The sequence below is a fragment of the Saprospiraceae bacterium genome, assembly GCA_016716185.1.
GTDB lineage: Bacteria > Bacteroidota > Bacteroidia > Chitinophagales > Saprospiraceae > Vicinibacter.
Map to the genome: position 1 here is coordinate 1,452,918 of JADJWV010000002.1, position 57,671 is coordinate 1,510,588.

46 protein-coding genes and 1 pseudogene (2 of these 47 cut by a window edge) are annotated in these 57,671 nt (G+C 39.8%); 15 read left to right on the plus strand and 32 right to left on the minus strand.

Annotation, left to right across the window (positions count from 1 at the left end):
- Nucleotides 1-1,419: the 3' portion of a T9SS type A sorting domain-containing protein gene (locus tag IPM34_07555; protein MBK8955394.1), read on the plus strand. Its footprint begins 780 nt before the window's first position; only the last 1,419 of its 2,199 coding nucleotides appear in the window; its start codon lies beyond the left edge, outside the window; its stop codon occupies nt 1,417-1,419.
- Nucleotides 1,420-2,017: 598 nt separating this feature from the next.
- Entirely contained in the window at nt 2,018-4,171 is a 2,154-nt protein-coding gene (locus IPM34_07560; GenBank protein MBK8955395.1) for a hypothetical protein, read from the plus strand.
- A gap of 12 nt (nt 4,172-4,183) precedes the next feature.
- On the opposite strand, the gene IPM34_07565 is transcribed toward IPM34_07560, so the two are convergent.
- The 8 genes from IPM34_07565 to IPM34_07600 form a co-directional block, all read right to left on the minus strand.
- Nucleotides 4,184-5,317, minus strand: a complete 1,134-nt coding sequence (locus IPM34_07565) for a hypothetical protein (GenBank protein ID MBK8955396.1) — start codon at nt 5,315-5,317, stop codon at nt 4,184-4,186.
- Entirely contained in the window at nt 5,314-5,958 is a 645-nt protein-coding gene (locus tag IPM34_07570) for a hypothetical protein (GenBank protein MBK8955397.1), read from the minus strand. The genes IPM34_07565 and IPM34_07570 overlap by 4 nt, the downstream gene beginning before the upstream one ends.
- A gap of 43 nt (nt 5,959-6,001) precedes the next feature.
- On the minus strand, nt 6,002-6,889 hold the full coding sequence (locus IPM34_07575; GenBank protein MBK8955398.1) for a hypothetical protein: 888 nt from the start codon (nt 6,887-6,889) through the stop codon (nt 6,002-6,004).
- A 26-nt stretch (nt 6,890-6,915) separates the two neighbouring features.
- Complete coding sequence (locus IPM34_07580) at nt 6,916-7,926, minus strand: hypothetical protein (GenBank protein MBK8955399.1); 1,011 nt, start codon at nt 7,924-7,926, stop codon at nt 6,916-6,918.
- A 193-nt stretch (nt 7,927-8,119) separates the two neighbouring features.
- A complete protein-coding gene (locus IPM34_07585; GenBank protein MBK8955400.1) occupies nt 8,120-8,881 on the minus strand; it encodes a hypothetical protein in 762 nt (253 codons plus the stop codon).
- Nucleotides 8,882-9,041: 160 nt separating this feature from the next.
- Nucleotides 9,042-9,947 carry a DMT family transporter gene (locus IPM34_07590; protein MBK8955401.1) on the minus strand — a complete coding sequence of 302 codons (906 nt, stop codon included), beginning with the start codon at nt 9,945-9,947 and terminating at the stop codon, nt 9,042-9,044.
- 150 nt (nt 9,948-10,097) lie between these two features.
- A complete protein-coding gene (locus IPM34_07595) occupies nt 10,098-11,660 on the minus strand; it encodes a T9SS type A sorting domain-containing protein (GenBank protein MBK8955402.1) in 1,563 nt (520 codons plus the stop codon).
- 15 nt (nt 11,661-11,675) lie between these two features.
- Nucleotides 11,676-12,194 (minus strand): redoxin domain-containing protein, encoded by a 519-nt coding sequence (locus IPM34_07600; GenBank protein MBK8955403.1) that lies wholly within the window; start codon nt 12,192-12,194, stop codon nt 11,676-11,678.
- Between the two features lie 248 nt (nt 12,195-12,442).
- On the opposite strand from IPM34_07600, the gene IPM34_07605 reads away from it, so the two are divergent.
- Complete coding sequence (locus tag IPM34_07605) at nt 12,443-13,999, plus strand: hypothetical protein (GenBank protein MBK8955404.1); 1,557 nt, start codon at nt 12,443-12,445, stop codon at nt 13,997-13,999.
- A gap of 88 nt (nt 14,000-14,087) precedes the next feature.
- On the opposite strand, the gene IPM34_07610 is transcribed toward IPM34_07605, so the two are convergent.
- From IPM34_07610 to trxA, 4 genes and pseudogenes are all read right to left on the minus strand, one after another.
- Nucleotides 14,088-14,501, minus strand: a complete 414-nt coding sequence (locus IPM34_07610) for an RNA-binding S4 domain-containing protein (GenBank protein ID MBK8955405.1) — start codon at nt 14,499-14,501, stop codon at nt 14,088-14,090.
- Nucleotides 14,494-15,241: pseudogene (locus IPM34_07615) on the minus strand (polyphosphate kinase). Before IPM34_07615 ends, IPM34_07610 begins: the two are co-directional and overlap by 8 nt.
- A 2-nt stretch (nt 15,242-15,243) precedes the next feature.
- Complete coding sequence (locus IPM34_07620; protein ID MBK8955406.1) at nt 15,244-16,173, minus strand: DUF58 domain-containing protein; 930 nt, start codon at nt 16,171-16,173, stop codon at nt 15,244-15,246.
- A gap of 52 nt (nt 16,174-16,225) precedes the next feature.
- Nucleotides 16,226-16,543, minus strand: a complete 318-nt coding sequence (gene trxA, locus IPM34_07625) for a thioredoxin (protein MBK8955407.1) — start codon at nt 16,541-16,543, stop codon at nt 16,226-16,228.
- Nucleotides 16,544-16,622: 79 nt separating this feature from the next.
- On the opposite strand from trxA, the gene IPM34_07630 reads away from it, so the two are divergent.
- Nucleotides 16,623-17,663 (plus strand): DUF3810 family protein, encoded by a 1,041-nt coding sequence (locus IPM34_07630; protein ID MBK8955408.1) that lies wholly within the window; start codon nt 16,623-16,625, stop codon nt 17,661-17,663.
- A gap of 62 nt (nt 17,664-17,725) precedes the next feature.
- Here the strand turns inward: IPM34_07630 and mqnB are convergent, their stop codons facing one another.
- A complete protein-coding gene (gene mqnB, locus IPM34_07635; GenBank protein MBK8955409.1) occupies nt 17,726-18,400 on the minus strand; it encodes a futalosine hydrolase in 675 nt (224 codons plus the stop codon).
- Nucleotide 18,401: 1 nt separating this feature from the next.
- Nucleotides 18,402-19,220 (minus strand): hypothetical protein, encoded by an 819-nt coding sequence (locus tag IPM34_07640; GenBank protein ID MBK8955410.1) that lies wholly within the window; start codon nt 19,218-19,220, stop codon nt 18,402-18,404.
- Nucleotides 19,221-19,395: 175 nt separating this feature from the next.
- On the opposite strand from IPM34_07640, the gene IPM34_07645 reads away from it, so the two are divergent.
- The gene (locus IPM34_07645; protein ID MBK8955411.1) at nt 19,396-20,940 is read left to right on the plus strand and encodes a DUF853 family protein; all 1,545 of its coding nucleotides are present in this window, start codon (nt 19,396-19,398) and stop codon (nt 20,938-20,940) included.
- Nucleotides 20,941-21,020: 80 nt separating this feature from the next.
- Here IPM34_07645 and IPM34_07650 read toward each other — a convergent pair whose 3' ends face one another.
- The 3 genes from IPM34_07650 to IPM34_07660 form a co-directional block, all read right to left on the minus strand.
- Complete coding sequence (locus tag IPM34_07650) at nt 21,021-21,587, minus strand: DUF255 domain-containing protein (GenBank protein ID MBK8955412.1); 567 nt, start codon at nt 21,585-21,587, stop codon at nt 21,021-21,023.
- 96 nt (nt 21,588-21,683) lie between these two features.
- Nucleotides 21,684-22,697 carry a bifunctional diaminohydroxyphosphoribosylaminopyrimidine deaminase/5-amino-6-(5-phosphoribosylamino)uracil reductase RibD gene (ribD, locus tag IPM34_07655; GenBank protein ID MBK8955413.1) on the minus strand — a complete coding sequence of 338 codons (1,014 nt, stop codon included), beginning with the start codon at nt 22,695-22,697 and terminating at the stop codon, nt 21,684-21,686.
- A gap of 655 nt (nt 22,698-23,352) precedes the next feature.
- Nucleotides 23,353-24,246: a pirin family protein gene (locus IPM34_07660; protein MBK8955414.1), complete on the minus strand. Its 894-nt coding sequence runs from the start codon at nt 24,244-24,246 to the stop codon at nt 23,353-23,355.
- 123 nt (nt 24,247-24,369) lie between these two features.
- Here IPM34_07660 and IPM34_07665 point away from each other — a divergent pair, with 123 nt between their 5' ends.
- Nucleotides 24,370-25,002 (plus strand): aquaporin, encoded by a 633-nt coding sequence (locus IPM34_07665; protein MBK8955415.1) that lies wholly within the window; start codon nt 24,370-24,372, stop codon nt 25,000-25,002.
- A gap of 56 nt (nt 25,003-25,058) precedes the next feature.
- On the opposite strand, the gene IPM34_07670 is transcribed toward IPM34_07665, so the two are convergent.
- Entirely contained in the window at nt 25,059-26,201 is a 1,143-nt protein-coding gene (locus IPM34_07670) for a cysteine desulfurase (GenBank protein ID MBK8955416.1), read from the minus strand.
- A gap of 3 nt (nt 26,202-26,204) precedes the next feature.
- Nucleotides 26,205-27,581: a phosphoglucosamine mutase gene (gene glmM / locus IPM34_07675; protein MBK8955417.1), complete on the minus strand. Its 1,377-nt coding sequence runs from the start codon at nt 27,579-27,581 to the stop codon at nt 26,205-26,207.
- Between the two features lie 68 nt (nt 27,582-27,649).
- Between glmM and IPM34_07680 the strand changes: the two genes are divergently transcribed.
- Nucleotides 27,650-28,381, plus strand: coding sequence for a class I SAM-dependent methyltransferase (locus tag IPM34_07680; GenBank protein MBK8955418.1), 732 nt, complete (start codon nt 27,650-27,652; stop codon nt 28,379-28,381).
- 12 nt (nt 28,382-28,393) lie between these two features.
- Complete coding sequence (locus tag IPM34_07685; protein ID MBK8955419.1) at nt 28,394-28,978, plus strand: phosphatase PAP2 family protein; 585 nt, start codon at nt 28,394-28,396, stop codon at nt 28,976-28,978.
- 80 nt (nt 28,979-29,058) lie between these two features.
- Here IPM34_07685 and IPM34_07690 read toward each other — a convergent pair whose 3' ends face one another.
- The 6 genes from IPM34_07690 to IPM34_07715 all read right to left on the minus strand — a co-directional run bounded on the left by IPM34_07690 (nt 29,059) and on the right by IPM34_07715 (nt 33,342).
- Nucleotides 29,059-29,241, minus strand: a complete 183-nt coding sequence (locus IPM34_07690; GenBank protein ID MBK8955420.1) for a hypothetical protein — start codon at nt 29,239-29,241, stop codon at nt 29,059-29,061.
- A gap of 68 nt (nt 29,242-29,309) precedes the next feature.
- The gene (locus IPM34_07695) at nt 29,310-30,281 is read right to left on the minus strand and encodes an endonuclease/exonuclease/phosphatase (protein ID MBK8955421.1); all 972 of its coding nucleotides are present in this window, start codon (nt 30,279-30,281) and stop codon (nt 29,310-29,312) included.
- A gap of 275 nt (nt 30,282-30,556) precedes the next feature.
- Nucleotides 30,557-31,159 (minus strand): GNAT family N-acetyltransferase, encoded by a 603-nt coding sequence (locus IPM34_07700; protein ID MBK8955422.1) that lies wholly within the window; start codon nt 31,157-31,159, stop codon nt 30,557-30,559.
- 243 nt (nt 31,160-31,402) lie between these two features.
- Nucleotides 31,403-31,675: a hypothetical protein gene (locus IPM34_07705; protein ID MBK8955423.1), complete on the minus strand. Its 273-nt coding sequence runs from the start codon at nt 31,673-31,675 to the stop codon at nt 31,403-31,405.
- A gap of 186 nt (nt 31,676-31,861) precedes the next feature.
- Entirely contained in the window at nt 31,862-32,920 is a 1,059-nt protein-coding gene (locus IPM34_07710) for a hypothetical protein (protein ID MBK8955424.1), read from the minus strand.
- Nucleotides 32,921-33,051: 131 nt separating this feature from the next.
- On the minus strand, nt 33,052-33,342 hold the full coding sequence (locus tag IPM34_07715) for a hypothetical protein (protein MBK8955425.1): 291 nt from the start codon (nt 33,340-33,342) through the stop codon (nt 33,052-33,054).
- Between the two features lie 30 nt (nt 33,343-33,372).
- Between IPM34_07715 and IPM34_07720 the strand changes: the two genes are divergently transcribed.
- Together IPM34_07720 and topA are read left to right on the plus strand one after the other, a co-directional pair.
- Nucleotides 33,373-33,888 carry a hypothetical protein gene (locus tag IPM34_07720; protein MBK8955426.1) on the plus strand — a complete coding sequence of 172 codons (516 nt, stop codon included), beginning with the start codon at nt 33,373-33,375 and terminating at the stop codon, nt 33,886-33,888.
- Between the two features lie 220 nt (nt 33,889-34,108).
- Nucleotides 34,109-36,661 carry a type I DNA topoisomerase gene (topA, locus tag IPM34_07725; protein MBK8955427.1) on the plus strand — a complete coding sequence of 851 codons (2,553 nt, stop codon included), beginning with the start codon at nt 34,109-34,111 and terminating at the stop codon, nt 36,659-36,661.
- Between the two features lie 167 nt (nt 36,662-36,828).
- Here the strand turns inward: topA and IPM34_07730 are convergent, their stop codons facing one another.
- The 4 genes from IPM34_07730 to surE are packed head-to-tail and all read right to left on the minus strand — an operon-like array spanning nt 36,829 to nt 39,760.
- The gene (locus IPM34_07730) at nt 36,829-37,485 is read right to left on the minus strand and encodes a hypothetical protein (GenBank protein ID MBK8955428.1); all 657 of its coding nucleotides are present in this window, start codon (nt 37,483-37,485) and stop codon (nt 36,829-36,831) included.
- A complete protein-coding gene (gene lpxB, locus IPM34_07735) occupies nt 37,482-38,618 on the minus strand; it encodes a lipid-A-disaccharide synthase (GenBank protein ID MBK8955429.1) in 1,137 nt (378 codons plus the stop codon). Before lpxB ends, IPM34_07730 begins: the two co-directional genes overlap by 4 nt.
- Nucleotides 38,615-38,926 carry a hypothetical protein gene (locus tag IPM34_07740; GenBank protein ID MBK8955430.1) on the minus strand — a complete coding sequence of 104 codons (312 nt, stop codon included), beginning with the start codon at nt 38,924-38,926 and terminating at the stop codon, nt 38,615-38,617. The genes lpxB and IPM34_07740 overlap by 4 nt, the downstream gene beginning before the upstream one ends.
- A gap of 30 nt (nt 38,927-38,956) precedes the next feature.
- Nucleotides 38,957-39,760: a 5'/3'-nucleotidase SurE gene (surE, locus tag IPM34_07745; protein MBK8955431.1), complete on the minus strand. Its 804-nt coding sequence runs from the start codon at nt 39,758-39,760 to the stop codon at nt 38,957-38,959.
- A gap of 66 nt (nt 39,761-39,826) precedes the next feature.
- Between surE and holA the strand changes: the two genes are divergently transcribed.
- The 4 genes from holA to IPM34_07765 all read left to right on the plus strand — a co-directional run bounded on the left by holA (nt 39,827) and on the right by IPM34_07765 (nt 49,956).
- Nucleotides 39,827-40,828: a DNA polymerase III subunit delta gene (holA, locus tag IPM34_07750; protein MBK8955432.1), complete on the plus strand. Its 1,002-nt coding sequence runs from the start codon at nt 39,827-39,829 to the stop codon at nt 40,826-40,828.
- A 13-nt stretch (nt 40,829-40,841) separates the two neighbouring features.
- On the plus strand, nt 40,842-46,364 hold the full coding sequence (locus IPM34_07755; GenBank protein MBK8955433.1) for a hypothetical protein: 5,523 nt from the start codon (nt 40,842-40,844) through the stop codon (nt 46,362-46,364).
- A complete protein-coding gene (pbpC, locus tag IPM34_07760; GenBank protein MBK8955434.1) occupies nt 46,321-48,732 on the plus strand; it encodes a penicillin-binding protein 1C in 2,412 nt (803 codons plus the stop codon). Before IPM34_07755 ends, pbpC begins: the two co-directional genes overlap by 44 nt.
- Nucleotides 48,733-48,885: 153 nt before the next feature.
- The gene (locus tag IPM34_07765) at nt 48,886-49,956 is read left to right on the plus strand and encodes a PorV/PorQ family protein (protein MBK8955435.1); all 1,071 of its coding nucleotides are present in this window, start codon (nt 48,886-48,888) and stop codon (nt 49,954-49,956) included.
- A 24-nt stretch (nt 49,957-49,980) separates the two neighbouring features.
- On the opposite strand, the gene IPM34_07770 is transcribed toward IPM34_07765, so the two are convergent.
- A complete protein-coding gene (locus IPM34_07770; protein MBK8955436.1) occupies nt 49,981-50,625 on the minus strand; it encodes an LON peptidase substrate-binding domain-containing protein in 645 nt (214 codons plus the stop codon).
- The gene (gene pepT / locus IPM34_07775) at nt 50,618-51,871 is read right to left on the minus strand and encodes a peptidase T (GenBank protein ID MBK8955437.1); all 1,254 of its coding nucleotides are present in this window, start codon (nt 51,869-51,871) and stop codon (nt 50,618-50,620) included. Before pepT ends, IPM34_07770 begins: the two co-directional genes overlap by 8 nt.
- A gap of 81 nt (nt 51,872-51,952) precedes the next feature.
- Between pepT and IPM34_07780 the strand changes: the two genes are divergently transcribed.
- Nucleotides 51,953-53,242: an NAD(P)/FAD-dependent oxidoreductase gene (locus IPM34_07780; GenBank protein MBK8955438.1), complete on the plus strand. Its 1,290-nt coding sequence runs from the start codon at nt 51,953-51,955 to the stop codon at nt 53,240-53,242.
- Between the two features lie 202 nt (nt 53,243-53,444).
- On the opposite strand, the gene IPM34_07785 is transcribed toward IPM34_07780, so the two are convergent.
- Nucleotides 53,445-57,671, minus strand: the 3' portion of a protein-coding gene (locus IPM34_07785; GenBank protein ID MBK8955439.1) for a T9SS type A sorting domain-containing protein. 2,550 nt of this gene lie beyond the right edge of the window; the window shows 4,227 of its 6,777 coding nt (coding positions 2,551-6,777); its start codon lies beyond the right edge, outside the window — the gene reads right to left on this strand; the stop codon is at nt 53,445-53,447.

The following is a 57,671-nucleotide window of genomic DNA, read 5'->3' on the forward strand; positions in this document are numbered from 1 at the left end:
TATCCCTTGGGCACTACTGAATTTTATTTTATCGCCGAATACGGCTGTGGCAAAGAATTAAAATGCAAAGTTCGGGTCACTGTAAAGAATAAAATAGGTCCGATACCCTATTGCATCAATGGTTTAATCGTAGCACTTATGCCTGTGGATACCAATAAAGATGGTACCCCTGACGATGGCATGGTTGAGATCTGGGCAAAGGATTTTAATATTGGTTCCTATCATCCGTGTGGATATAAACAATTGAGGTACTCATTTTCTGCAGACACCAATCACATGTCGCAAATCTTTACCTGTGCAGATTTAGGTAAAAATGAAATCAGGATGTATGTTACGGATTCACTGGGCAACCAGAGTTTTTGCAAGACCTATCTCGAAGTGCAAAACAACAATGCGAGGATCCCGGATTGCAAGAGAAAAGATAGTTTAACTACATCAACTGTTTCCATAGCAGGAATCGTACTCGATCCTTCAGGGAATAGTTGCCAGGGAATACAGACGCAACTCACCGGCGAACAACTGATGACGATCCAAACACACACGGATACGTTCATTCAAACCCGATATGATACCTTCATAGCCAAAAGTGGAACCATTTTCTACATCCGTAAGCAGGATACGACTTATCGCAGCACAGCCGATACCTTATATTCGGTATGGGAGCAACAAATTGAAACTGGCTCTGACGGAAAATACAATTATTCCAAACTCGCAAAGAACAAAAATTATATTCTGAATTTGGATAAAAGGGAACCGCAATTCAGTGGGATCAACATCAACGATGTCATTGTGTTGCTGAAGCATCTTTCTGGATCTGAACAACTGACAGACCCATATAAATTACTGGCTGCAGATATCAATGGCGATGATCAAATCGATCAGGGTGATTTCGATTTATTGTACGATCTCGTTCAGGGAAATGCAGATTATCAATCCTTGCCAAGGCATTGGAGGATCGTTAGAAAACCGATACTGTTCAGCGATCCACTCAATCCATTTTCAAGCGTAACAGAGCCCAGGGTCGAATTTAAATCAGTGCTGGTTGATTACCCACAGATAAATTTCACCGCTGTTAAAATTGGCGAACTCGATGGGTTTAATGGACTGGCTGAAATTCAGGAAAGGTCAGTTATGACCAAGGGAAGTCATCCCGGAAACTTCACGGACCTGATGGTCTATCCTAACCCGGTAACTGGTCAACATGTGTATTTCAATTTTAAATTGAATTCAGATTCAAATGTAAAACTCAGAATATTCAATAGTCAGCTACAGATACATAGGCAATTTTCGCGCTCTTTCGAAAAAGGAAAACAAACCTTCGAAATCGATCTTTCAGATCTTTATTCATCGGGTGTTTTGTTTTACGAGCTCACAGACGGGCATCGGGTTCAATATGGAAAACTGATGTTCAGCAAGTAATAAGATTAGGGTTAAAACTACGACGGTAGGCCGGGTCTTTCAAGGCGAGATCCGGCCTTTTTTGTTGATATTAGGTAGAATGATTATCAAATTATGCAGATATATGTTTGTGTATAACGATTTTACCGATAGACCTTAAGTGATGGGATTTTTGTCGATTTTCTATATAATTAGGACTGGGATGTAAAAATCAATTAAAACGACAAATTTATTTTAAACTTTTTCAACAAAATTATATACCTATAATTAAACTGAATATACATATTTATTTTTATAATGTGTGTATATATACTAGCTTCGTAAAGCCAATATTTACAGATAAATTTGTTTCGCTAAAGATTTATTTAACTAGAAACTAGTATATTTGGGAAATCAAATAAATCTACTGGCTCTCATGTTCAATGTTATTGCTTTTCTAGCCAATTGCATGTTTAGTCGCCGCTTGTCAAGTTTGTTTAAATTAGAATCTTAATAAATGTTGGATTATTTCGAAGTGAATAATAGTGCTTTAATCCATTTATAAATGTATACAAAGGGTGTCATTTTTGTCGCTTGATTTATTACACCACAAGTATAGTTATATAAATTTTTATAAGTTATGATGACAATAGAAAGTGCCACATTTACTACCGGTAAGAGGCTATCGGCATTGTTTAATATATTGAAATTGCTTTTTGTTTTGTTTTTATTGGCAAATTGTTCTAAGGAGAATTTTCCAAGAATTAATAAATTTAAAATTACATCGGGTGATTCAATGTGTCAGAAATACTTAGAAATAATTGACTTTGGCGATGGTCAGCATAGTTCATGTGGTGTATTTTATTCTGGTAACAAATCATTTGATCAAGATTCCATATTGCCTTTTCCAGATCCAAAGAAGTATTTAAAATATTGTTTAAATCTTCCGGATAATTGTGGTCTTAAATTTTATATACTTCCTTATTGTATTGAAAATGGCAAAGTAATTAGAGGTGTAATTGACTCTATCATTTCTAAGACACAAACTTTATATCCTCCTTCCATAAATTCAATTGATACAACAATTAAAGACAGATTAATTATCAACTATAATATTCCTGATTATACCAATACTCCTCCACAGGAAATAAGATTATGCTACAATATTAATTCGGTTCAGGATGTATCCGAAACCCAAAATCCTATTTCTTTGCCAATTAAATATGGTAATCAGTCATATCCACTGCAATCGTTTATAAACAATTCTACCTATAAATTCAAAATATTTGTAAAATCTTGCAATTCATTTGGAACTACATCAGTTGAAAAAACAATTCGGACGCCTACTACCCAGCCAAACTGTACTGCAAGCTTTGGGCAAATTAGTTGGCAACAGAAAAGTAGGACCAAAATTATGTTAAAAGGATCAATAGCTTCAACTTCGACTTTCTCTGACTATGGTTTTTGCATAGGTGCTAACTGTTCGCCCAAACTCAGCGTAAAAAATGACATAATATCAAATTTGGACACTATTTTTAATTCAAATATTCCTGGAAATTACAATGTGCAGTTATATTATGAGTGCCCAAACATGACAATTGTAAAAAGCCCTCAGATTACAACAATTTCTTTGCAAGTACCTGTTATTACTATATCAGATCCCATTAAGAATCCATCAGATAATTCTTTGATGCTTTCTGGAAATTTCAATATCACTAATTACCTAAGTACACAATTTGGGTTTTGTTACTCGACTACAAATCCAAACCCAACAATTTTAAATTCTGATACCAATATTTTGGGAAGCACAATTATCCCTACTTTTAATTCAAAAATCGCAGTACAGTTGAATAACACATATTATGTTCGATCTTTTGTGACTGATTGTGATGAAACTATTTATAGTCAACCAAAATCAATTTTCTTACCCAATAATCAAACAAGTTGTCCAATTGATATTTTGCAGAGTCACTCTTATCCAGATGATGGATTAAGATCTGCTGTCGGTGTAATTTTAAATGGTAAATTATATGTTGGAGGTGGCTTAGATAAAAATTTAATTTCTCAAACTGAATTTTATTCATATGATGAATCGGCTAGCTGGATTTCTAAAGCGCCTATGCCTATAAGTAGTAAAAATCAAGGAGGTGTTGCTTGTGCTTTTGAATATGTTTCTAACAATAGAATATATATCTTAGAAAGAGACACTACAAAGGTTTGGCAATATGAACCTGGAACTAACCGGTGGACAGACGTTCGGCCATTTCCCGGCCTCCCAAGAAAAGGTGCAATAGCCTTTACGCTTTATGGTAAGACATTTGTTTTAGGTGGTCAAAATGGAAATACTCCTTTAAGTGATATGTGGGAGTTCAAATATAGTAATGGAACGGTTACTTGGGATCAATATCAGTCTGTAATTGATTGTGGCCCAAGATATCAGCCTGGCTACTTTATTATTAACAACATCTTGTATATCTTTGGTGGTAATAGTTCTAGCAATACTGTATGGACACTTGATGTTGCCATGAATAAATGGATTGACACTAGGGTGTCATTACCTGTAGCACTAAGTAATTTTTCTGGTGGTATATTTTTCACTTTTGGTGAAAAAGGATATGCAGCAAAACAGAACAGCAGTGCGTTGTATGAATTTGATCCAATCCAGATGAAATGGTGTCCATCTAATGATATAAATGCAATTGATTTTGGTATATCTATATCAAATAATTCTGCAGCCTATTTTGGTCTCGGTAGAAAGATTGATTATACTAAAGAAATGTTTAAAATGAAGTAGTTATATTTTGGATCAGTTAATATGTAAAATTGAATTCAAATCTCTTTGTTCTTTAATGTTTATATTATAAATTATTGTCACTTCACTATTATTGTCAGCTATATCTAGTTGATTTGTAAGGTTTTTTAGAATAATGATTCTTTTTCTATCCGGACTAATAAATTTTAGCAGGTCTACCTGTATAGTATGCTCTGATTTCTTGGTTATTTGAAAAACGATAGTTTCAATATTTCTTAATTCTGGAATATTCGGGAATTTCATTTTGGAATAACTCAATTCAAATGAGTTTGCTTTCATTGCCAACAGTTCATTTATATTGAAATTTATAGGGATTTCAATAGTCGATATTTTCTTCTTAACATTTTCTAATATGGGAGGTTTCTTTTCAGTAAGCGGAATTTCAGGGCATCCATTTCGCTTTTTCGACCCTTTTGTATAAGGGCATTTGTCTTCAAAATCACAAACCCCATCTTTGTCACTATCTGGGCAACCCTTGCACTCGGGCAGTCCAACTAGATCAGGACAATCATCTAGAGCATCAACAACACCATCCGAATCTATATCTTTTGGAAGGTTGGCTGTGGGTATTGTTTTGTACTTATATGAAGATAATAACTTTGGATTGTCTAAATCTTTTCCTTTAAATATCACTTCAAATGAAATGCTATCTGTCCTTTTGGTACTACGAGCTGAATTCAAAGTTTGGCAATAACTAAGATCTAAGCTTATTTCACAAATCCAATCCAAAGAGTTTTGATGCCAATAACTAGTATCTTTTTTGAAATTACCAAATTCAAAGGAAAGATATGCGATCTTATTTTCATCTTTGACAATTAACATGCTGAATTGGCGCTCTAACTCCCTTAAATAATTAAACGGAGTAAGTGGAATATCATTTTCATAGGAATCTGATATATTGTCATATATACCTATGCTATCACTTGATGTTACTAATTCTTTCAGTATGAATTCCTTATTGGTTCTTCTTTCATTTTCAGTATTATCTGGATTTATGAACAAATTAATTTGGCTATAGAAATCCTTGACCAAATTTGTAGCTCTTAATTTATAAAGGTTATCACTTTGTGAATTACCTACTGCTACCCAAAGCCAAATTGCTAAAAATGAGATGATTTTTAAATTCATGGTTTTTGAGTAGGTACACTTTTAGGCTTAGGGCTAATGGTATTTTCTTCTATTTTGCCATCAATAATTTGTGGATTTCCAATTCCATTTAATTTTAATTCATAGTAAAAATCATTATTCTTTTTGCCTGTCTTATTGTACTTCTTTTCAATTCTAACTTCAATATCTTTCGTAGTTATGTCCCTGTATGATCGTTTACTAGTACCAGTGAATTCCTGATAAATCTTTACCTTTCCATAGTAAAACCCATCATCACCTAGACGGATTTCGTCTATAATATTAATATATTTCCAGTTAATCTCTACGCTTTTATACCCATAAGTCAAGACGCGGTTCAAATATTCACGTATTGGTAACGATTTTTTAGCCTGCCCCTGCTTTGGAATTAATTCGACTTTTGCAGTATCATTATTAAATAACTCAATAGCTTGTTCTATTGTATTTCGCCTTATTTTAATATCAACTTTTTTATTAGCTATAGTTTGTATTAAACTTTCAAGTAATCTTATATTATCATAGATTTTTTTTTCCAGACCAGGTGTATCTTGAGCCTGTAGATTTATAAAAAATAAAAATGAGCAACAATACAAGATCGACTTAAAGATTAAATTTGATATGTTGGCGCTTAAATTTATCTGCATAATTAAAATCATTAATAAAAAAAATATTTGGCAGTCTACAAGTCTATTTCTTTTTGACTTTAACTTCTTTTAAAATTGGTTTTTTACTTATTGGTTCAGACTTACTTGGAAGTGTTTCTTTATTTCCGCTTTTTATACTTTCCTTAATTTGTATTAATTCACTTTTGTCTTGTTTGTTTTTAACTATTATGCCAGCTAGTGATAACGTAACACTTCCAGATTTAGGTTCTATATGAAGGTAAAAACCACCAACTTGATTTTCAATATCTTCAGGTAACTTTGATTTACCAGATGTCCAATCCGGGTGATAATATACTATATTGACATCGAAATTATTAGTTACTTTGCCTTTTACAGTTGAATATGAAATAAGTATTCCGATATTATCAATATTTTCAGTTAGTTCAAGATGTTTAAATTCATTGTCTTTGACTTCAAGTGTCCCCAAACCATTGTCCAGAATTTTGACTTTAAATTTGTCATCAGCTAGAAGAATACCGGATTCTTTCCCAAACTCATTGATATTTATTTTAAATATTTCAGGTGTATAATCTTCCTTGTAATCTGTAAAATCTTCATCCGATTTCCATGGTTCCAAAATAGTAGGGTCAATATATATATGCTTATTTGTGCTAATTCCTATGCCAACTTTTGAGCCAAAATAATCACTATCTCCCTTGCCATATATCTTTTTTTCCTTTACAAGATGATATTGAACTTCGACAATATAAATATAGGGCTCAATGGCTTTTTTAAATTTATTTAATATTTCATCCTCTAGTAAACCAGAGTCATCATTATTCTTTTGTAGATTTTTTGAAGAGTTTACTCTCTTATTTCTCTTGAGGATATCTTCGATCCTTATCGTATCTTGAGCAAAAGAAGATTGTGATAAGAATATCAGGGCAATCAATATGCTAAACTGTTTCATAAATAAGTCAATAACGATAGTAAAATTTATCTAATTTCGTAAGCTGGAACTAATTGTTGAACTTGAATGAAGCCACTGCTAATAATGCCAATTACCTCATACTCTCCAATGGCATTTTTGATCATCATGGGGCCACCCGAGGAACCTTGTGCCAAACCATTAGCTGCGATGTTAATCATGCCATTCATTGTGCGATCCTGAACTATTTCACCTTTTATAAGGATGGGTGCTATTCTTTCTTGATTAAAACCTTGCAGAAATAAACCATAAGAATAACCATAACCATATATGGGGGTTTCTTGACTCAGTGTTCTGGATATTTCGCGATTTAATTTTAGTAATCCCTTTCTATTGTTTAATGTTAATTTGGCCCAGTCTGATGCAGAGTTATAAATTGGGCATGTTTTTAATTGTTTATCAGAGCCGAGCTTTTCGCAATCTAATAATTCATCACCAGATTGATTAAAAATCACATCTCTGTTACTAAAAGTGAATATATCTCCATCGCCGGACCTTGCTTCATATATTACCTCAACGCTTCCTCCAGCAATTTCAGCATTGTTAATATAGGCTAGAATAGCTTCGCCCCTTTCATTGTCCTGGTTCCATGATTTGCACCCAGAAATAAACCTCCAGGGCTGGATGACATGTCGTGCAGTAATAAACTCACCTGTTTCAAGCAGAAATCCAGTCCCAGACCAACTTAAGCCATATTTTGAAATATCTATAATTTCCTGGGATTGCTTGAAGTAAACCTGAACATTTGTAATTTTAATAAAATAAACGCTGTTCCGAAGTAGTCTCAATTCTGGAGGAAGCAACAAATCAATCATGATGTCATTGGATTCCATGTTCTGTTTACTTGCTAAATTATTGGAATTCAAAATGGGCTTCTGAATGCTTAATTGACAAGGTATATGTCTAGCTTTTCCATTTCCTATTAAAGGTTTAGCAAGGGATCCGGTTATATAGACAGCGGATAAAATAAAACCCAAAATGAGTTTTGAACAGGGAACATATTTACGATATGCCTTCATAATAATTTGGTTGGATTATTGTTTTTTAAAACACTTAGTATGTTTAGTTGTCAAATATACTTTATTTTATTAAATTACATATTCAATGTAATAAATAATTTTAATATAACATTTTACATATTTTTCTATAATAATATATAGATTTTTAATTATTAGTCAAATATATAGTGTTATTTAATAATTTGATAAGTTTTCATTTTAACCAAATTTTGAATCCTGCGGTTGACACTTTTTCCTGCTTTTCCGATAAATAATAATAGCCATCTTCTCCAATTTCATAAGTTTTCTTTCTTTTATTAATGCCAACAGTAAGACGTATGAGATCAGTAAGCCATAAAGCTCCAAAGCCAGCAAAAAAATAATTAGCTAGATTCAATTCCTTTGTTACTTTAGAATACTGTTGATCACTTTCTTTTGCGTTATCCTTCAACAAATAGGAATTATAATCTGATTTTGCTTTCTGGTATAATCCAACTCCAGCAGCTAAAATCAAGTATGATCCAATTGCCATTAATTTATCCATTTTTCCATTCATTAATTGACCAGACCCCCAACCAGGAACAAGCATCGATTTTAAATAGTATTTACTAGAGGAAAATTTAGAATAAGGAATTGCATCCAATTTAAAAAAAACGGCATTTGACGATACAATTGTTTCGTTTACTGTCCAGATAATTTTCTTTGAATTTCCAACATTTAAAAATTCACCATAATCTCCAGAAAGTTTACCATTAATATCTTTCAAATTGAATTCTTTGCCATGGATATAAGTACACACATCAATTTTAAAATATTTTGAATCCTCAAATGGATGAAGATTATAGACAATTTCAAATTTGTTACTCCCAATATCATTAGCAACATGCATATCAGATATTATAGGTTGTGCGCTACAAAAGCTGTAAGAAATTAATAGTGTTAAAAATAATGTCATTGTTCGCATCACTAATTTCATAGCATTTCAATTATAAATAAATGCCTTTTATCGGCCATGTACCTAATTATTTGGTCAGTTTGACAAGTTCAAATATACGAATTTAGCAACTTAAAAATAATAATTATATAGAAACTCCATTGACCGGCATCCATAATGAATGCTCCATCATCCATAACCTTTACCTCTTGTTTTCCTCTTTGGGTTTCAAGGCCTCATTCGTAATCAACACCCCAACCAGAATGCACAAAAACCCAACCAGATCATTCCACAAAATCGATTCACCATCGGCCCAGCCCACGAATATGGAAACCAGAGGCATCAAATAAGTTACGCTGCTTGCAAACAAGACGTGAACGCGTTGAATTAAAATATTGAACAAGGTCATTGCTAAGGCACTGCCAAGCAGACTTAATGCAAGAAGATGGTAAAAGGAGTTGTCATGAGCTAATGCTATTGGGATCTGGCTGAAAGATCCATTGAGAAAACAGGCAGGCATGCATACAAGAAGTGTGAACCAATACATGAGCGTAGTCATTTCAATACCGGGAATACCGGATAATTTACTTTTAATGATATTGCCATTAAAGCCATATAAAATGGGTCCGGCAAATGCAACGATAAAGAAAAATGCTTCTGCTCTTAGTTCGGCATAAGGACGAAGTGCAATCAGACAAAAAGCACCAAGCAAAGCGATAATGGTGCCGGTCATTTTAATCCGATCATTTTTTACATGATAGAATGCAATTCCTATAGCAAATGTGCAGATTGGAGTAAATGCATTGATGATCCCGGCAACAGAGCTTGAAATGCCCTGTTGTGCGTAAGGATAAATAAATGCGGGTAGAAAACTTCCAATCAATCCGACAAATCCAATGGTTATAAATTTTTCTTTAGGTACGATGCGGAGTGCATTGGGTAAAAAGGGAAGTAAGGCGGCAGCACTGAATACCATGCGCAATGAAGCAATTTGCGAGGGATTAAATCCGGTGAGGCTATGTTTGATAAAATAATAACTAAACCCCCAGATCAAGGCCATTGCTATGAGAATGGTCCAATCCCAGAAGCTGGGTGCATGTTGGTTCATGGATTCGAAAGCATTTGCGTCGCTATGAGCTTGTTGTTTTTACTATCTGCAACTAAAGTTGAAAACGATAAAATGTAATCTATGGGCACCAAAAAATTTTATTTCAATGTTGAAAAGAAATGGACGATGAGGAATACTGGTAAAAGACTCCTAATCTCTTTTCAATACAAACTTCTGACTTAAAACTGCATCCTGGGTAGTTAATTCTACAATATAAATTCCACCGGGTAGATGTTCAGGAATTTTAGAATCCAATAAATGCTGCCCACGAAAATATTCAGCGGTTGAAGCCAAATTGCTCAAAGTAATGCCTGAAACATCCTTTAACACGATTCTTATTTTTTGGCTTCGGTCCAGGACAAATGGAATTCTGATAGAGCTGCTTGCAGGATTGGGATAAACCGGCAACAATTCACTGTCCATATTTTTAAATTCAGGATTACCGGTTTCTGAATCTTCATTACTGAGAATGAGGTCCTCGTCACCGGGTTGGTAAAGCACGTACGAAATGGGTAAATAATACATTTCGTCCGCGGTTCCTTCTCCCCAGGTAACGGTTTTGGGAGGCAGATTCGGATTTACAGGGTTATTGGAAGTATTGTCGTACGTTGCAATTCCGTGGATTTCAGAACCTTTGGGCAATACGATCAATTTTTTAAAATAGTAAGAGCCCTGCCAGTTGAAATCCCAGTCATTGATTTTAATCAAGGGGATCTGGTCACCATTCGGCAATTTGGCATAGACTTCCCACGATTTTCCCAGCATATGACAATGAGGCCATATGCCCAGCACACTCACATCCACCGGAACTTTATACACTCCGTGGAAAGTTTTCACTGTCTCCGGCGGCATGATAAATGGTCCATTGATCAGATCTGTTGGCAACATAATTTTATTAAAGACAGTTCGTTTCGATGGTTGCTTCGCAAAAAACAAATTCACTGTAGAACTATCTGATTCGTTCAGGCTTGTAGGTGCATAATGCATTTGCAATACCAGATCTGATCCCTTTGGAATTTTTTGTGACATGCCTGGTGGGTAAAGATTTGGTTTTTGTCCGGGAACATATCCGGGAAGCTGCTCACCTAAAAATCCGACGGAGCCTCCTCCGGAAAAACCATACTCTGCTGATTTCTCGTCTTCTTTTTTTGCAAGTCCCGTAGCATCGGCCCACAACAAGGTATGATGGACCACTTTTTTATTTCCAGGCCTCATTTCGAGTGCAACCAGTTCCTTGTCTTCTGAAAGTCCGGTGGGTAATACAAAATATCTGTATTCATCCCGGTTGTTTCCTTTATGAACATAAGATTGGGAAAAGGACAATACCAGATCGGGATTTCCTACCTGTGATCCGGTGGGGAAATTTGGAAAAGCAGGTTCGTTTGTAGGATTTCCCTGGGGCATTCCGGAATCAACCCAGTCCACTATTTTTTGAATTTCTTCAGTCTCCAGATAATTTTCGTTTTGATAATGTTGGTAACCAGGGTCCGCTTTCCATGGCGGCATATATTTGGATTCAACCACAAACTTGATGATGTTCCCACGATTTCTAACTTCCTCGTAATTGGTCAGCGGGAAGGGACCGATTTCACCCGGTCTGTGGCAACTTCCACAATGCGTGTAAATGATACTTGCAACATCTTCTGAAAAGGTTTGGGCATAACTGCAAATGGCAAAAACCGAGCAAAGAACCAGGCTAACAATGTGTTTCATATTACAAAAATAGTATTAAATTCTACTTCCTTCTAAAAAACAACCCACTGCCTCTGTTTTTCGAAATTCCGGAATACGACCTTGCTGAAGTTGATTCAGGCAATCTCTTAAATCGCGGGTGGTTGCTCTGGCTCTTTTCTTTCCAAGGCTTGCAAACAGATTATCGATGCGTCCCTGATAAATCATTTTGCCCGACTTCAGGTTCAAAACCACAACTTCAGGCATGACCGTAATTTTAAACCGTTTCGCCAATTGCTGGTCTTCGTCAAAAATTACATCCATCGACAAAGCATATTGATCCAAAAATTGATATACACTGTCTGGATGAGACGATGGATTTGAAAAAACTGATTTGAATTCAATTGGTGTTGATTGAAAATCCTTGAGGATTTTTTTTATTTCAGGAATGTAAGCTGTTGTGATCTTGCAATCTTCCAGTAAAAAGAAATACACATGAAATTGGGGATCGGATTCTGTTTCTGGTGATGGAGTCCAAATAAGCAAAAAAAATGCAAGGATCAAATGTAAACTCATGTTGCAAGGTCTGGTGAAAGATAGACGCTAATTTCAGCAAAATGTTTAATCGCTGTGTTAATAAAAGGAAAGCTGTTTTTCCACCTAAGCCGCATGAAACATACCAGGTAGTTGAATTAAACGCATCGAAAGCGATTATGGGGCAAATTACCACGGTCTCAGCAGATAAATGCAGATATCAATTATTTTCTGATATAAATTATTTCTATATTTGCTCATGAAGGACATCGTATTTAAATCCGAACCTGATGAAAACACCAATCTTAATCTTATTAAAAGCCAGCTTGATCGTGTTGGTTTGTTACATTCCTTGCTTTGCAGATTTCAGTCTGTTTTGTCCCCCAGACGTTACGGTCAATTGCAGGGAGGACTACCTTCACGATCTGAACGTCTATGGACGGGCATACACGGATTACAATGGATTCATCAGTTATATCCACGATTGTGGTACTATTATTGAACTCGATGATTGCGGGAAGGGAACGATTAAAAGGACCTGGGGTGCAGAGAATCCAGAGAATTGGAAATGGCTGACCTGTACCCAAATCATTACAATAAGCAATGCAGGTTCTTTCGGATACAGGGACATCACCTGGCCGCTTTCTACTGAGATCATCAGTTGCGATCCTGAATCCGATTTGAAATTACTCACTGCTCCCTACGACGCCCCCGAATGGGAGCGGACCGTTTGTGCCAAACCCATGCTGAGTTATAAGGATACGCGGTTCGCGGTAAATCCTGGGTGTATTAAATTGCTCAGGGAGTGGAAAATTTTGGATTGGTGCCAATACGATCCTATCAACTATCCGGGACGGGGGATATTTAGCTATACCCAGGTTATTAAGTTGATTCAGAACAGCGATGCTCCGCAATTGCAGTGTATAAAAGATACGGTAGTAGTCAATAATAGAAACTGCGACAGTATCTGGATCGATTTGCCTCCGGCAGTTTTTCATTCAACTTGTCCGATTTATCACAGTATTGTGAATAATTCAGCGTATGCCGGGAACGGAGGAGCTGATGCCAGCGGTTATTATCCAAATGGAAAAACCAGTTTTTATTACCTGGTTGAATATGCATGTGGTACGGTTCAAAAATGCGAAGTCCATATTACTGTTGTCAATGGAATCAAACCAACGCCATACTGTCTTACGGGTGTGATAGCCGGATTGATGCCCATCGATCTGGATCGGGATGGCAATATTGACGAAGGCATGGTCGAAGTCTGGGCGAGCGACCTCGACAAAGGTAGCTGGCACAAATGCCCGGGTCAAAATCTAAAATTTTCGTTTTCCAGCGATACCAGCCTGAAGTCCCGCGTATTCGCCTGTGACGATGTCGGTGAAAACGAAGTGGAGATTTGGGTCACAGATCAGGATGGCAATCAGGATCTGTGTAAAACCATTGTGGTCATCAGCAATACCAATCCCAATATCCCGGATTGCGATGGTAATTTCAGAGGTTCCAATAATACGCTGATCGGTGCGCAGTGGAGTTCCGGTAAAGCATCTGATGGCAATGACTTACAGTCGTTAGTTGCCAGGACCATTGCTACTCCCAGGACAGAGAGAGCTCTCTTAGCTATACCCGGTGAAAATAAGGCAATCGTCGACGGAAGTAAAATAAAGCAGGGCCGTTACGTTTTGGAATGTTTGGATCTGCAGGGAAAGCCATTTTTCACAAGACAAATTATGCTCCGGGGAGATCAGCAACTGATAGAACTTGGTGTGCTTCCCACAGGTATGAACCTGATTCGCCTCCATGGAGAAGGAATGAGTGAAGTGAGCTGGATTCAGAAATTCTAGACTAACGGGCACGCTATTCGAAACGCTGAAACTTAACGCGCGTTAGTATCTTTTGAATGCAAGTTATTTGATTTCTATCGGGAAAACCTTATTCCTCCTCAGTGATCCTGTCCCCGGTCGTGCCACCCAACGCATCTATTTCTCGGCGTTCCCTCTTGGTAGGTCTGCCGGAGCCCTTGGTGCGGATGGCCTGTTTGCCTCCGGAATGCAAAAACCAGGATTCGTATTTATTTAATTCTTCAGCGGGTGTTTTGTTTTCGAAACAATTGACAGCCAATGCAGCGGATACTCTCTTTTCAATGAGTTGAACGACGAGGTACAGGAAGTTGAAACCATTCTTTCTGACTTCGATCAGGTCTCCTGTTTTGATGAGATGCGCAGGTTTGAGTTCCTGTTGCTTACAGCGTATTCGTCCTTTTTTACAGGCTTCTGTGGCCAGTGTTCTCGATTTGTAAATGCGGACCGCCCACAACCACTTATCCAGTCTGATTTTCTCAGGCATGCGGTAGTGTAGGATAGGCCGGATTTAGCTTTTTCAAGGCTTTGTGTACAATTTCTGCGACACAATAATTCCGGTACCAACGCTGATCCGAAGGAATGATATGCCATGAATATTTCGACCCATTGATGGCCTCCTCATAGTATTTCATGTATTGGTCCCAGAGCTTGCTTTCTTCAAAATCTGCCGGATTGTACTTCCATTGTTTTTCGGGCTCAATTCTTCTCTCTTCTAGCTTTTCCAGCTGCCTTTCGTGCGACAGATGCAGGTAGAATTTCAAGAGGGTAGTACCATTGTCTTCAACCAATGTTTTTTCGAAGTTATTGATGGCATCCAGGCGCATGGCAGCTCGTTTGTCGTCGATCCACTTATGTACGCGCTGAATCAGAATGTCTTCGTAGTGACTTCTGATAAATAATTTAATCAGACCTTTTGCAGGTGCATATTTATGAACCCTCCACAGGAAGTCGTGCGCCATTTCTTCTTCGGTTGGCTTTTTTGAATGGATGGGCATCGATGCTCAGAGCCGGACAATTTGCAAATACAGATTTAACGACGCCGTCTTTTCCACTGGCATCCATTCCCTGCAATACGACGAGCACGCTGTTTTTCTTGCTGGCATAAAGCATTTCTGCCATAGAACCAATTTCCCTGGCAAGTTTGGCCGTTTTCTCTTTAAATTTTTCTTTCTCTGCCTTTTTAGGAGCAACGGTTTCAATTTTGGAAAGTTTGATCTGAGCCATACTTAAATATTCATTTTGCGACGTTTAACAAAAAAGGATTGCAAGATGTAATCGTATCCTTCATTGATATCAGCTTCGTGATAATCGATGCGGTATTGCAGGCATTTCGCTTTGATCTCAGCGTGGTAACGATGGATTTTTTCTGTATAGATCTCTTTGACCTGGTGGGCCTGCACCCGGATTTGTTCTCCGGTTTCCAGATCGACAAACTGATACGGTTTATTCTCGAATTCGAAATCGAGTTCGAGTTGTTTGTCCATGGTGTGGAAGAGAATCACTTCGTGTTTGTTGTATTTTAAATGTTGAAGTGCACTGAAGATCTCGTCCAGGTCCTGTTGTCTGTCAAACATATCGCTGAACAAAATGACTAACGATCGTTTGTGGATCTGGTCAGCAATCTGATGAAGTGCTGAAGCGGCATTCGTCGTTTTGTTTATGGCCTCTTCCAATATATACTTTTCGAGATAACTCAGCAGAAGCTGATAATGGCTCGTATTTGATTTGGCATGGGTGTGGATCCGGAGTTCACTGTCAAATATGGATAATCCAAATGCATCTCTTTGTCTTCTTAAAACATTCATCAAACAAGCCGCACCAAGTGCTGAAAATTTAATTTTATTTAAGATCAGACCATTTTTAAGAGCCGTGTCCGGAAAATACATCGACGAAGAAGCATCGATCACGATTTGGCAACGAAGATTGGTCTCTTCTTCAAACTTTTTCGAAAACATTTTGTCTGTTCTCGCAAACACCTTCCAGTCGATATCCTTCGTACTTTCTCCCTGATTGTACAAACGATGTTCGGCAAATTCGACGCTGAATCCGTGAAAAGGGGACTTGTGGAGGCCAATAATAAATCCTTCGACAACCTGATTTGCAAGTAAATCGAGGTGGTTAAAAGCCTGAACTGGAAATTGGTCGAAAAAACTCATAAAAAAACCCTTACCGGCAAAGATAAGGGCTCCATCTGACGCTTCTTGTATTTTAAAGTATGGACTCTAATTTTTGTTTCAGGGTTGCTTTAGAAGCCGCACCCACCTGTTTGTCAACGACCTGCCCATTTTTTATGAACAATATGGTAGGTATACTTCGCACGCTGAATTGCATGGAAACGGAAGGATTGTGGTCCACGTTGAGTTTTCCAATTTTTGCGCGGTCTCCATATTCGCCCGCGAGCTCTTCAATAACCGGTCCAACCAACCTGCAGGGTCCACACCATTCGGCCCAAAAATCAACGACAGCTACGCGGTCCTGAGCCATGGCCTCAGATTGAAAATTTGCGTCTGTAAATTCAAATGCCATTCTAATTTTGTTTTATTGCGGTTATAACAAAACAGTTCAGAAAATGGTTCATGGGAAGAAGTTGTCAAAAAACGAAAGAATGTTATTTGCTGGGGCATTACTTGTATTTGTAACTGCGCTATTGACCAAATATTTGTATAGTTATTTTGAAAATTCAGGAGGTTTTATTTTAAACTTTTATTTAAATCATTTTTTTTGGTGGTATAGGAAATCATGGGATTTCATTTTTGCCGGAAGCCCTGTTGCGCTGTCCTTAGTTTGGTTGACCTTTGTTTTATTGCTGATCCTCTATGGACTGTACCTAAAAATAGGGAATAAACTGAGCTGGTTACACCTGTTTCTTTCAACTTTTATCCTGATTTCCATACATTACATTTGGTTCTATTGGGCCTGGGGGTTCAACTACAATCGTCCCAATCCCTGGATCGTGTCAAAAGTCCCGGACTCTATTTTTTACAAAGAAATCAATGATCATCTGCTTTATTCCGGCAAGTTGAGAGCAACGCTCGATTTGGGATCATCCATTTTCGATAAAAGTATCCACGAACAAAAAATGCGAAAGGCTTTGCAGGATTATTTGACCGGGAATGGAATCAAAGCGGTTGGAAAGCCACGTTGCCGGTATCTTTATCCAGAAGGCTCCCTGCTTGTTTGGTCTACATCCGGAGTGTACGTTCCATTTACCGGAGAGAGTTTGCTGGATCCCGGACTCCATGTATTGGCACAGGCATTCACCATTCCTCATGAATTAGCGCATGCTTTTGGTGTCACCAATGAGGCAGTCTGTAATTTTCTGGCTTATAAAGTTTGTAGCCAAAGCGAAGATCCGCTGATCCGATATGCAGCAGCTTTCAACTACCTCAAATATTTGTTGGCAGATCTGCGCAGGAAGAATAACGAAATGTATCGCGAAGTTTATACAAAGTTGAATGCCTTACTCATTAAGGACCTTGCGGATGTGCGTAATAAACACGATCAGTATCCTGAGCTTTTTCCATCCTTCAGAGATTGGATATACGATTTTTACTTAAAGAAACACGGCATGCCCGAGGGTGAATTTACTTACAATCAAATGGTATCGTTGGTTATTGCTGACAAGAAAAAACAGTTCTCAAATTGAATATAACCATACATGAAAAACAAATGATAGTATTTAAGAATTTAAGAACCGGGTTCAAAAGATCAAGCCCATTTTTTTAAAAATTCAATAGCATAATTATTCAAATTCCGGATGGCCAGATCCGTGTTCCAGTTATTTTTATTTCGGGGTTCAACTAAATTTGATATGGCACGAATCGATAAAAAAGGCAGATCCAGCATCCTGCATGCATAGAATAATCCTACGCCTTCCATACTTTCGAGATCTGCATTGTATTTATTTTTTCTCAGTTCGATGCTGTGGTTCCATCCGCTGGCCGCATTTACTGTCAATCCGGAGCTTACCGGTAAATTGGAAGCAAATACAGACTGTTCATTCCGGATGACGCTCTCCTGAAATGGAAATCGGTCCGGTTGAATCAGATTTAATTCAAAGGAATCCAGAAAACTTCCGTCAGCCTCTTCTGCACCTAAATCTCCCCACCGCTCGCTAATGACTTCCCGGAGTTCACCAATTTCATAATGGGATTGGTAGCTGCCGGCGATGCCAAGGTGAATCATGAAATCGAGTTTTTGCATCGATTGAAATCTGGCCAATGCAAAAGCCATGGCAGTGCTTCCGATGCCGGTTACCAGGGGAAATACCAATTTATCTCCCTTTTGAAAATTCATCAGCGAGATGGAGTTCCATTGATCCATCAGGTAGTGAAGGGTTGGTTCGATTTCTTTTGTAGTAGCACTTACGATCCCAATATGCATATTAATTCTTTTTGATCAGGTAATCAATTCCCGAGTTTATACTGAGTCCCAGCAATGGATGATTTTCCATGGCCAGGCTGGATGCAAAATTATTTGAAAATGAATAAGAAATACCTGCACTTAACTGCGGCCCTGAAGTTTTAATTCCAACTGCAATTTGGATCCGCTCTGAAACCTGGTATTGTATTCCGGCCGAAGTGTAGAGTTCCGTAAAACCTTCTTTCGATAATTCTATTAAAAATTCAAGTCCTTTGTATATGCTGTAATTAATGCCGGCAGTAAAATAAAAAGGCAAACGGTTGCTTGTAGATTGTGCAATGACGAATGGGTTGGTGATCACACATCCCAGCAATAAATCAGGAAGAAGCATGGTCATGATGCCCCATTGAACATTGCCAACCCAACTGGAAGAAAAAGTACTTTGATTTTTTAAAATGCCATAAAAGCCCAATCCCATTTGAGTGTGAGGCCCCAATTGTCTGCCATAACTCCATTTCAGGAGGAATTCCCGATAATCTTTGCTTCCGTCCGCCGAAAATAGAAGCGATGTTCCGGAATTTTCATTGAGCTTAAATTGAACCAGGAGGTTTTCATTAGAAAGGCCTTTAACAAAATAGTAATTTTTTCCATAAAGGGATACAGAACTATGGCTGAGATTGCTAAGCAGTGCCGGATTTAATTCGCTGTGCGTGTTATTCCATTGGCAGATCCCTGTTCGTCCGCGGGCACTACTCGATGGATGTCTGCCTTCAGAAAGAATGCCAGGTTGCCCAGCAAGCGGCAAATAAATCATCAACAGAAAAACGAACTTTACAAACATAGTTGTAAAAATAGATCAGCCACATTTTTTACCCTTGATGCTTTTATTCAATAGCCGCGAAGGTTTTTTTAACCCCGACGATGATTTATTTAAGCTTGAATTAATCGAGGTTATAAATTGAAATTACCTGAGTCTGACGGCCAAAGGCTTTATCTTTATGAATTAATTCAAACTTATGTCAAAAGAGCAGTTTAAGGAGTCGATGTCAAAAGCGTATACATTCCAGACGCCTTCCATTTATTTGGGAGCAGGAATGTTTGATACCGATACGATTCCCGAAGTTGAGGTCTGTATTCCACTGAAAACCATGAACCGGCATGGTCTGATTGCAGGGGCAACGGGTACCGGGAAAACAAAAACATTGCAAGTCCTGGCCGAACAACTGTCTGCTCAGGGCGTTCCCAGTCTGTTGCTCGATATCAAAGGCGATTTAAGTGGAATTGCTCAGGCTGCCACAGAAAACCCTAAGATTAGTTCGAGGATGCAGCTGCTTGGAAAAGAATGGGCCCCGATCTTGAATTATGTGGAATTGCTTACCATTAGCGAACAACCCGGTACGAGGCTTCGTGCGACGGTTTCAGAGTTCGGACCTGTATTGTTTTCGAAAATACTTGGGTTGAACGACACTCAGCAAGGTGTTTTGTCCATGATCTTTAAATTTTGTGACGATAACGGATTACTCCTGCTTGATCTGGAGGATTTAAAAAAAGTCATTCAATTTGTTAGCGACGATGGAAAAAAAGCAATCGAAGCGGAGTTTGGTTCATTTTCATCGGTAAGCACGGGCACTATTTTACGCAAAGTCATCGAACTCGAGCAACAAGGTGCATCGTTGTTTTTTGGAGAGCGCTCTTTTGAAGTGGAGGATCTTGTACGTCGCGATAAGCATGGCAGGGGAGTGATCAGCATACTTCGCGTTGTGGATATTCAGGATAAACCAAAATTCTTCAGCAGCTTTTTGTTGCAAATTCTTGCAGAACTGTACGCAAAATTTCCAGAGGCAGGTGACCTGGAAAAACCAAAGTTGGTGCTGTTTTTTGACGAAGCGCATTTATTGTTTGAAGAAGCCACTTCTGCGCTTCTTGATCAGATTGAAACCGTTATAAAATTAATTCGTTCCAAAGGGATTGGCGTATATTTTATCACTCAAAATCCAGTTGATATTCCAGAAACTGTGCTCTCCCAATTGGGTCTGAAAATTCAACATGCTCTAAGAGCCTTTACAGCAAAGGACCGAAAAGCCATAAAAATGGCTGCTGAAAATTATCCGGAAACAGATTTTTATAAAGTCGATCAAAAAATTACGGAACTTGGAATTGGTGAAGCATTTTTTACAGCGCTTAATGAAAAAGGAATTCCAACGCCTCTGGTTCATGTGATGTTACGTGCACCTCAGTCGAGAATGGATATTCTGACCGAACAGGAAATTCAATCTCTGGTGAATGAATCAGAGATCGCTGAATTTTATAATAAAGTAATGGATAGAGAAAGTGCAGCAGAAATTCTGGCAGAGAAATATCAGGAAGCTGAAGATCAACAAATGCAGGAAGAAGAAACCCGCGCCCCTCGTCGTGGGAAAAGTACACTGGAAAAAGTATTCGACAGCACGGTGACCCGGCAAGTTGGAAGAACTGTAGCACGGGAGCTTACACGTGGGTTATTGGGAATGTTCGGAATCAAAACTACTGCAACTCGCAGAAGGACTAAATCGTGGTTTTAGCTGGATTGTAAGAAGCGTTTTACTTGAGTTGTACTGAATAAGGGAACTCAGATGATTTGACTGAATGTAATGAAGATCAATCAGGGTTTCTTGGGAAGTGGTTCAGGCTTAAATTTTTCCACAAAACTTTCATAGGGAGTTGTCTTGTAATGATTGCCACCAAAGAAATTTGCAAGAATCTCGAAAGTTTCAGCATCCTGATATCCCGGAAAAGGTTGAATGGTATTGAAGTCTTCATCCATAAACACAAAAGTCGGATATTTCAATCTGCCATTTGTTATTTCTATGGCCAATTGATGAATTCCCCTCTTGCCATTTTCCATAAATTTATATACTCTTGATTTGAACTGAATGTCTTCTTTATATTCAGCATTAAATCTTACAGCATAATATTTTTTATTGATGTAATGAACCACTCTTGGGTCTTGAAATGTAGAAGCTTCCATTCGTTTGCACCAGCCACACCAGTCGGTATAAATATCGACGAGGACTTTACGCTTTTCTTTTCTCATTAAGGCCTGTACCTGATTCCAGTCAACCCATTTGATCTGGTCCTGAGCCCACAAGGAGGAAGAAAAGCAGCTTGTAAATAAAATGAAAATGCCAGCAGGGATTGAGTTTTTAAATAGCCTGTGAACGATCTTCATAATTGAATCCATAAAAATAAACAACAAAGTAACGATGTACTAACTGATTTACCAAGGTATTAGATTTCCAGTCTGCTCACTTTAAGTGAATTTTAACTAAGAAGGCCTATTTTTGCGTATGATACGTATTATATCGGAATCTAATATGATCTCTTTTTCCAGTTGTCCTCTCACAGAAGGGGCACTGAGACCACCCCCGATTTTAAGACTTTGATTGGTAATTACCCGGGCTTCGTCCCAAAGTCCTGTATTTATAAAATTTTGAATGGTCCTGGCCCCGCCTTCCACCAGAAGAATGCCGATTCCTTTTCTCCAAAGCTCATTTAAAATTTGAGGCAATTGTGGAGAAGGTTCTTCGCAGATTTCATTCAGCATATAAGCTGGCGAATGTTCAGCGAAAAATTTATAGTTTTTCTTTTCTTCAACGGCAATATTTCCAAGTAAGAATCGGACAGGGTTTTTACCAGGCCACAACCGGGTTGTCAGTTCGGGATTATCTATGTGGAGTGTGTTTCTTCCTATAAGGATTCCGTCAGTTTCGTGTCTCCATTTATGAACCAGCATGTCGGTATAAGGATTCGATATTTTTGTTCGACCGCCAATGGCCATATACCAATCGGAGCTTTGTGCAAATTTCAAGATTACATAAGGCCTCTGTTCTGTCTGATTGATATGAAAAGATTTGATGAGTTCAATCCCTGAATCCTGCATAATTGGACCGTGAATACGGACCCCGTTTTCTTTTAGCCAGCTTAAGCTTTGTCCCGACATTTTTGGATTTGGATCCGTAGTAGAGTAATACAGATCCCGGATTCCTTCTTGTACAATTCGAAGTGTGCAGGGTGGGGTCTTGCCATGATGGTTGCAGGGTTCAAGACTCACGAATAAAGTAGAATTTGCAATGAGATGCCGGTTTTCCGGTGCTACAGATTCAATGGCATTAACCTCAGCATGAGGACTTCCATAAGCCCGATGATATCCTTCTCCGATAATTCTGTGATCGCAAACCAGCACAGCACCTACAAGTGGATTTGGAGAGACTTTTCCTAAGCCTTTTTTGGCCAGAAAAAAACAATGTTGCATATAGAGTTCCGCTTCCGTAGGACTCATTTTTCAGAATTCGGATTTACTTCTTGTTGCGTAAAGATAAGGTATGGAGGAGAAACATTTCGATAGGAAGGCTTAAGGCAAAATGTATAAATGGCTAAGGAAAACAAGGAGTCTTAACTAAAGCTTCTGCGATATACTTGCCTGGTCGAATAAGTTTTGCAATAATTTTAAAAGAGATTTTCATTCATGCTGTTGCCTGATCTGTGTCATTTGCGTCATCCTCGCCTGAACGACTTGAATTTTACAAACAATAAACTAATCACTTTAGTCGGGCAGTTGCGGGAAATATTCCGGACATGCTTTTGTGTACGAACACTGTACTAATTAGACAAAGAATTGAATTCAGTTAAAGAAAGTATTCTTCAAACTATGGAACCTGAAATGGTAGTTCCCGCAGATGACGCAGATCGCGCAGATTAAAATGCCAGATCTATCAGCTACAGAGCTTATAAATTGTCCTGGTCAGGAGTCAGGAGTCAGAAGTCAGGAGTCAGGAGTTGTCAGTAGGTAATTGCAACAACCAGCAACTAACAACCAACAACCAACAAACTAACAAACTAACAACCAACAACTAACAACCAACAACCAACAACTAACAACTAACTACTAACAACCAGCAACCAACAACCAACAACCAATCTGTATTATCGATATTCTACGCTTTCATCGGTACTTCCATCAATAGAATTTCTGCTCCCTGACTTTGGGATGCAATTTCAATGGAATGCGTGCCCCAGATTCCAAGTCCGTCGCGCGAATTCAGATGGATGTTATCAATTTTAAAATCTCCGTGAATGACGAATGCATATATGCCATTTCCATTTTTTTTGAGTGCGTAACGGGTCTTGAGGCCCTTGTCGAATTTGCCGATGTGAAACCATGCATCCTGATGAATCCACACACCAGGATCATTGGGATTGGGCGACAGGATTTGTTGCAGTTTATTTTGGCGATCGCTCAGTTTTAAAGTGAGTTGATCGTAACGCGGTTTGAGATTTTTCTTGTTGGGAAAAACCCAGATCTGTAGGAACTTGACCAGCCGGTCTTTGTTTTTGTTGTACTCGCTGTGTTGGATGCCCGTTCCCGCGCTCATGACCTGGACATCTCCATTTTTAATGACCGCTACATTGCCCATGCTGTCCTTGTGTTCGAGGTCTCCATCCAGCGGAATGCTGATGATCTCCATGTTGTCGTGCGGATGTGTTGGGAATCCCATCCCAGCCTGGACCGTATCGTCGTTGAGGACACGCAGCACTCCAAAATGCATGCGTTCGGGGTTGTAATAGTTGGCAAAACTAAACGTGTGATAGCTGTTAAGCCATCCATGGTTGGCGTTGCCACGGGTATTGGCTTTATGTAAAACAGTGCTGGCCATAATTTTGGATTGGGTGTTGGGTATATGATTGAAACCAAGGTCTGAAGGATTGTGGATGGGTTCTAAGCTGTGCAATTCATCAATCTCGTTGATCAGCGTTCCTGCCTGAGAAACACCGGTAACAAATATTCCGGTACCCAGTAATCCGTTTTTTATAAATTCCTTTCTGTCCATATTTTTATTTTGTTAAACAAGCTTTGATGCGTATGGTTTTTAATTCTCTGAAGATTCTTATATGCAATAAATTTAACATATCTTCACGGTTGAGATTTATTTTTTTTAAAACAGGGATAGGGTATGAAACTAAATAAATTACTGGTAGAATGTATGGGTACTTTCTTTCTGGTACTGATCATAAACATAAGTGCCCTGGGAACGCAAACTTCGATGGTTCCTTGGGTAATGGGACTTACTTTGGCTGCCATGACCTATGCAGGTGGCCATATTTCAGGAGCACATTTCAATCCTGCTGTTACGATTGCAGTTTTCATCAGAGGGAAATGCAGTGCTGCAGATGTACCTTCCTATATTTTTGCCCAATTGCTTGGAGCTGCTGTGGCTGCTTTGGCAGCAGGCGTTTTTTTTACGGGCAAAGTTGGTCAGGGAATGGATCTGTCTGTTACGGCATTGCAGGCCGTGTTCTCCGAAATCTTAGGCACATTCGCCATGACCTGGGTGTTTTTGAATGTGGCCAGCTCGAAAGACACGATTGGCAATTCCTACTATGGGCTGGCAATTGGAATGGTGGTCGCCGCACTGGCACTTGTATTTGGCCCCCTGTCGGGTGGTGCATTTAATCCCGCCATCGCACTGAGTTATGGCATCAATAATATTTCAGGATTCAATAATTTCTGGATCTATCTTGTGGGGGAAACCATAGGAGCCATTGCCGCCGCCTATGTTTTTCTGCTGACCAATGGAAAGGACTAACAATCGTTAGTTTTAAATTCCACGCACAAAAGATTACATTCCATTGCATTATTTTTTCAGAGTTTACCTCTGAGGCATTTGGCGATGATTTCAAGAGCGGAGTCGATTTCTTCATCCGTATTGAAGTGTGCAAAGGAAAAACGCACCGCTTTCCCTTTATGATCCGGCCTGATGGTCGAAATGACATGGGATCCTTTTTCTGTGCCCGAACTGCAGGCAGAGCCGGCCGAAACACTCAAGCCTTCGATATCAAACAGGATGTTCATCAATTCATTTCCTTCAAACCAGGGAAATTGCACATTCGCTATTTTCGGAGAACAATGATCGGGGGGAGAATTCAACTGGGCTCCGGGTACCACATTCATGATTCCGTTGACAAACCTTTGTTTTAAGTGTGCGAGTTGTACCAAACGGCTTTCCAAATGTTCGTTGCAATAGTTCAGCGCAAAACTCATGCATCCGATTCCGTAAATGTTTTCGGTGCCGGCCCTCATATTGCGTTCCTGCGAACCCCCGTGGATTAAAGGTTGTAGAATATGGCGGCCGTTTATATACACAAAGGCACAACCTTTCGGAGCATAGAATTTGTGTGCAGACCCACTGAGGAAATCTATGGAAACTTCATTCAGATCGTATTTGTTAAAACCAAGTCCCTGCACCGTATCGCTGTGGAACAACGCATCGTATTGTTTGCAAAGTTGGGAAATTGCGGATAAGTCGATTTGGGTTCCAATTTCATTATTGACATGCATCAGCGAAACCAGTGTTTTTCCATTGGAATTTTTGAGCAGGCTTTCGAGCTGATCCAATTGAATCCGTCCGTGCGCATCCACATCCAGAAAAACAATTTCAGCAAGTTTATTTTTCTGAAGCCACTCGAAGCATTGCAAATTACAGGAATGTTCGATGCGGGTGCTGATGATTCTTTGAACTCCAAGTGAACCTACGGCACCTTTTAGAATGAGATTATTGGATTCACTGCCCGAAGCCGTAAAAAAAATTTCCGAGGGATTGGCTCCCACGTTTTTTGCAATGGTCTTTCGCGATTCTTCAATAAAACTCCTGGACGCCCGTCCTTCAGCGTGTGTCGACGATGGATTTCCATAGTACTTTCCGGTGATTTCCATCAGGTAATTTCTCACTTCCGGAAGAAGTGGCGTAGTGGCTGCATGGTCCAGGTAATAACGAGGTTTCGACATGTTTCAGGACTTGAATAAGTTGATCAATTGTTTTAAGTTTTCGACATAGGCCAGGGCCTCATTTGCTGTTTTGGCTTCGCTGTAAATGCGGATTATCGGCTCCGTGTTCGATTTGCGGATGTGCAGCCAGCCCTCTTCAAAATCAATTTTCATTCCGTCTTCCAAATTGATAGAAGCACCTGAATATTTTTCCGATAGAAAAGGGATCAGTTCTTTAAAATTGACTTTCTCATCCAGGACCAGTTTATCCTTTTGCATCTTATAACTGGTATACGATTTTTTAAGCATGGATAGGCTGCAATTCTTTGAACATAGATTGGTCAGGATTAAAGCTATGCCGATGAGTGCATCTCTACCATAGTGGAGGTCGGGTAAAATGATGCCACCGTTTCCTTCTCCTCCTATGACGGCATCGACCTCTTTCATTTTTTTGACGACGTGCACTTCGCCCACGGCTGAAGCAAAATAATTTCCTCCTTTGGAGATCGTTAAGTCGCGCAGGGCGCGCGAGCTGGATAAATTCGAAACTGTGTTTCCGGGCCTTTTGTCTAAGACATAATCTGCAACGGCTACGAGGGAGTATTCTTCACCAAAATAATTTCCTTGTTCATCGATCAGTGCCAGTCGATCGACATCGGGGTCGACAGCAACGCCGAGATCAAAGCCTGTTTGGGTCAGGGACATGAGCTCTGATAAATGTTCTTCCAGCGGTTCGGGATTGTGTGCAAATTCGCCAAAGGAATTCGCATTCAGCAATTTGTATTCAATGTTCAGGGCATCGAAAAGAACGGGTAGGGCAAGTGCCCCCGTTGAATTTATGCAGTCTGCTGAGATTTTAAATTTTCTCTCGCGAATGGCTTCTGTAGCGACTAAAGGGTGATTGATAATGGCTTCAACATGATTTTGCAGACTGTCTGATTTTGTAATGCTTTGACCGAGCTGGTCAACAGTCGGGTACTTTTCAATGTCCATATCGATTTGAGACCGTATCCAGTTTCCAACCTCTTCCGATATAAATTCACCTTGGTTATTCAGGAGTTTTAAAGCATTCCATTCCTTTGGATTGTGACTGGCGCTCAGCATAATCCCTCCGTCTGCTCTGGTTTGAATAACATCCATTTCCAGCGTGGGAGTTGTACTGTAACCCGTCTGAATGACATCTATTCCCATAGACAACAAATAGCCTTCAGCCAAAGCGTTCAGCATTTCACCGCTCAGCCTGCCATCGCGACCCAGGACAACTTTTGGGCGGGGGTTCTTTTGCAGTAGCAACCGGCTGTAAGCCCCTAAATATGCAATTATTTTTTGCGGACTCAAATTAGTGGCGGGATCCCCTCCGACCGTACCTCTAATCCCGGAAACTGAGCTGATTATAGCCATGCGACCATCATTAAACTGCAAATGTATTAATTTCGACCCTAATATGATTTCCATATCCACCGGCACACATGAGAAAAGATTGGTTTGAAGATTGGTTTGAGACCGACTATTACAAATTGCTATACCGGCAAAGAGATGCCCGGGAAGCCAGCCAATTTGCAGATCGGTTGGTCAGGTATTTAAATCTGCCGCAAGGAGCGTACATTTTGGATGTAGGTTGTGGTAGAGGAAGGTATGCACGAGCATTTGCACAATTGGGTTACGATGTTACAGGAATAGACATTTCTTTTAAAAAGACAGAAGATAATGTACGGCATGCAAATAATCATTTGCATTTTTACCGGCATGATATGCGCAGAATATTCAGAGTCAATTATTTCGATGCGGTATTAAATCTATTTACCAGTTTTGGATATTTTGACTCCATGAGCGATGAGAAAAACGCTGCCAAATGTATGGCCCTTAATCTTAAAACCGGTGGATTTCTGGTTATCGATTATTTAAATCCGGAACACATCAAACAGCATTTTAAAGCACAGGAAACAGTAATTCGGGAAGGGATAACTTTTCATATACGCAAATCTTTAAATTGCGATAACATTTGTAAAGAAATTGAAATCAGCGATGGTGACCAACGATTTCATTTTAAAGAACAGGTCAGGTTGTTCGGATTGGAAGATTTGATTCAACTTTTTAAACCTTTTCGATTGCAATTACAGCATGTATTTGGGAATTATAGATTGGAGTCCTTTGAAAACGAATCTTCGGAGAGGATCATACTCATTTTTCGAAAACAATAAATTTGACTTTCGATGGAATGGATCAATCAGTGGGATCATGAATTTTTTCTGTGGATTCAGACGCATGTAAGAAATCCCGGATTGGATTATTGGCTGGTGTTGTTTAGAGATAAGCACACTTGGATACCTCTTTACATTTTTTTATTGTCGTATTTGTTTTTTAACGAGGGCAGAAAAACCTGGATTGTCTTGCTGCTAAGTATCCTATTAATTACTGTAACAGATCAGTTGAATAGTAATGTAATCAAAAAACTTGTAAAGAGAGAAAGGCCGTGTAACGAAGCATATTTTAAGGACAGTTACAATGCTGCTATTGACTGCAGCGGAGGCTATAGTTTTCCTTCTTCTCATGCAACCAACCATATGGGGCTGGCGGTTTTGCTAATATTTTGGTTTCAAAGAGGGATCTGGAGGTGGTTATTGTTGGGCTGGGCCTTTCTGATTGGATTTTCACAAATCTATGTAGGTGTACATTTTCCTTTGGATGTCGTGGCTGGCTTTGTCGAAGGGGCTCTTGTGGCAGGTATCTTGTTTGGTGTTTACTTGTGGCTCGGAAATCACATAAGCACGAAAGCCAAAAAACAAGAGCTTACCTGATCATCTTCATTTGTTGGTGTGCACAACGCCAAAAATATGCAATCGGACTGTTTGGTTTGATGTTTGGTTTGAGTTAAAATTTAATTGGGATTTACCAACAAAGGCACCAGAACAAAAATCGCCAGCAAGGTCATCGATTTGCTACACCTCGGAGTGAAGGATCCGGACACGGTCTGTTTTTCATAAACAAAAAAAGCGGGGACGATCGCCAAGTCCGGAAAGATCGCATAACTCAGGATTGCAAATATTTTAACAGATATCATGCAGTCAGATAAAAAATGTAATCTTTTGATGTTGAAGAAAATCCTCGGAAAACTAAATGTTTCCGATGTCAGGATGTTTCCAAATCTATAGAAATTGGAAAGTGGTCGCTAAAGCCTGAATCATTGATGGGTTTTCCCATGCCTCCAAAAGCTATGGGTGATGGATAATCGCCTGGTTTGACCATGACCGGGAAGTTGTTGATCCGTGCGGAATCTGCTTTTACCCGGATGGGCGATGTCGCATGAAGGAGATTGGAGTTTATCAGAAATTGGTCTAACATGTTGGGGAGATTTTCAAAAAAGAAAGACCCGGAACCTTGTTCCATCAACGACCACATCATGTTCAGGAAATAGGGATTTCGGCCATTGGCGACTTTGTTTTTGCTTCGCAATGCGAGGGCATGATCCACGATGGATTTATTGAAAGGCTCGTCATTAAAATCTCCCATCGCGATCACGGGAGTTTCTCTTCCGTGAACATCGAGAATACGCTGATGAAAATAGGCTAAGGTTTCACCTGCAATTTGGCGATATCCTTCTGATTCATATTGTCCGCCGCTGCGCGAGGGCCAGTGGTTGACAATCACAACAAGTCTTTGGTTGTTTGCAGTGGAGAGAAAGTTGACCTGGAGAATGTCTCTGGTTGCAGTTCTCCGCATCACGAAATGATTAAACACCATATCTGGCTCAATTGAGAATTGAGATGAGTCATACAGGATGGCCACATCAATGCCCCTCTGGTCAGCAGTATCCGCATGAACGATCTTATAATTCCGGTTCAGCGGACTCAAAGCATCCACGAGCAAGCCGAGCACATGTGCGTTCTCAATTTCACATACGCCCAAGATATCGGGACCCAATCCATTGTTGAGTTGTTGGATGATCGATGATAATTGCCCTATTTTCAGATCGAGCTGCACTTGAGTCCAGCCCTCAAGATCTGATCCAATGGCTCTTTCCAGTTTTTCGGATCTTCTCGGCGAGTGTTCCACGTCGAACAGGTTCTCTAAATTCCAAAAGGAAATGTTGTACGTATTCATTTGTATTTTCAGATGGAGGTGAATGAAGACTCGGATGGACTGCCCGAAGGCGGGAAGACGCATGGATTCGTATGACCGTGTTTTTTTCTGTTATTTTTTTCGCAACTGCATTTTAAACGGCTCATTGATGCGTAGAATTTGGGTTCGAATAGAAGTTGAAGCAAGTCTCCGTAAATATAATACTTTCCGTGCGGAATGTGCTGATCCTCTCAGCTAAACTTTTCGGAGTAAAATGCTGTGAGAAAGGTGGGTTTGTCCGCGATCACGAAGATCTTTTAAAATTGAGGTTTGCGTATTTTTGAAACCAGATTCGCCTTGATGTCCCGATACCATTCATCTTTAAGAATGCTCAGACAAATGCTATCTCTCCGTTGGCCTTCCGGTGTGGGCAGATGATTTCTGAAAACACCCTCCACTACGCAACCTATACTTTTCATTGCCCGGATACTCCTTTCGTTTCTGGAATCGGCCCTGAACTCCACGCGTTCCATGCCCAATACTTCAAATGCGTATTCCAACAGGAGTAGTTTGCAATTTTTGTTAAGCGGGCTTCCCTGAAATTTCTTTCCATACCAGGTGTATCCCAACTGTAAGTATTGATAGGGCAGTTGAATATCATAATAGCGGGTGCTTCCGGCATATTCCCGGCTTTGTTTATCGAAGACAATAAAGGGATATTCCTTCTCCTGCAATCGTGCATCTACTGCCATTTTAATATACCTGGATAAATCATCGACGCTTTGAATTTGGATCAGACTGAATTTCCATATTTCAGGTTCGTTTATGGCGAAATGCTGCAAATGATTTAAATCATCCAGCTGCAGGGGACGCAATAATACAGCCTCGTTTTCCAGCACAATCTCCCGATTGAAATTCATATTATAAAATGATGAAGCATAGGTTTTTAATTTTATTACATAAGCAACGCATTGGCCAGATTTATAGTGTAAATGTCAAACAACATTTAATTAGAATTACCACTGTTGTAGCTGACATAATTTTTTCAAAAAAAACACATAGGCTGCATTCTGGCCCTAGAGCTATGATCTGCTGTAACTTCACGCTGTTCGGCGATAGAAGTTTAATGTGGGGTATAAGATTGTTTATCCGGTCCAATCCACTTAAAACTGCTTGTTCAAATTGTGGTATTCAATTTTTTCCATATAAGGAAAGTAAGGCAAAGCTTCAATAAGTTCCTTTGTCTTTATTTCGTCGACATTTTGAAATATTAGAACCGCGTCCTTTTTTGAGACGGAAATAAAAAAACTCTCCAAAATGTTCTCTTCTTTCCATTGATTTACGAATTCCATTTCCCTCTTTGGCAATTCGGGATTTGATTTAATGGTAGAAATGCCACTGTCCGAAAGTGTAATTAAAACTAAAATTCTATGCATAGTATTTATTGATCATGATCTATTTTTATTTCAACGGAGCTTTCGCAACTGATTGCTAAAGGTACTAGTTTAATTGTCATGCTTAATTGGGTCATGAGTTTTATTTTCTTTAGCTATTCCTTCCCATTTGTATAGCTGCGGAATATATCTTCCCTTATCAACTACATAGCAACTATCTTTAATCTCTTACTTCAATTTATTCCTGTTGGCCTCTATGGCATTTATCAAATCCTGAATTTTATCAATAAAATCTTCTCTGGTTATTCTTTTTAGGTCGACTGATAAGCGACTTAATTGAGCATCTACCTGATTTCCGAAATCTAAGAATTGCATTTCTATGGCCTGTAGCATTGCTTTGATGCGCAGGGCATCCAGGTCATTTGGACGGGTATAAGGGTTGTTGGCTATTTTCTGAATTTGTTTGGAAAGGCATTCCATGCTGTTCAAAAAGGGAGTAACGAACGGAGCAGGGTTGTCTAAGCGATAAGTACTTAAGAAGTCATAGATTTCGTTGAATTCACTGTTATGATTACAATTTTCAAGCTGGTTTGTAAGCTGAGTCTCCCAGTTTGGAATTGATTTAATTTTGACCCAGGCGGCATCAACGACAGACTTTTCATTTAAGGGTCTCGTGTAATACAGGATCTTAATGACTTCACTTTGGCTCTGAATTTTTTCTATGGTTTGTTGAACAAAATAGTCCTGTTCGCTTTTTTGGGGCGATGTCAAAGACTTTAGAAAACCAAAATTAAAGTACAGGTACAATGAAGCGCCTATGAAAACATTGAACAGGACCAGAAATTTAAAAGTCAATCCGGAAGAGGTGGAAAAATCTTTGGAAAAGATCCAAAGTGCAAAGGGGATTATCGTAAGTAGTGGAACCCAAATATAGGCTGTATAAGCCATAAAGTTTTTTGGATTTAAAGTGGAATCATATTGATAAGTTGACCAATCGAGCTTCACCATCGCTGCAGAAAATGCAGCATAGATGATCGCAAGCAGCCCCAGAAACAAAGCACAATTTCTAATCGTCGGATGGTCTGAAATCCATTGGAATGCGCCTTCCTTATTTAATTTTAGTGTCAGGACGATGCTTAACGAAGTGTAAGCAAGAAATAAAATTCCGTGCAGGATATAAGGTACAGCAGTATGGCCGATGGTGCCGTTGTTTTTCAGTGAATTGGCAATCACAGAAATCACATATACAGATACCAAAATAAAAAAAGTCGTCTTCGAAGTCATCATCATTCAGTAATTAGTAGTCGGTAATTAGCAATTGGTGTTGGCTTTCAATTTACAATTCATTATTCTCAATACATTATATTAATACTGCCAGCTGTGAATTGCTCATTGAAAACTTGTTAACTTCATGGAGGTCAACTACCATTTAAATCCATTCCCAAGCCAAACAAATATCCCATGACTAAACCAATCATCAAAGGTATGAGGATTAATAGCAACATGAGGCGATAATACCAGCCTGGTATATTGGAACGCTCCAGATATTCAGTAATCAGACTGATTAGTAAGATGGATAAACTTACTGCAGGCACCACCAAGGTTAAAAAAAAGGCAACATACTCATGAACTAACCAGAGCACCCCATACGTTATCGTCAGGATTCCTGCAACAATCCAGCTGTTGAACCTGGTTGATGTAGATTTCATAGGATCTGCCATTAAAATTGCTTTAAAATAATGAGTTTATTAAAAATTTCATGCTTGGGGGTATGTTTCTTGTCTTTGCATCTGAGTGCACAAAATACGGAAGAAGAAGTACTCAGAATCTATAATGAACGCATCCGGAAAGAACGCATCAACGATGTCTATATTCCTAAAAACATCGCAGAGGCTATGACCGAGCTGGATCGGCTCACCGAAGATGCCATAGCGAAAAAGCTCATCTCTTCTCCGGAAGATACCGTTGCCAGCAAATTGCACTTCAGCCTCGGCCGATGGATGCAAATACATTGGGGACTCGGCGATGGAAGCCGCCTTATGGAGCATCTTAAAAGCAAGGGACTCAGTTTTCCCGATGATATGATGGATTTACTTATTCGTTGCTGGTACAGGCATTTGAGTGGAAAAGAATTAGATGCTGAACAGCTGATCGAACAATATAAGAACAAAAGAAAAATGGAGCATATCGAACGGATGAGGAGATCAAGCCAACGACCTGTCGAAAAACCACAAGAGGAAGAACACCGCGAGTGATGGCCTCTTAAAGGCATATTTTAAAGTTCGAGCTTTTTTCAATCAAGCCAGGCTAATTAATATAGCATACATATTGAAAATCAATGTAATATGTAATTCTTGGATAGTTTATTCGATCAATCAAATCCGGATTCCAATAAGTCGCCATTCCGGAAAATGCAGTGGGTTATTAAAAAAAATATAGCTTTGCCCGAAATTTATCAGAAAATAAAGACACTGAATGGCAAATAAACTGCTGATTGTTGAGTCACCCGCTAAAGCAAAAACAATTGAGAAATTCCTCGGTAAGGACTTTAAAGTTAAATCGAGTTATGGTCACATCCGCGACCTGGAAAAAGGCACAAAAGGTGTAGATATCCAGAATAAATTCCAGCCGAATTACATCATTTCTCCTGAAAAACAGAAAGTTGTTAAAGAATTAAAGGATTGGGCTGCTAAAGTTGATGAGATCTGGCTCGCAACGGACGAAGACCGTGAAGGGGAGGCAATTAGCTGGCATTTATGCGAAGTTCTTGGTCTGGACCCAAAGCTTGTCAAGAGAATCGTTTTTCACGAGATCACAAAAACCGCTATTCAAAAAGCGGTACAACAACCCCGAATGGTTGACTTGCACCTGGTCAATGCCCAGCAAGCCCGCAGGGTATTGGATCGATTGGTTGGATTCGAACTCAGTGAAATTCTTTGGCGAAAAGTTCGCAATAAATTATCTGCGGGCCGGGTGCAATCTGTTGCAGTAAAGCTGGTTGTTGATCGCGAAAGAGAAATCAACGAATTTAATCAGGAAGCTTATTTTAAAACGGATGGCTGGTTTCTTAAGTCTGACAAAACCAGTACCCAAGTAAAAGCAACTTTAGATTATAAATTTAAACAGCAACAGGAAGCTGAGAAGTTTTTGCAGAGTTGTGTGAATTCAATATTTAAAGTTGAAAAGGTTGAAGTAAAACCTTTGAAGAGAAATCCTGCTCCTCCGTTTACGACTTCAACTTTGCAACAGGAAGCCAGCAGAAAACTCGGATTTGGTGTTAACCGCACCATGTCTGCTGCGCAAAAATTATACGAGGCAGGATGGATCACATACATGAGAACAGATTCAACCAACCTCAGTGAAACAGCTTTGTCTGAAATGGCAAAGGAGATTGAAAAACAATTTGGAAAAAAATATCGTCACACCAGACAGTACAAAACAAAAAATGCCTCAGCTCAGGAAGCGCATGAAGCCATTCGGCCGAGTTATATGGACTTAAAAACAGCCGGTGAAGATTCAGATCAACAACGTTTGTACGAATTGATATGGAAAAGAGCTATGGCATCCCAAATGGCCGCAGCCGAATTGGAAAAGACACAAGTCGACATTTCTATATCCAATGTTGCTGCTCATAAATTTGTAGCAACCGGTGAAGTTTTATTATTCGATGGATTTTTAAAACTTTACCTCGAATCCAGCGATGAAGAAGATGAAGATCAGGCATCCATTTTACCTCCACTTAAACAAGGCGATATTTTAAATTATCAAAAAATTCTCGTTCAGGAAAGATTCAGCCGTCCTCCGGCAAGGTACACGGAAGCAAGTCTCGTGAAGAAATTGGAGGAATTGGGCATAGGAAGGCCTTCTACTTATGCTCCTACGATCAGTAAGATCATGGAAGAAAATCGAGGCTATGTAGTAAAAGAAAGTAGACCGGGCACGGAAAGATTTTACCAGACCTTAATGCTTGTTGATGGAAAATTGACGAGCAAAAAGGAATCGGAGATGACCGGTGCCAGTAAAAATCATTTGTATCCTACAGACATTGGTGCCATTGTTTGCGATTATCTGGCAGAGCATTTTCCGACGATCATCAATTATGGCTTTACCGCAGAAATTGAAAAGGAATTTGACGACATCGCTGAGGGCAAAATCGATTGGGTTCATATGATCGACGAATTTTATTGGCCATTTCACAAAAATGTCGATGTGGTGATGGAGCAGGGCGAACGCGCAAAAGGGCGAAGAGATCTCGGCATTGATCCGGTAACAGGAAGAAAAGTCTTGGTCCAACTCACCCGCTTCGGACCTGTTGTTCAATTGGGTGATCGCGACGAATTAAAAGAAGACGAAAAGCCTTTATTTGCAAATCTTCGTCCGGGCCAGAGTATGGAAACGATCACCTACCAGGAGGCCATGGACTTGTTCAAACTTCCGAGAATTCTGGGAACCTACAAAGAACAAGAGGTGCTTGTAGGTGCTGGCCGTTTCGGCCCGTATGTAAAATACAACGAGCAATTTATTTCCATTCCTAAAGAATTGGATCCACTTGAAATCAAATTAGAACAAGCCATAGAGCTTATTTCACAAAAACAGATTGAAGATGCTCCGATTGGTTATCATAAAGAATTGCCAGTCACTAAAGGGAAAGGAAGATTCGGACCATTTGTTAAATGGAATGGTCTGTTCGTGAATATCCCTAGACGTATTGATTTTGATAAACTAACAATTGATCAGGCGATACCCTTAATTGATGCCAAAGAAGACAAGGAAGCCAATCGCTTCATCCACAAATTCGATGAATTAAAAATGACCGTTGAAAACGGTCGTTGGGGTCCATTTATTAAATTTGGTAAAAAGCTTATCAACATTCCAAAAAAGAATGGCGAAAGAGTTACTTCGGAAATGGCATCCAAAATGAGTGTCGAAGATTTTAAATCCATCGTCGAAGAAGTTGTTCCCAATGCGTTCGACAAACTCAATAAGAAAAAAGCACCTGCAAAGAAAGCGAAAAGATCGAAGGGGTAAGGCCCTTAGCTGGATTGGCTGAAGGGGAAAGAGGAAAAGGAAGTTGTTAGATCTATCAACTAACATCTATCAACTAACATCCATCAACTAACATCCATCAACAGACATCCACCAACTAACATCCATCAACAGACATCCACCAACTAACATCTATCAACTAACATCCATCATCCACCATTCCATTCTCCTTCCAGCAATTTGGTCGCTTCAGAAGATCTCGCCAGAAATAATTCCGTCAACATCATTCCCAGATTTTTAAATGATGCCAATTGAGTTCCTGGAATCACTTTTTTGTGTTGGTAGAGGATAAAATAAAAATGCATGCCCTCCATGCTCAATTTGTATTGGTTTGAAAGCAGGTAAAGAATGTCCGGGGAAAAATAATATCGGATTACCGATTCATATTCTCCTTTGAGGTGGTACTTGTCTGAATATTCGGGGAATTTTTCAAAATCAATATCTTCCATGCCTAAAAATGCCAGCAGCTTTTCCAGGAAATTTTCGGGCTTTTGGTAAAACTGAGGCAAGGTTAGTGACCTTGAATTTGCAAAGTAAACGGTTTGTCTGAATAATGCACTTGAATTGCCGGTGCTGATGACATATTCATAGTCGAATATTTGATGCTGTATGTTATTTTGAGTTTGCTTAATTAGATTTAAAGCCTTACGGCTGTGGCCATATTTGAAAAGTTTAAAGTGCTTTAATTGCTCCAGATCCCCTGGATCCCCTTTTTTCTCATATCCCCATTGAAAGTCAACAGAGATTTGTTGCATTTCAGATTTTCGTTTCTCCCGGTTCCAACGTAATTTATCAATTAAACTCATGTTTTGGACTTATAATCATTCAAACATTGAAATAGATCTTTTGCAATTTCAGAATAGCAATTTTTTTCAAAGAGTAGATTTTTTAGCTTGCGAAGTTCTTGTTTTACTAAAATTCTATGTGGCCCTTTTTTTAAAAGCTGTATTTCCGAACGGATCCGGACCGGGTTACAATCCGCTTGGATCAATTCTTCTATAATTTTTCGGCCCATAATGAGATTGGCAAGTGCTATGAATTTTACTTTGACCAGTTTTCGTGCAATCCAATAAGATACGGTATTTCCTTTATAACAAACTACTTCCGGTATTTCAAATAAAGCAGTCTCGAGACTGGCTGTTCCGGAAGTTGCAATGGCGAGCCTGGTGTTGCGAAGCAACGCATACATGTCATCAAATACAACAGTATAATTTACGCCTTTTGATGTAAGTATGGATTGGTACAGTTCGCGGTGGCTTTCCATGCCGGCGATTACAATTTGGTATTTGCACTCTTCTTTTACAGCATCGAGGTAAATGGGTAGCAATAATTTTATTTCCTGGTTTCTGCTTCCTGGTATAATCGCGAGAATAGATTGATTGGAAAGATTCCACCTGGTCCGAAACTCAGATCCACTCTCAAATTGATGTATGCGTTCCATCAAAGGGTGTCCATGATATGCTGTAGGTATGTTAAATTTTGTGAAGTATTCAATTTCAAATGGAAGAATAACAAAAAGTTTTTGCACGCATTTTTGCAGGATTTTAATTCTCGATTCTTTCCATGCCCAGATCTGCGGCGCTATAAAATAATACACGGGAATGTTGTGTTTATGTGCCCATTCTGCCATTCTTAAATTAAATCCGGGATAATCGACGAGTATGATTGCATCCGGCTTGAAGTTTAAGATCGATGATTTGGTGATTTTGAATAATTTTAAAATAAAGGGAAGATTCTTAATGACTTCCACAAAACCCATAAAATTAGTTTGCTCATAGTGTACTTCAATTTCCATTCCTGCACTTTCGAGCGTTTTTCCTCCCCAGCCTTTCACTTGAATTTGCGGATTTAATTCTTTTAGTGCCCGAATCAACATTCCGGCATGTAGATCTCCCGATGCTTCCCCTGCGATTAAATAAATTTTATAAACGGTATTCATCCTAACAGATCCAATCCAAAATAGTACATCCACAAAGCTACATAGATCAGGGTAGGGAAAATAAGCCCCCGCATTGCAAATAACATATACCTTTTGTTAAAAAACTGCATGGGGATTACATTGCATACCAATGCCAACAGCGCCACCGTGCGCTCACGGAATGTGGGCGAGAGTCCTACAGGGTTGAATATTTCCCAATGGTCGAGCTGATCGTACAAGCTCAATAGAATTCCATAGGCCGTGAAAGGAACCAGAAATCCTACGACTAAGCCCAACCAGATTTTATTGTATTTGTAAATGGGATCCATGATAAGCAATACGTTTTATTAAATATAAACTTACAAATGTTCGGTTACAGTGTTCATGTGATCTTGTGAGAGTTCAAAATGTTTGTTTTCGGGAATCGCTGGGTATACGGTAAGATCATGACCCGATGGAACAATACTGATGTAGCCATTGTTGAGCGCCCAGATATCTGTATCGGGTTGAGGTTCAGGGGCAACAAACTTGCCGGTCAGCCAATAATAACTTTCGCCACGCGGGTCTTTGGATTCTTTGAATTCTTCGTCCCACCTTCCTTCAGCCTGTTTGCATACTTTAATTCCTTTTATCTGGCTTTTTTCGAGTTTAGGAATATTGACACTCAATAAATTACAATTATAAATACCGGTTTGCAGGGCTTTTATCAAAATGTCCCTGATAAAACTTTCGCAGGCCTGAAAGTCCGCTTCAAACGAATAGTCGAGTAATGAAAATCCGATTGAAGGGATCCCTTCCAAGGATGCCTCCATAGCTGCAGACATCGTCCCTGAATATATAATGTTGATCGATGCATTTGATCCGTGGTTGATGCCAGATAAACAAATATCTATTTTTTCGTCCTTTAAGATGACATTTTTAGCCAGTTTTACACAATCAACGGGTGTTCCTGAACATTCATACGCTTCCACATCTTCGAAATCCTTTAATTTATGAAGGCGAATGGGCTGATGAATGGTGATTGCATGGCCCATGCCGGATTGTGGACTGTTTGGGGCTATCACGACAACTCTGCCGAAAGGTTTTGCGATTTGAATTAATGCATGCAAACCCGGAGCGAAAATTCCGTCGTCATTCGTTATTAAAATCAGTTTTTCTCCCATTTTCCGTTTAAAATTAGGCTTAAAGATAACCCCGGCAGAATTAACTTTACAAGACCAAATGTTAACATGGATTATAAGCAACTGATCAAAGAAATCAACCAATCAAAATTTAAACCTTTTTATCTGATCTATTCAGAAGAAACGTTTTTTAGCGATGCCATCAGTCAGGCCTTGCTCAATGATTTTATAGCTCCGGAGCAAAAAGACTTCAATCAAATCGTGGTCTATGGTAAGGACTTGACGACCCAGGCTTTAATAGACCTGGCAAGAGAATATCCTTTCATGTCCGAAAGAAAACTGGTCCTGGTAAAAGATGCTCAGGATCTGAAAAATTTGGAATTGATGACTCCTTTTATGAAAAAGCCTAATCCTCAGTGTTTGCTGGTTTTGATGTTTGCAAAAAAACCGGATGGAAGGTCAGGCTGGATGAAAGAAGCGAAAGAGCACAGTGCTTATGTTGAATTTAAATCATTGAGTGACTATCAATTGCCTGCATTTGTAAAGTCCATGATCAGTGATATGAAATTGGAGATTGAGGATAAGGCCTTATACCTTTTGCTTGAATACATCGGAAATGATCTGGGTACTTATTACAATGAATTGGGCAAATTGAAAATTATTCTAAATGCAGGGCAGAAAATTGACGAGCAAATTGTTGTGAAATTTATAGGAATCAGTAAAGATTTTAATGTGTTTGAACTTCAAAAGGCTTTAAGTTTTCGGGATAAATCGCGATCCTATTGGATTGCCAGAAACATGGCGAATCAGCTCAAATCCCATCCTTTGGTTATGACCATTGGTGCTCTTTTTAATCATTACCAACGGATATGGCTCACCAAAACTTACAGCAAATTGGACGATGATGAGTTAAATAAAATAGTCAAATTGCCTTTTAAGTCCTTCCTTAAAGAATATAGGGAAGCATCATCAAAATATTCCATGCAATCACTTGAACAATCTATTGGATTATTAAAGCAATACGATTTAAAATCTAAAGGATACTTGTCGGGTGCGGCACGTGAAGAAGATCTATATTTAGAATTAGTCATGCATTTGTCAAACGTATAATCCGGAAAAACTTATGTATTTTAAAAATTGGAGCAGTCTTTTGTTGTTCAGTTTAATCTTTATCGCTTGTAAAAAGGAGCAAATACTTTGGGTTGCAGAGAACAACCATTTGTATAAGGAATACATAGCAGGATATTCTCCCGGTCAGCTTGAGCGGGGTGAGTCATTTGTTATCGAATTTACACAACCGGTAGTGAGCGAAAGCAAAATTGGCAGCAAACCAGACCATCGTGTTTTTAAAATTCAACCGCTTCTCAAGGGTGAATTTATCTGGTCAGGTACTTCGCGAATTGAATTCCGGCCTAAAGGAGATATTCCTCGGGCTATTCAGGATTATACAATTGTTGCGGATCTTAAAACTATTTTTCCGGAAATAAAAAATGAGCTCAGGATAGCCGGTTTCCGCTTTCACTTTGCTCCTTTAAGCGCCAGAGTAAAATGGGGTTTCCCAAGAGTTGACCAAAGAGATACTAACATGATGTATATCGAATCGAACCTGGAGATCAATGCTGATTTGGATGTCGAAGACATCAGAAAAATGATTCGCGTTAGTGGTCCAAATACCACAGATGTAAGTATTGAAATAATGCCCTCTGAATCTGATTCAAAAATAAACATACTGGTCATTGGAGGTATTCCCAAATCAGAGCAACCATACGACGTGCAGATCGGCATTCAACTAACTGGAGCAGGTCAGCAAAATGATATCCTTACACATATTTTTAGAATTCCTTCAAAAAGTGAATTCACAATTACAGGAATGGAAAGATTGGATTCAGAACTTAGTGCATACCAGGTATATTTTTCCAGTATGCTGGATCCGGTTCAGGACGTCGAAGGATTGGTACAGATAGACACGGCGAATCATTCTCCTATACTAGTGAAAGACATTGATAATATTCGAATTGATCTATCAGAGGCCGATTGGCCTGTGATGGGAAATATCAAAATTTTAAAATTGCTTAAAGCAGCTTCAGGAAAAGATTTGGGTGATGATCAGCTATTGCCTTATACACTGGTTGAAATGAAACCTCAAATTCGATTTGTATCCGAAGGTACCGTACTTCCTTTCAGCGAAAAAGTGATTATGCCTTTTGAGGCTGTCAACCTGAATGCTATTGATGTCGAAGTTTTTAAAATTTTTCAGAATAATGTTCTTTACGACATGCATTTGAACTTCAGCAAACAAGACGACAATTATAATCTGGTAAGGTTGGGGCGAGTCATAAAACAACAAACCATTAAGTTGGAGAACTTATCTCCAGGTTCTAATAAAAACTCGTGGAAGCGATATGGGCTGGATTTGAGTAAGTTGATAGAAACTGAACCGGGAGCCATGTATCAATTGAGATTGAGCTTTCGACCTGGTTATACGGATTATCTTTGTGCTAATGGCCTGCCTGAAATTCCGGATTATTTTTTTACCGATGATTCAGGCGATCCCGATCTAAAATCCATCTGGAGGGATTATCCATATTACGATTATGAAGCCGGTTATGACTATGGTTCAGCAGATGACCCCTGTAGTCTGAGTTATTACTACAGCGAACATTATGCTAAGAGAACCTTGTATGCTTCTAATCTTGGTATAGCGGTTAAATCTACAGGAACAAACGGTCCGTGTTATGCATTTGCTTACGATCTTCAATCTGGAAATCCACTAAGTGGCGTACAGGTAAAAATTTACGATCGGCAGCTGCAATTGATAGGCCAGGGGAAAACAGCAGGAGATGGAAAAATGTCTATCGAGATTGCAGGTAGAACTATGTATGCCATCGCCGAATGGAATAAACAGTATGCATACCTCGCTTTGGAGGCGGGAAAATCCATGTCGCAATCCGAATTTGAAACAGAAGGTGTACTAAGCAAAGATGGAATGAAACTTTCGGTATATACCGAAAGAGGAGTTTGGAGGCCGGGTGATACCATTCATTTAAATGCAATTTTGTTTTCCGATCAAGCATTGGAGCAAAAATTTCCTCTTCAATTAAGTTTAACCAATCCAAACGGAAAAGTGGTCTTCAACAGCTCGCTGTCCACCCACGTCCAGGGATTATATGCATTCAAAATTCCACTTGCTCCCAATGACATCACGGGAAATTACGTTGCCAAAATTCAGGCGGGTCAAATTGAACTTGTAAAAAATCTGATGATCGAAACCATCAAACCCAATAATGTAAAAGTGAATTGGGGCCATCCTGAAAAGTTGAATTATAATCTGTTGAAAAAAGGCATAAACATGCAGGCCTTGTGGTTGCACGGACAGGTTGCTGCAGGGCTCAAGACTCAGATCAAATTAAAATATAAACTCGTTGAACCTTATTTTGAAAAATATCGTGAATTCCATTTTATCGATCCTGAAGTACGCTTATCGGATGGTGAATTGGAATTGTATGAAGGAAGCCTGGATGAGCAAGGCAGATATACGGGAAGGAATATAGAATTACCTTTGGAGCAAAATACTGGAGATGTCAAAGGAAATTTGACTACGTTGATTACCGAATCTTCAGGTGTACTCAATACAGATTATTATCCGATGAACATCCAAATGTTTGAAGAATATGTGGGGATCAAAATTCCGGATGGACCCTATGGTTATAAAAGTCTCGAGCGGGGAAAAAACCAGGATGTCAGAATTGTTGTGGTAAATGCTGCTGGTAAACCAGTAGCTGAGCGGATGGTAACGGCCGAATTGTATAAAGTTAGCCATGAGTGGTGGTATGAAATGAGAACGGGATTTCCCAGTTATTACCAGACTGCTAATTTTAAAACAAGAATTAAGACTGAGAATCTGAAAACAGATAAGAATGGAATTGCATTATTCAACCTGAAAGTCGATGATTACGATCGATATTATATCAAAGTAATTCATAAAAATAATTTATATCAGACCGGGGACTATTTTTATACAGGGTGGCCCGCTGATGACCGTTCCAAAAATTTTGCGAATATCCTTAGTTTTAAAGCTGATAAGGAATCGTATCAAACAGGTGAGACCGCACAAATTGCACTTCCAGGTGCACCAGCAGGCGCATACACGATCAATGTGATCAAAGGAAATCGAATTGTAAAGTCGGAACTCCTTGCTGCTGCTGCGACTCAAACCATGTATGCATTGCCGCTAGAATCCGGCATGGCGCCGAATGTTTATGTCGATGTAAGCTTTGTCCAGGCTTGCCACAACAAGAAAAATGATTTGCCGCTGCGGCTGTATGGGATTATCCCATTAAACATTGTGGATATAAATAAAAAATTGATTCCAAAAATGGACGTTCCCGATGTCATCAAGCCCGATGAAAGTTTCGTTGTGGAAATTGGCGAGGAGTCATCAAGACCCTGTGTCTATCAATTATTTATTGTCGATGAAGGCTTGCTCAATTTAACCCGGTTTAAGACTCCGCAACCATACGATGATTTGATGGCGAAGGAAGCATTGGCCTTGATGAGTTGGGATAATTTTGATGCTGTGATCGGCAATCTTGATGGTGAAATTGAAAAAGTATTCAGCATTGGCGGTGATATGGCTATTTCTACCAGGGAATTGAATAACATCAAAAGATTTAAACCGGTACTTTTAGCATCTGGTCCTCATGTCTTGGAAAAGGGCAAAAAAAACAAACATACTTTTAAAATCGAAAACTATACGGGTGCTGTGCGGTTTATGGTAATTGCCAATAACCTGCAGGCTGCAGGCTCTGCTGAGAAAAGTGTCCCGGTCAAAAAAGAAATGATGGTGCAAATGAGTTTACCCAGATCTCTCACTTATAAGGATCAGTTAAGTGTACCAGTTACCCTTTTTGTATCGGATCCAAAAATCAAATCGATCAACTTAGTTCTTGATGCGGAAGGACCGGTGCAAATCATAGACCCTGCATCTAAAGTACTGAAAATAGATAAAGTAGGGGAGTATGTTCATTTTTTCAATGTTCGTGCAAAAGAAAAATTGGGACCTGCTTTTTTTAAAGTTAAAGCAGAATCCAACGGAATTGTCGCTAAGCACGAAATTGGGATTTTCGTGGAAAATCCTAATCCGGTTACCCAGAAATATACCAGCTACTGGATCGAAGCAGGGAAGTCGATTAATCAACGCTTCGAACCCTATGGGATGACAGGCACAGGTAAAATTCATTTGGAAGTATCGACTTTAAAAAATATTTCACTGACCCAACTCAAAGAAAAATTAATTCAATATCCACACGGATGTTTGGAGCAAACACTATCTGCGCTTTTTCCTCAAAGTTTACTTCAATCTTTACAGGAGTTAAATGCGGAAGAAAAGAGTAAAATAATTACTCATATAAAAGTAGGCATGGATAAATTGCGCAGGTTTCAACAGCCAAACGGTGGATTTAGTTATTGGCCCGGATTAACGGATATCAGCGATTGGAATACTACTTATGCAGGGCATTTTATGATCACAGCTAAAAATTCCGGATATCAGATTCCGGCCGATATGCTTGACAAATGGTATCGGTATCAGCTGACCACATTAAATAAAATCGAATCCAAGGATTTAATCTCCTATCCCTGGAAACAGAAAGCACTTGCATATAAACTTTATACACTGGCCTTATACGGAAAACCTGCATACGCTGCCATGAATGTTCTGTATCAACTCAAAGAAAGAAATGTTATGGCATCAGGGTTTCTGGCCGGTGCGTTTTATTTAAGTGGCAAACACGACGTGGCATCGAATTTGTTGCCAGAACAGGCTCCGGTAATTCATAGTTATCGCGAGTATGAAGAGAGCTTTGGATCTGCAATCCGGGATGAAGCAGCTTTGGCACAGATTTTTAGCTTGATGGGGAAGAAACAAATCGCTTTTGGATTGCTCGAAAAAATTTCAAACGCAGGCGTAAATATGGATCAGATGAGCACTCAGGAGCTTTCTTTTGTGATGCAGGCAGTGGCCAATTTATATGGAAAAAAATTAGCAAGCCCTGTGAGATTTGAATACCAGTGGCTGGGTACATTGGAAAAGCATGAAATGTCCTCGAGTTATTATTCAAAGGAACTAAAATATGGAAATGGAGATAAACTTTTATTTGCGAATTCTTCGGGAATCCCATTGTCTGTGAATATTATTCAATCCGGTGTGGAGCCATTGATGGAAAATGTAAAAGAAATGAGGGGAATTCAAATTACAAGTGAAATGAGAAATCAATCCGGCCATATAGGACTTATGAAAACCGGGGATCAGTTAGAGGCCATCATTGAAGTACAGCTTACGAACTACAATGGAACCATGAAGAATATTGCACTTACAGTTAATTTTCCCAGTACGTTTGAAGTAATCAATGAGCGCATCGGAGGACAGAATGCAACGCCGATCGGGGTGGATTATCAGGATTTTCGCGACAACCAGGTGAAAACTTATTTTAATCTTCAATCGGGAAAACCTTTGCGTCTCAAATTCCCTTTGCATGCCAGTTTTGCGGGAAAATTTGCGACACCACTGATTACCTGTGAATCCATGTATGACCCATCTGTTTATGCCAGGATCAGTACACCAGTTTTTGAAATACAGAAGAGGTAAATCCTATCTTTGGAAATTCGGGATAACGGCAGTAGCTATACTCGCCGGATGTCTTTTAATATCCGTATTTGCTGTAAATGCGCTGATGAAAAAGCAACAATACTCAATTGTTGTTTATGACAAAGACCACCATTTAATGGGTGCCCGGATAAGCGCTGACGGCCAATGGCGCTTTCCGCCTGTAAATCAATTACCGACGAATTATATTACTTGCTTAAAATATTTTGAAGATAAAAGATTTAACTGGCATCCTGGTGTGGACATCATTGCACTTTCACGGGCGTTTTACGATAATGTTAAAACAGGAAGTATTAAGAGTGGTGGTTCTACCATCACCATGCAATTGGCACGTTTGCTTTGTAAACATCAAAACAGGAATTTGTTTTCGAAAATTATTGAAACCTGGTATGCACTGGGATTGGAATTGAAATATTCAAAATACGAAATACTGTGCCTGTACGCAAGCTTTGCGCCCTATGGAGGAAACGTGGTAGGATTCGATGCAGCGCTTTGGAGGTATTTTGAAAAGACGCACAGAGAAATCACCTGGGCAGAAGCTGCTTTGTTAGCCGTCCTGCCTAATCAACCATCCTGGTTGCATTTGAAAAAGAACAGGCCTTTGTTGTTGCAAAAAAGGAACAGATTGCTTAAAATGTTAAGCGATCAGCAAATGCTGGATCAGGAAAATTATCAACTTGCTATACTCGAACCATTGCCAGAAGGTATGCACGAGATCCCACAGATGGCTATGGGCTTGATCGATGTTTTAAAAAATAAATATCCAGGCCAGCATCACTTTCAGACCAGTGTGGATTTGAATTTGCAAATTCAGCTGAACGAAATTGTCAAATACCATTGCAAAATTTTACGGGGCAATGAAATTCATAACACAGCGGTGTTGGTAGTCGAAAACCATTCAGGAAAAGTAAAATGCTACATACCCAACACACCCGATATCGGTGTGCCCGTAGAAAATTCAATGGTCAATAACATCCATGCACTTCGAAGTTCAGGAAGCATTCTAAAACCATTATTGTATGCTTCAGCTATAGATCTGGGGCTCATCCACAGCCATAAACTGATGCCGGACATACCAACAAGCTACGGCGATTACACTCCGGAAAATTTTTCAAAAACTTTTTATGGAATGGTTACGGCAAAGCAGGCATTGCAATGGTCTTTAAACATTCCTGCAGTTCGTTTGCTGAAAGAATACGGTTTGTTCAGATTTCACGAGCAATTGCATAAGCTAGGCTTTACTTCTTTTACCAAATCTCCTGACCATTATGGTTTAAGCCTGGTTTTGGGTGGGGGTGAAGTTTCTGTTTGGGAACTGGCAAATGCTTATTCCAACCTTGTGTTTCAATTTATTCAATATCAAAATGAACCAGATAAAAGAAAACGGATATTTAGAAAAAACCTGAGTTTGCTTGAGCAATCGGAAACTCAGACAAGTTCTGAATTTCACCGCGACGTATTGAAAATAGGTTCGGTGTACCAGATGTTGGAAATGATGAAGGGTAGTCCCGAAGCAGCAGGCGACTTGACTTATGCTCATCTTAATTCTTCAAAAAACATATCCTGGAAAACTGGAACTTCTTTTGGATTTAAGGATGCATGGTGTGTAGGGCTTTCCGGGGATTACACGATTGTAGTTTGGCAAGGAAATTCAAACGGATTAGGAAGGCCTGGTTTGCTGGGACTGCATACGGCCGCACCTTTGTTGTTTGATCTAGCAAATTCTTTGAAAATGCACGTGGAATGGAAGGCTCCAGTGGATCAGATGCACCCGCAAGTAGTCTGTAAACAAAGCGGATTGGAATTGTCGCAATTTTGCCCGGAGCCCGACACAATACTTTGTTCGAATAATTCCATTTCTTTTGGATTATGCAATTACCACAAATTGATTTATGTCGATCCGACAGGTCAGCACCGAGTGACCAAAGATTGTGAACCGGAAGCCCGGCCTCAAATAGTTTTTTCATTTAATCCAGTTGTGAGCTATTTCTATAAAAACAGACCTGCGGAATACAAGGAAATTCCACCCTGGAGAAGTGATTGTTCGAACCAGCTGGTCAAAGGAACAGAATTAGAGATTATATATCCGATACACGGGAGTCTGGTCTACCTTCCGGTCGATTTGGATCGCAACAGAAATAAAATTATTTTTAAAGCCACCCACAAAGAAGCGCAGGCCACTTTGTTCTGGTTTCTGGACGGAACCTACATCGGTAATACTAAATCCAATCACGAACTCCCCTGGACGCTACCCAGGGGAAAACACAAATTATCCATCAGCGACGATCGCGGCAATTCCATGCGCATAGATTTCAGCAGCAGACATTCGAACGATCTCACTGTGGAGTAAAATTTATTTTACAGGAAAAGGGATCGGAATGTTAATTGTTTGATGTTCAATAACGGGTTCTGGCTCATCCCTTAATTTCAATCGGGGATTAATTTTGAGAACTACAACATATTACAAATATTTATCATATATTTGCATTTTGAGAACCTTAACATGAGGATTTACCTGATCATAATAGCGGTATCATTCGGAAACAGCCTGATCAAAGGACAAGCTCCCAAATTCAGCAACGATTTCTTGAACATCGGTATCGGAGCGCGCGGAATGGCAATGGCCGGAGCAGTTTCATCCAATACGACCACCATCCAGGCAGCTTACTGGAATCCAGCTTCCATGCCTTTCAATCCATCCGGCTTCCAGGTAAGCGCACAACATGCCGAGTGGTTTTCGGGCATTGGCAGTTATGACTATATTTCTTTTGGTAAAAGTCTCGACAATGAATTTAAAAGTTACGGATCCATAAGCCTGATCAGAATGGCTATTGATAAAATACCGAATACACTTAGGCTTCGCGCTCCCGATGGTAGCATTGATTACAGTAAAATAGAGGAATTCAGTGTATCGGATTATGCATTTCTGCTGTCTTATGGGCGCAAACTCTCAAACCCAAATTGGTCATTTGGAATAAATGCCAAAATGATTCATCGAAATTTTGGTTCCTTCGCCAATGCCTGGGGTTTCGGATTTGATGCTGCAGTTTATTATAATCGTAATAATTTTTCTATGGCTTTAATGGGTCGGGACATAACTACTACATTTAATGCATACAAATTTAGTTTTACCAATGAAGAGAAAGCCATTTTGCAACAAACCAATAACAATATACCTGTTCGTTCAGTTGAATATACTTTGCCAAAATTAGTTTCCGGTTTTTCTTACCGATTTAATTTTTCGAAATCTTTTCAGTTATTGAGTTCCGCTGATCTGCAGTTTTCTTCAGATGGACGCGAAGCTGCATTAATTTCAACGCAGAAATTTGTTGTGGATCCTTCAATAGCCTGGGAATTGGCATATCTTAATAAAATCTTTTTACGTTTCGGTTTTGGTAATTTTCAAAATGTATTAAAAGATGATGAGCCAAATAGACGAGATTTCTCTTTTGAGCCTTCAGCGGGCATAGGTTTGCACTTAGGAAAAATAACATTGGATTATGCAATGACCAATGTTGCAAATAGTGGAGTAGGATTGTATTCGCATTTCATTTCCTTAAATCTTGATTTTTAGTTCGACGTTTTAAATCACTGCGATTTATTTCCATTCCTCTGATCTGAAATCTCTGAATTCTCCATTCATATGGATATTTTTTATCCAGTTTGATCTCAGACGACTATGTTCGATCATGATTCCAATTTGGTTGATGAGTAAACTCAATCGTTCGTTTTCCGATTCCAAACTTAAAAAATGGTATTCCTGCGTTATATCAAATCCCACAAAATGTCCGAGGTCGTAGCTTTTTAATTGATCCCATTGGATTGAACGATATGGCTGGACTCTGTTTAGTTCGCATAGCTCATCAAATAATTCTTTAACTTGGCTGGTCATTTCATGATCTCCGGTTTCCAATTCAGCCGCTGTGAATATTTCGGCACCCGGGTAAAGTTTGTGATCAAGTTTCTCCATGTAACGTTGCATTTCAAATTTTGCCAAACTTTGCAATCTCACATCAGACCTTCCATCTTTGTATAGTTTGCTGATTTCTGTCAGCTGAACCAGACAGCCTACGGGCATCATCCTGTTTTCAAGGAGGGTAAGAATTCCAAATACCAAATTTTGCTCCGAGCAATCTTTTATAAGTTGTTTGTATCGGGGTTCATATATATGCAATCTTAATTCTTCATTAGGAAAAACAACTATGGGCAAAGGGAATACCGGTACAATCGTGGAATCAGGCATATCGTTCACTTATCTGACAGATTCTTACGATAACTTCAGCTGCTTTTTGCATGTCCTGGACTGATACCCACTCTTTTTTAGAATGGATCCCGTGTTCTCCCGCAAATAAGTTGGGACAAGGCAAGCCCATAAAGCTCAACCTGCTTCCATCGGTTCCTCCCCTGATAGACCCTTTGAGAAGATCCAATCCGGCTTCGCCGATAGCCTGCTCTGCAAAATCGACGGAGCGGGAGTTTATGGAAAGAATTTCTTTCATATTCCTGTACTGTTCACTTATAGTAAAGGTATAACTGCTGTTTGGATATTTATTCAATACCCTGTCAACCACTTTTTTCAAATAATCCTCGTGAACTGCCAGCTGGGATGTTTCAAAATCCCGTATGATAAAATGCAAAGTTGCCTGTTCGAGCTCTGAGTCCACTTTCACTGGATGAACAAAGCCTTGCATGCCTGAAGTTTTTTCAGGGATTAAATGTTCAAGTGGTAATGCAGCAACAATGTCGGCGGCAATTTTAATTGCATTCTCCATTTTATTTTTTGCATATCCAGGATGTGTACTAACTCCGGTAATTTTAATGATCACCGCATCGGCAGAAAATGTTTCATCTTCAAGACTTCCCAATTCTCCACCATCCAAAGTATATCCAAAATGGGCTCCGAGCTTTGGAATACTCACGTGATTGACCCCTCTTCCAATTTCTTCATCAGGAGTAAATAGTAACCTGATCTTTCCATGGGCTATTTCAGGATGATGATGTAAATACAAAGCGGCTTCCATGATGGCGGCTACTCCTGCTTTGTCATCAGCTCCCAATAAAGTCAGTCCGCTAGCAGTGATGATGTCTTCTCCGGATTTAGTGAGGAGTTCCGGAAATTCTTTTGGACTTATTTGTAAGGTTGGATCATCGGGCAGCAAGAGATCCTGGAGCTGGTAATTCAGGTGAAGAATTGGTTTAACCTGACTACCGCTGCAGTCCGGAGCTGTATCCACGTGGGCACAAAAACATATGACCGGTATGTCTTTGTTGCTGGTTGCCGGCAAGGTAGCATACACATAACCAAATTCATCCAATTCTACGTCTTTTATTCCGGCATGAGTTAATTCTTCAACCAGTAATTTGGAAAGATCGAGTTGTTTGGCTGTGGAAGGCACGGTATCAGAAAATGGATTTGATTGTGTGTCTATTCTTGTGTAGCGCATAAATCGCTCAGCGATGTTTTGAAATGCATTTTTAAACGGCTCCATTTGTTAATGTATTTAAATTCTAAGCTATTTGTAGGGAATAATTGTTACTCTGGCAGACGTAAAGTTATAATAAATTACATCATGGCATTTAACATACCGGATACAGAGAAAAAAAGAATAGTCATCATAGGAGCAGGATTTGGTGGTTTTATCCTGGCGCAGAATTTAAATGTAAAATATTATCAGGTCGTTTTAATTGATAAAAATAACTTTCACCAGTTTCAGCCTTTGTTTTACCAGGTTGCCATGTCGGGACTGGAGCCCAGCTCGATTTGTTTTCCACTTCGCAAGAATTTTAGAAATAAAGATGATGTTTTTATTCGGGTCGCTGATGTGTTAAAGATTGATGTAAGTTCAAAAATGATCGTTGCGGATATTGGAGAATTGGGATACGACTACCTGGTGATTGCCACCGGCAATTCAACGAATTATTTTGGGAGGCAAGACTTAAAGTTAAATTCAATTCCACTTAAATCGGTTTCTGAAGCCCTTTACTTGAGGAATCGCATTCTGGAAGATCTGGAAAAGGCAGTTTTGGAAAAGGAAAATGCATTGAAGGATCAACTACTCGATATCATCATCGTGGGGGGTGGGCCAACGGGTGTAGAATTGGCCGGTTCACTTGCGGAAATGAAAAAGCATATCATTCCAAAAGATTATCCGGATTTAAATACAAACTTAATTGATATACATCTTATCCAAAACGGAAATCGCCTTTTGGCTAACATGTCTGCGAGCTCATCTGAATATGCACTTAAATGTTTAGAAAAAATGGGTGTGCATGTGCATTTAAATAAATTAGTAACGGATATTCGCGATAATGGCGTTTTACTGAGTGATCGGGAATTTATACCCGGAAAAAAAATAATTTGGGCTGCTGGAGTTAAGGCAATCGTTGTTCCGGGGCTTCCAGTGCATGTTTATGCTCCGGATGGAAGGTTAACGGTTGACCAATTCTGTCGTGTTATTGATCATCCGGATATCTACTCTATTGGTGATGCTGCTTATATGATTTCTGATTCATTCCCGAACGGTCTTCCTGCACTGGCTCCTGTGGCAATGCAACAAGCCAGGTTTTTAGCAAAGTATTTGAATGCGCAGCACCTTGGTAAGCAATTGAATCCGTTCCATTACAGGGATAAAGGTCAAATGGCCACCATCGGAAGAAATAAAGCAGTATTTGATTTTGGAAAATTTCACGTACAGGGTTTTATTGCCTGGCTCTTATGGCTATTCATCCATATCTATTTTTTGGTCGGAATACGGAACAGAATCGTTGTGTTTGTGAATTGGGTTTGGAGCTATTTGTTCTACGATCAGGCTCTGAGATTAAATATCAAACCACATATCCCTGAATCCAATGCTTCTTAGAATAAAAAATAAGATTAATGATTTGTCTTGATTATTGTAGCAAATAATTATAAATATCAAGAATCCTGACTAATGCCAAAACGACCAATTCAAAATTTAAATGTCGAAAAGTCGAAATGTATATAGATCAAATTATTCAACCAAATAAAAATGCTCAATGATTCTGTTTCATTGAGCATTTTTTTTTGATCTGAATTCTATATTACTGCAAAATAATCAATGACTGAACCGATTTGGCAGCGCCATTATTCACAACCACGCGATAAACACCTGGAGCTTTTTGTCTGAATGAATGGCTTTGTATCTGAACAATATCGGTTTCACTATCTATTTGCATTTTCCAAACTTCTTCTCCCAACAAATTGTAAATTTTTACAGATCCTTCTTTTATGGTTTGATTAAAGATCAGTTCAAAAATACCATGATTCGGATTTGGAATGATCCTGAATCCTTCTCTGTTTGAAAGAACGTCGGGTTCCTGAATCAATAAATCTCCTTCTTTGTCGCCAGGGATATCTCCGTTATTTCCACCCGTCAACAATTCAGGACAGGACACACAAGGTCCAAGGAATTGATTGGGTCCCTGGTTGTTAACAAAGTCGGCATACCTGACGCATCGGGTGGTACACACCCCATTGCCTCCAATTTCCGCAATGTATACCCTGTTTGGATTGGTTCCACATTTCCAGGAAGCCTTGATCTGTTTGAACGGTGGAGGATATTTACAATCGGGCAATCCATCGCCATTGTTATCGACCGAATCGTCTCCGTTCGGACACACATCGCAAACATTGATGACTCCATCGCAATCGGCGTCTACGTAATTGGCGATGGTAACCGTAGCAAGACATGTGGAAGTGTTGCCGTTCACATCCGTTACAGTAACCGTTACTGTAGTGTTTTTCGGGCTCTTACAAGTGATGCTGTCGGGATTGGTTACTTTGGTTTTAATACCGCAGTTGTCTTTCTTGATCAGCAAAACGCTATCCGGGTGGATGTATTTGGATCCACCACCAGGAGGCAAGGTAATATTGTAAGTCTTACAAACGATGACAGGTTTGATCGTATCAATAATATTGAGGTTTGCCGTACAGGTATCCGATAAGCCGGTAGAATCGGTTACCGTCAGGATCACTGTTCTTTTTGGTAAATCATCGCAACCGAATAGATATCTGCTCAGTTTCATTGATTTGATTCCGCAGTTATCTGTCGATCCGTTGTTGATGCTATCTATTTTCAAATTATATAGACCCAAAGAATCCAGATAAATATTAAAGTCTTTACATTTTGCAACAGGAGGTTCAGTTTCGTAGACATTCAACACATATTTACATGTGGAAGTATTGCCGCAATCATCAGTAGCAGTCCAGGTTATTGTATGGTATCCAACATTGAATTCCTGTCCCAATAATGTATGACTGTTATTCCAGCTGTTGATTATACTGCTTGAATCTGTACATTCATCCATTGCTGTAGCATCCAGTGAAATGTCTGGAACAATGAAATGGCAGGTCATGGTATCTGCTTTTCTGACAATAGTATCATTAGATGGACAAATAATCACTGGCCCCGAAGAATCTATTACAGAAATGACTTGCGGACTATTGCCTGTGGATGAATTGCCACAGAAATCCGTAACGGTCCATGTCCTGAAAACTTGGGTTCCGGCGCATTCACCGAAAACCAGAGAATCCACATAGGATACTGCAGGATTAGGATCGCAAGGATGTTCTACATCCGTTGGGTATCCTGTAACATCGGGAGTGTAGATAAAATTACAGGGAATGTCGCCATTGTCTGCTCTGACCTGGAAATTATCTATATGCAATTCCTTGGTTTGCTGATTATTGCCGCCAGTGTAATACACCCGGATATACAAATTTGCAGGATTGTTGGCACCCGTAATGTTCCCCAGGCATTCAATCCATTGGCCCTGTACCAATGTTGTTGTACTGAACTGGGTCCAGTTTATACCGTTGGTACTGTATTCCATTAAAAGATCGTTCGCACTGCCATTTCCTTTTCGATATGCCTGAACATAAACTTCAAAATCGCTAAATGCAGGCAAATTATGCCCCGATAAATTGAAGCGCCAGTGACCAGGTACCATTGAATTATTGACACTCAATCCTTTTCCGGCTATGGAATTAAGGTCGAATGCATTGGCACCGGTGACCACACCGTTTACCGTCAGGAATGGATTAGAAGAAGTATCAATTTTCGAATAAATTCCGGAATATAATTTAGGTTGCAGGGATGCATATGAATATCCGGAATTGAAATCGTAATTCACCAATACTTTATTTCCACTTGGTGTGGGTTGAGTATAGACAGTTTGATTTGGAGGTACATTGAAACCAGGTTCAACAGTATCTACAACTGTTATGTTCTGACTGCAGAAATCAATGTTGTTGCAACTGTCGGTTGCCGTCCATGTTCTGTTGATCACATAATTTCCAGGACAGTTTCCAGGAATGATTTGATCGTCGTAAGTAAGTGCAACAGCATTTCCACAGTAATCAGAACCCACTGCAAACCCGGTATTGGTTGGCAATTGCGATTCATCGCAATGGATCGTATCTGCCGGAGGACAGGTGATCGATGGAGGCGGTTGGGTGCTTACCGTAAATGTAGAAGAACAAGTCTTGGTCACATCACAGGAACTGGTTACTGTAAATGTCACCGTTTTAGTACCACCGCATTTTGAAGGGGCACCGGTATTGTTGTTGGTTACTTCTACATTACATCCTCCGGTGGCTCCTGCATCATCCAGCCAATCCAGGAAGAAGTTATCGACCTGAACCTGACTTAAACAATAAGCAGACGTTCCGGAAGGGGATGGACACTTAAGGTTGACCGGATTCGGAGTAGTCACCGTAAATACAGCTGAACAGGTTACGGGAGGTTCGCAAGTGGAAGTAACCGTCCAGGTTACCGTTTTTACACCACCACATGCTAAGGGTGCTGTTCCGCCATTATGGCTCAGAACTGCATTGCATCCTCCGGTAAAGCTTGCTGTGTTTAACCAGGCACTGAATGTGGAATCCACTGTCGCCTGATCCGGACAATTAGATAATGTTTGATTTACTGCACAGGTCAAATTAACTGCAGATGGTGCTGTAACGGTAAATACTGCTGAACAGGTCACATCGGGTTCACAGGTGGAGCTCACCGTCCAGGTAACTGTTTTAGATCCGCCGCAGGCAGATGGTGCGGAACCTCCGTTATGGCTAATAGATCCGTTACAACCTCCCGAGAATGAAGTGGTATTCAACCATGCGGAGTATGCGGCATCTATGGCAGTTTGTGTCTGACATGCAGCTTGCGTATTATTTACCGCACAGGCAAGAGCAACATCTTCAGTTGCTGTTACCGAGAATACAGCAGTACAGGTTACAGGTCCTTCACAACTTGAAGTGACGGTCCAGCTTACTGTTTTCGAGCCACCACAATATGGCGGAGCAGATCCTCCATTGTTTGAAATAGTAGCATTACAACCACCCGATGAAGTCGCAGCATTCAACCATGCAGCATAAGCGGCGTCGACTTGTGCTTGTGACTGGCAGGAAGCAATAGTTGTATCTGCCGGGCAGTTGAGGACGACAGGAAGAGCTGCCGTTACGGTAAAGGAAGCGGAACAAGTGACGGGCCCTTCACAAGAAGAAGTAACGGTCCAGGTCACGGTAGTAGAACCACCGCAGGCAGGAGGCGCACCCGTACCATTATTGGAAACAGCAGCATTGCAACCACCGGAAGAAGTAGCAGCATTTAACCATGCAGAATAAGCTGCATCGATAGCCGCTTGTGTCTGACAGGAAGCCTGAGTATTGTTGGCCGGACAATTGAGCACGACAGCCGGAGCAGCAGTGACGGTAAAGGAAGCGGAACAAGTGACGGGTCCGGCACAAGAAGAGGTGACGGTCCAGGTCACAGTCGTGGAACCTCCGCAAGCAGCAGGAGCAGGTCCTGCATTATTGGAGATCGCTGCATTGCAACCGCCGGAGAAACTAACGGTCGTAAGCCATGTGGCATAGGCCGCATCAATAGCCGCCTGATTCTGACAGGCCGCTTGTGTGTTGTTAACCGGACAAGTGAGGACCACCGCCGGAGCTGCAGTCACGGTAAATGAAGCGGAGCAGGTGACCGGAGCAGCACAAGAAGAAGTAACAGTCCAGATTACAGTCGTAGAACCCCCGCAAGCCGGAGGAGCGCCGCTGGCGTTGTTACTGATGTCGGCATTGCAACCGCCGGAGAAACTAACGGTAGTTAGCCATGTATTGTAAGCAGCATCAATGGAAGCCTGCGATTGACAAGCTGCCTGAGTGCTGTTCGTGGGACAATTGAGCACGACAGCCGGAGCTGCAGGTACGGTAAAGGAAGCAGAGCAGGTCACGGGTCCTTCACAGGTCGAAGTGACGGTCCAGGTCAC

What these genes read in the sequence shown, in the direction of transcription:
- topA (MBK8955427.1), top strand. Translation starts at nt 34,109, where the DNA reads ATGGCAAATAAACTGCTGATTGTTGAGTCACCCGCTAAAGCAAAAACA.
- IPM34_07630 (MBK8955408.1), top strand. Translation starts at nt 16,623, where the DNA reads ATGTTATTTGCTGGGGCATTACTTGTATTTGTAACTGCGCTATTGACC.
- IPM34_07695 (MBK8955421.1), bottom strand. Translation starts at nt 30,281, where the DNA reads ATGAATACGTACAACATTTCCTTTTGGAATTTAGAGAACCTGTTCGAC.
- IPM34_07640 (MBK8955410.1), bottom strand. Translation starts at nt 19,220, where the DNA reads ATGTTTGTAAAGTTCGTTTTTCTGTTGATGATTTATTTGCCGCTTGCT.
- IPM34_07685 (MBK8955419.1), top strand. Translation starts at nt 28,394, where the DNA reads ATGGAATGGATCAATCAGTGGGATCATGAATTTTTTCTGTGGATTCAG.
- mqnB (MBK8955409.1), bottom strand. Translation starts at nt 18,400, where the DNA reads ATGCATATTGGGATCGTAAGTGCTACTACAAAAGAAATCGAACCAACC.
- pbpC (MBK8955434.1), top strand. Translation starts at nt 46,321, where the DNA reads ATGCCAGGATCAGTACACCAGTTTTTGAAATACAGAAGAGGTAAATCC.
- IPM34_07770 (MBK8955436.1), bottom strand. Translation starts at nt 50,625, where the DNA reads ATGCCTGATTCCACGATTGTACCGGTATTCCCTTTGCCCATAGTTGTT.
- IPM34_07755 (MBK8955433.1), top strand. Translation starts at nt 40,842, where the DNA reads ATGTATTTTAAAAATTGGAGCAGTCTTTTGTTGTTCAGTTTAATCTTT.
- IPM34_07765 (MBK8955435.1), top strand. Translation starts at nt 48,886, where the DNA reads ATGAGGATTTACCTGATCATAATAGCGGTATCATTCGGAAACAGCCTG.
- IPM34_07585 (MBK8955400.1), bottom strand. Translation starts at nt 8,881, where the DNA reads ATGAAATTAGTGATGCGAACAATGACATTATTTTTAACACTATTAATT.
- IPM34_07560 (MBK8955395.1), top strand. Translation starts at nt 2,018, where the DNA reads ATGATGACAATAGAAAGTGCCACATTTACTACCGGTAAGAGGCTATCG.
- IPM34_07690 (MBK8955420.1), bottom strand. Translation starts at nt 29,241, where the DNA reads ATGATATCTGTTAAAATATTTGCAATCCTGAGTTATGCGATCTTTCCG.
- IPM34_07590 (MBK8955401.1), bottom strand. Translation starts at nt 9,947, where the DNA reads ATGAACCAACATGCACCCAGCTTCTGGGATTGGACCATTCTCATAGCA.
- IPM34_07670 (MBK8955416.1), bottom strand. Translation starts at nt 26,201, where the DNA reads ATGTCGAAACCTCGTTATTACCTGGACCATGCAGCCACTACGCCACTT.
- IPM34_07720 (MBK8955426.1), top strand. Translation starts at nt 33,373, where the DNA reads ATGAGTTTATTAAAAATTTCATGCTTGGGGGTATGTTTCTTGTCTTTG.
- IPM34_07565 (MBK8955396.1), bottom strand. Translation starts at nt 5,317, where the DNA reads ATGAATTTAAAAATCATCTCATTTTTAGCAATTTGGCTTTGGGTAGCA.
- IPM34_07700 (MBK8955422.1), bottom strand. Translation starts at nt 31,159, where the DNA reads ATGAATTTCAATCGGGAGATTGTGCTGGAAAACGAGGCTGTATTATTG.
- IPM34_07780 (MBK8955438.1), top strand. Translation starts at nt 51,953, where the DNA reads ATGGCATTTAACATACCGGATACAGAGAAAAAAAGAATAGTCATCATA.
- IPM34_07740 (MBK8955430.1), bottom strand. Translation starts at nt 38,926, where the DNA reads ATGGATCCCATTTACAAATACAATAAAATCTGGTTGGGCTTAGTCGTA.
- trxA (MBK8955407.1), bottom strand. Translation starts at nt 16,543, where the DNA reads ATGGCATTTGAATTTACAGACGCAAATTTTCAATCTGAGGCCATGGCT.
- IPM34_07600 (MBK8955403.1), bottom strand. Translation starts at nt 12,194, where the DNA reads ATGAGTTTACATTTGATCCTTGCATTTTTTTTGCTTATTTGGACTCCA.
- IPM34_07705 (MBK8955423.1), bottom strand. Translation starts at nt 31,675, where the DNA reads ATGCATAGAATTTTAGTTTTAATTACACTTTCGGACAGTGGCATTTCT.
- surE (MBK8955431.1), bottom strand. Translation starts at nt 39,760, where the DNA reads ATGGGAGAAAAACTGATTTTAATAACGAATGACGACGGAATTTTCGCT.
- IPM34_07575 (MBK8955398.1), bottom strand. Translation starts at nt 6,889, where the DNA reads ATGAAACAGTTTAGCATATTGATTGCCCTGATATTCTTATCACAATCT.
- IPM34_07620 (MBK8955406.1), bottom strand. Translation starts at nt 16,173, where the DNA reads ATGAGTTTTTTCGACCAATTTCCAGTTCAGGCTTTTAACCACCTCGAT.
- IPM34_07580 (MBK8955399.1), bottom strand. Translation starts at nt 7,926, where the DNA reads ATGAAGGCATATCGTAAATATGTTCCCTGTTCAAAACTCATTTTGGGT.
- IPM34_07570 (MBK8955397.1), bottom strand. Translation starts at nt 5,958, where the DNA reads ATGCAGATAAATTTAAGCGCCAACATATCAAATTTAATCTTTAAGTCG.
- IPM34_07650 (MBK8955412.1), bottom strand. Translation starts at nt 21,587, where the DNA reads ATGAAGATCGTTCACAGGCTATTTAAAAACTCAATCCCTGCTGGCATT.
- lpxB (MBK8955429.1), bottom strand. Translation starts at nt 38,618, where the DNA reads ATGAATACCGTTTATAAAATTTATTTAATCGCAGGGGAAGCATCGGGA.
- glmM (MBK8955417.1), bottom strand. Translation starts at nt 27,581, where the DNA reads ATGGCTATAATCAGCTCAGTTTCCGGGATTAGAGGTACGGTCGGAGGG.
- IPM34_07710 (MBK8955424.1), bottom strand. Translation starts at nt 32,920, where the DNA reads ATGATGACTTCGAAGACGACTTTTTTTATTTTGGTATCTGTATATGTG.
- IPM34_07680 (MBK8955418.1), top strand. Translation starts at nt 27,650, where the DNA reads ATGAGAAAAGATTGGTTTGAAGATTGGTTTGAGACCGACTATTACAAA.
- IPM34_07665 (MBK8955415.1), top strand. Translation starts at nt 24,370, where the DNA reads ATGAAACTAAATAAATTACTGGTAGAATGTATGGGTACTTTCTTTCTG.
- IPM34_07730 (MBK8955428.1), bottom strand. Translation starts at nt 37,485, where the DNA reads ATGAGTTTAATTGATAAATTACGTTGGAACCGGGAGAAACGAAAATCT.
- IPM34_07610 (MBK8955405.1), bottom strand. Translation starts at nt 14,501, where the DNA reads ATGCCTGAGAAAATCAGACTGGATAAGTGGTTGTGGGCGGTCCGCATT.
- IPM34_07660 (MBK8955414.1), bottom strand. Translation starts at nt 24,246, where the DNA reads ATGGACAGAAAGGAATTTATAAAAAACGGATTACTGGGTACCGGAATA.
- IPM34_07645 (MBK8955411.1), top strand. Translation starts at nt 19,396, where the DNA reads ATGTCAAAAGAGCAGTTTAAGGAGTCGATGTCAAAAGCGTATACATTC.
- holA (MBK8955432.1), top strand. Translation starts at nt 39,827, where the DNA reads ATGGATTATAAGCAACTGATCAAAGAAATCAACCAATCAAAATTTAAA.
- ribD (MBK8955413.1), bottom strand. Translation starts at nt 22,697, where the DNA reads ATGAGTCCTACGGAAGCGGAACTCTATATGCAACATTGTTTTTTTCTG.
- IPM34_07605 (MBK8955404.1), top strand. Translation starts at nt 12,443, where the DNA reads ATGAAAACACCAATCTTAATCTTATTAAAAGCCAGCTTGATCGTGTTG.
- IPM34_07715 (MBK8955425.1), bottom strand. Translation starts at nt 33,342, where the DNA reads ATGAAATCTACATCAACCAGGTTCAACAGCTGGATTGTTGCAGGAATC.
- pepT (MBK8955437.1), bottom strand. Translation starts at nt 51,871, where the DNA reads ATGGAGCCGTTTAAAAATGCATTTCAAAACATCGCTGAGCGATTTATG.
- IPM34_07595 (MBK8955402.1), bottom strand. Translation starts at nt 11,660, where the DNA reads ATGAAACACATTGTTAGCCTGGTTCTTTGCTCGGTTTTTGCCATTTGC.